Genomic DNA, 57,671 nt, shown 5'->3' with positions numbered 1-57,671 from the left:
CTATGCGTAGAGAAGAAACTGCTACCGATGTTTGACTTCGCGTACCAAGGCTTTGCTAAGGGCGTAGAAGAGGATGCACAAGGTCTGCGTATTTTCGCTGACAAGTGTGAAGAACTGTTGGTCGCTAGCTCATTCTCGAAAAACTTCGGCCTGTACAACGAGCGTGTCGGTGCCTTCACGTTGGTGGCAAGAAACAGCGAAGAAGGGACGACAGCATTCAGCCAAGTGAAGAGTATCGCACGTGTGATTTACTCTAACCCACCGGCACACGGCGCTGCTGTGGTCACTGAAATTCTTAACGACCCTGCCCTACGTGCAGAGTGGGAGCAAGAAGTCGCAGACATGCGTGATCGCATCCAAGAAATGCGTACCTTGTTTGTACAAACACTAAAAGAAATGGGTGTTGACGCTGACTTCAGCTTTATTGAGCGCCAGAATGGCATGTTCTCATTCTCTGGCCTGAACAAAGATCAAGTGAATCGTTTGAAAGATGAATTTGCTATCTACATTGTTGGCTCTGGCCGCATCAGTGTTGCGGGCATGACCAAATCAAACATGCAGCCACTGTGCAAGGGCATTGCCGCTGTGCTTTAAGCAAGCAGCCAGCATAAGCGATTGCGCTTTACCGCAAGCTTTGACGCAAACAAATAAATAACGGGCCTCGCGCCCGTTATTTTTTGCGTGTTATTTTTACTTATCATCACGCGATTGATTGTCATGCTGTGTGTTATGCATATCGGTAGGCGCTGCTTTGGCTTCATCGACCGTTTTATCGATGGGGGCGTTTTGTTGTAAACGATGCTCAGCCAGACTTATCGAGAGGGAGGACGTTGCAAAAAAGATCCCTCTCATATTGGTTTTCCAGCTGCTCACGCCAAGGGCGTTTTGCAACCGGCACCAAATAGAACACATCACGTGACGTGTCAGTGACAAACGCCATGTCGTGTTGCATCAGCTCATAATGAATGTCGTGAATAAACCCTAAAGAAAAGCTTTGTCGCCCCGTTAATTGATTTATATCGGCACGTGTTAGGCTCACCCCTTGATCTTCACCTGCAAAGCGATTGCGCAGCCAGTCAGAAAACTCTCTAGCACTTATCATTGTCATACACTCGCCTCCTCGTCACTCTTCCCTGAAAAACTAAAAAAATGAGAATGAGTCCATTATTAATAAGTTATAGCAGAGTTAAGACATAACGACAGAGTAATCAATCAATAGGCAAGTAAAGTACGAAGGTGACGCAAGGATGAGACACCGTACAAAAAGCGTAAATCAGCGTATCGCGCAGAGAGAAAAGAGACGCAGAATAGATCAAAAATAGCAGGGAAAGTGACGCGCTGAAACCCACAAAGAAAGGAACGATGGCTCGATAAGTCGGCGGCAAGATAACGATAAAGATAAAAAGAAATAGCACCCGCCCCTGCTGACACAGGAACGGGTCTGGCGGCAAACACAATCTTAACGAAAGGTATTACTGAAAAAGGTCAGATAACCCCAATAAGATTGGGCTTAAAGTGCTTTGTAAAGTACCTTATTGCCTGCCAGTTGGATGCGTTCAACCAAGTTTTCTTCAACCAACTTTTTCAACGCACCAGTGGCCCATGAAGCGGCTTTCGCATCTTCCTGACCCGCTTGAAGACCAATCCCTTTAGGGTTAATGCCTTCAGCATGCTGAACCACGATATCCAGCACTTGCTGCTGCTTTGGCGTCAACGCCACATTCACAGCAACTGATGCTACCGCTTCAACTGGCTTAACCGCTTCAACAACAGGTTTCGCCGCTGGAGCAGCTTTTACTGTTTCTGCAGTTGGTGCTTTTTTCACAGCAGGTTTCGCTGCTGCTGGTTTTGCTGCTACTGCCACACCCTTAAGGCGCTTTTGCAGTTTTAGCTGAACTTTACGTTTGTGAGAGATTCTCATTAAATTTCCTACTCCGTTGCACTACTTTCAGTCACCACTATCTATCGAGGTAACCTTGTGGGTTGACCCGATATATCCAGCGGGAAAAAGTAAGCGCGTGTTATACCAAGGATGTCAGAGAATTGCCAGCAAACGGTTATTTAAGCTGCAACAAAAGACGATTTTACTCAAAAAGGAGAGACGGCATCTCATTTCTCCGAGTCTTACGCATACGCGCAAACGGCAAAGTATGTAGAAATTGAGTCAAGTTGCGGTCAAATTCAAAGAAATAGCAGAAAATACTGGATAAATAGCCATGTGCACATTATCGCTATAATGCCCTGTTTCTTATCATTATCTTTCGTCAAGTGATCCCGTTCGCGATTCCACAACGTAAGCCATACTGAGAGAAGTAAAGCTGTAACAGGATACGAATAATGCATCGCGAGTTGGAAACACATTACATCAAACAGCCACTTTCTTTCGCGCATGCCGGACTGTATGCCGGTGGCTTAGTGGGGGTGATTTTAGCCGCCGTATTGGGCTTTTTCTTCCCGATGATCGCCCCTTCTGCGGTCGCCATTTTGGTATTAGTCGCCGGACTCATGGCGTTATTGGGCTACAAGTATCAACAAGGGCCCGAGTTAACCTTCACCCTGACGTTTATGCATTTGCAGTTTCACAGCCACCAAGGCGGCTGGCTCGCGCGCTGGAAGAACATTGATCGTATTGCCCAAGCCAGTATCGCCAATAGCGGCTGGTACCAACCTATTCCGTGGGTTGGCGTTAAGCTCAAAGATTACAGCGAATTTGTCGATGCGATTTGCCCGCGTGTGGCCAGTAAATTACTTATCGAACAGCGAATTTTGCTGGTAATGGCGCACAAAAACATGGCCGATCCGCCCTATCAACTGGAAGACATTTTATTTGATGACAGCCCTTACACCACCCCGTCAGGGCATGTGTTAAAAGGACTGCAAGCGATGCTAGCTAACCGCATGCGTTATAACCGCACGTTTTTGGGGTATGACTTTTTCATTTCTGAAGATTTTCTGGATCGCCCTGCCGCCGATTTCGCGGGGCTCGCCCGCCGCTATCTGGCCGCCGCGTGATCACTGAAAGCGACGCATTCAGCAAACCGGCAACCCGATAGCAGCGCTAGGTGTTTAACGCGCCACGCTGGCCTGCGCTTTTAAGAATGGCAGCAATAATAATCCAACCGTGCCCCCAGCAACCGCAATCACGGTGAAAAAGCCCGTCCAATGGAACTGCTCGACAATCAACGCCAGCGGATACCCTGCCATGGCCGCCCCCATGTAAGCAAACAGCCCAACAAACCCCGTCGCCGCGCCCGCAGAGTCTTTATGGGAGCACTCCGCCGCCGCCATGCCAATCAACATTTGTGGACCGAACACGAAAAAGCCCACGGCAAAGAAACAGCCCGCTAACAACACATCACTGTCGATGGGCATTAGCCACAAGGCTGACACGGACAGGAAGATGCCAATGGCAAAAATGAGGTTCATCGGGCCACGGTTACCGCCAAACCAACGGTCAGAGCCCCAGCCTGCCACCAGCGAGCCGACAAAGCCGCCGACTTCAAACAATGACAACGCCATGTTGGCTTGTATCAGGCCGTAGCCTTTTTGTTCGCTCAGGTAGAGGTTGCCCCAATCGTTAATCGCGGTGCGAACGATGTAGACCAACACGTAACTGAAGGCCAACAACCAGATGTATTTATTTCGGATCACGTATTTGGCGAGGATCTCACGGTGACTCAACCCTTGCCCTTCTCGTTCTTGCGCCAGTTCCAAATGATCCTGCCGCCATTCCCCCACCGTTGGCAGCCCCAATGTGACGGGTTTATCCCGCAGTCGCCAGCAAAGAAAGAGCCCGATGACCATCGCAATCACGCCCGGCACGATGAAGCCCATCCGCCAGCTGGCGTGCAAGGTCAGGTAGCCCACCAATAGGGGGATCAATGCTCCACCCACATTATGGGCGGTATTCCAGATCGACCACCAATGGCCACGCTCTGAGCGCGAATACCAGGTTGTCATGAGTTTAGAGCACGGTGGCCACCCCCAACCTTGGAACCACGCATTGAGTACCCACAAACTCATCAGCACCCAAAGTGCATCGGAAAAGCCAAACGCGATATTGATCACGCCAGTGGCAAATAAGCCGATCCCCATGAAATAGCGCGGGTTCGACCGATCAGACACCACGCCTGACAAAAACTTAGAGGCACCATAAGTCAGATAAAACAACGTGCCCATCATGCCGATGTCGGATTTCTCCAGCCCCAAATCCACCAGCATGGACGGCATCGCATAGTTAAAGTTCTTACGGGTAAAATAGAAGACGGCATAACCCACATACATGGTGAACATGATATGAAAACGCCAGTAACGGTACGTTTCTGCGATCTCTGCCGGTGCTTTTCCTGAATGTAGATTTTGCCCTGATTGTTGTGATTGCAAGGGCTGTGAGAGCGGTGAAGAACCCATGATTAGATTACCGGTAGCTGAATGTGAATAGCCGTGCCCCGTACAGGGGACTGCATGCGGCTCTTAATGGCGATTTGCCCACCGAGGGCTTCAACACGTTCTTGCATGCCGCGCAAACCAAAACCACTGGCAGAAGCCTGCATTAACGCCGCGACCGCAAACCCTTTGCCATCATCTTGGATCTGCACATGCACCCCCTCTTTTTTGAGCACAAAGTCAATATTCAACGTACTGGCCTGAGCGTATTTCACCACGTTATTCACCGCCTCCTGACATAAGCGGTACAGCGTCACACTCAAGGTATCGCTTAACGCCTCGGGCAACAGACCGTCACCTCGCCATGTGATCGTCGTCTGGATGCCGTGGCTTTCACACTCTAAGTCCCGAATCAATTGGGTGATCGCGGCTTCTAACCCCATATCATCCAGCGTTTTCGGGCGCAGCCGCGTCAGCAGGCCTTTGGTGGTGTCATAAATATTCAGCGATAAGGTTTCAATCGTATCAGCACAATGGATACCCATCGGTGGCGTATCTACCCGTTTGATGATGCTCGCTTGGGTGCGGATCGCCGTAATGTTCTGGCCGATCTCATCATGCAGCTCACGGGCGATTTCGCGGCGTACCGATTCCTCCGCCGTGATCAATTGGCGAGACAAACTGTGATTGCGCGAGAGTTGCTGTCGCAGCTGTTGATTGAGTTCACGCTGGCGCTGAATACCCATGCCGAGCAAAATACCCGTCAGGCTTTGCGCCGTCAGCGACAACAAGAGATCGGTGATCGCCAAATCACTGCCACTGCTGCGAGCGGCAATCAAGGCGATACTGTTAAACAAGGTGCCCATTAGAGCTCCCTGCCAACCATAGCGGAACGCCAGTAAAATAATGGGAATGGCCAAACAGAACGGGGCAAAGCGACGAAGCTCTTCCGGTAAGCCCAGTTGCAGCACAATGCTGCCCACCAAGACCACCACATACAGCAACACATGACGCACGCGCAAGGACACCGGACGAGAAACCAAATCAACCGTCAGTGGCACCCACGTTTGTTGGAATAGATAGCTCCACACCAAATAGCAACTTGGCACCAGCATCAGTCCACCCGTCACACTGACCAGCAAGACCATCAATCCGTGTGACAGTGCCGAGGCAAACCCGACAGGCATACCCATACCCAGTGCGCCCCCATGGGACCAATCATGCCACATCACCACCACATGCCCGTATAACGGCAACCCCGTGGCGACCGCCATGTTGAGTAATGACGTCACCATAATGACCGCCCCCATGACACTCAATCGGTGTAATTGGGTACCGCTGTAATGACGGTGCGCAAACCACAGTACAGGCACACTCAGAACACTGGCCAGCATGGCGATTTGCCAAATGGATTTCCCCACTTGGGATGCCAAGGCCAACAGCAATAACCACTCCGTGACGTATACGGCAGGCCAAAAACGCCTCGGGCAATGCAAGAGCACACCCAGTCGTAACGCAAAAGGGAAGAGGAAAACGGCTAACTCAGGATCGAGGGTGAAATAGGTCGCGATCACCCACAGGCAAAACCAACCACAGGCCAGCAGTAACCCGCCCACCAGCGATGTCACGGCAAGGTGCCGCATCACTTCACCCCAGTCGGAAAGTCTGATTGAAAATCGTTTTGAAAGTTCGTCTGAAAGTCGCGCTGAAAATGACGGGCCAATTCTACGTTGTTTTTAGCGCCTAGCTTATCCATAGCATGGGCACGGTGAACATGCACCGTTTTATGGCTCAAGCCCAAGGCACTTGCGACAGCTTTTACATCGAGACCGGTCGCCAGCATTTCACTGATTTGCCGTTCACGCTTGGTCAATTGAGACACCGATGGCTCAGTTTTCGCCGTTGAGGCCAATTTCAGGGCGATATCCGGCGTCAGGTAACAGCCTCCAGCCGCCGCCGTTCGTACCGCTTGCACCAACTCATCCGGACTGCAACGCTTGCTGAGGTAGCCACGCGCGCCCATTTCTAAGGCTTTTTCGACCATCCCGGCAGAGTCATGGACACTCAACATGATAGTGGCAAGCCCGTCGGGTAAATCCGCCAACAATGACAAACCGCTTTCATCCGGCATCGAGATATCAAGAATACACACCGATGCTTGGCTACCCGGTAAGCCCAGTCTCGCGGCTTTCGCCGAGCCAAACTCCCCCACGACCGTCATATCGTCTTCCAGTGTCAGTAATTGCGCAAAACCAGAGCGTACGATGATGTGGTCATCGACCAGTGCAACCTTGATCATTCTCCCTCCCCCGATCAATCAACAGCAAACAATAAGAATTAAAGCGCACAACAGCACGAAAAAAAGAGCAATAAACTACCTGCTCTCTTTCCCACAGACAAGCATGAAATATAATTAGTCAATAATGCACAGACTGAGTGGGTATCCAGCAAGCGGGCATAAAGCAGACATAAAAAAACTGCCCGTAGGCAGTTTTTTTAATGCGTCATCACGCTTTCACATCCGACTCACCAGCGTTGACCTCATTTCCGTTCCGTCACGCTGTCAGCGAAATCATGCAACGTTATGCCGTCTCAAGCGCCGCCGCTTCTTTCAGCAAGCGTTTTTCTCGGCGGATTTTCTTTTCTTCCGCAATCGCAACGAACAATAGCAGCACAATACAGACCGCCGCAGAGGTATCTAACGCCGCAAATGTCCCTTTCCAACCGGTCAATCCAAAGATAGGCGTACCATCGGCAATCATACCCAAGCCCAATTTGGCAAAGCTGTCACCAATCAGGTACGCAAAGGTCCCTTTAATACCATCTGCCACACTGATGGCTTTTTTCGGTACAAAACCTACAGCGGCCACGCCAATCAGCAACTGTGGACCAAACACCAAGAAGCCAAGCACGAACAACGATCCTAAGTACATGTACTCACTGGTCGCATGCTGGTAGAACTCCAAGCAAAAGATGATCAACACTAACGACACACACGCGACAATCGCACGGCGACCATTGGCTAAGTCAGACAAGTAACCCCACATCAGGGTGCCCACTAACGCGCCCACTTCAAACAGGGTGAAGCCCGAGATTGCCGTTTCTTTTGATAAACCCAACTCTTGGTAGGCATAAACCGTTGACCACTGATCAATACCGATACGCACGATGTACAAGAAGATATTAGCAAAACACAACAGCCAGATGATCTTGTTCTTCAATACGTATTCCATGAAGATCTGGCGCTTAGTCATCTGTGTTTCTTCTGCGATAGCATCTTCTTCGCTGATCGCTTCATCAAACAACTCTTCGGCTTTACCTAAGCCGTACGCTTCCGGTGAATCGCTACCAAAACGCAGACCAATGAAACCCACAACCAATGCAATGATCGACGGGAAGATAAACATGCCGATCACATGGCCATCAAACAGGTAGTTTGCACCGAATAACGCCACACCGGCCGCACCCGCACCACCGACGTTATGGGACATATTCCACAAGCCAAGGTAGGTGCCGCGCTTGTTACGTGGCGTCCATTTGGTAATGGTAGAATAGCTAGAAGGCCCACCGGTACTTTGGAAGAAACCGCTTAAACCGTAAAACGCGACCATCATGAATAAGCTGGCACTTGTGCCACCCATGCTGGCACTGAAACCCAGCATCGCCAAACCAGAAAGAATCAACATGAAAGGCAAAAATTGTTTGGTGTTCTTTCCGTCAGCGTAATAAGAAACGACCGTTTTACCGATCCCGTACGTGATCGAGAAACCCAGACCAATCAAACCCAGATCCGTCATCGACAACCCATAGGTTTCGATCATGTCATTTTGGGCAACGTTAAAGTTTTTACGGATCAAGTACATGGTCATATAGCCAATAAATACAACCAAATAAGATTGTAAGAAGGGCTTAAACCACATTTTACGGCGTTCTTCGACAGGCAGATCCAGCGTCGGTTTTCTTACCTGATCTAGCAGTTTTAACATGTGAAACCTCAGTCATCTCTTGACACAGTGAGCCGGAAACGGCTCTTCGCTGGTCATCATCTGGGTCAGCAGGTTCAATAAATGGGAATGATGAAGACCATTGGCGAGAGAGACTAAAGCAAGGTGAGGTGTCTGGCTTGAGAACCAGGCTTAGGAAAACTAGGAATAATTCCTAGATTGGGCGGGCTCAGTAGAAAAGCGTGAAAGTAATCACAAAAATCACACTATGTGTCTGCGTTCCATACGCAAGCGCGCCCTGCCCTCGAACAGGGCGCATTCTTCACAGACTCAGCACGAAATCCCCATTTGCTTGGCAAGGCGATACACATCGTAATTCCCACGTAAATCCAACCCCGTGTCACGGTTCTCATTGTTGTCAGAGAGCACTTTAAAGTTATCTTTGCTGGTGCGACTAAAATGCCCTTCATCAAGATAACGTTCTTGAATGATTGTCACCTTACCCCCGTAATGTTGTTGCCAGTACAGCAAGCCTGCACCGTGATCCCAGTGCAATTTCAACCGGCGTTGAAACTCTTCTTCACTGGGGCAGTTAGGGTGGAACGCCCAGCCTTGCCACATACTGCAGCCTTTATCGAAAATATCTTGGCTAGCACCACGTGTGATACACCCTGCTAATTCAAACAACTTCTCTTGCTTTGAAAACAGCTTTTGCATCCACTCAAAGCGGAGTTTTGTCAGGTTTGTCATGGCTATCTCACCATCGGGCAACGCTTTAAACAACGCAGAGAGTTTGGCCATTTTCTCGGGTTTAACGAGCAAGTCTGAATGGAAAAACGCCAGTCTCGGGGCAAATAAATGGATAAAATCGAGCGGGATGTGCATATAGAAAATAGGGAGATTTAAGCCTTGGTTGAAATCCACCAAAATGCTTTCTTTGAGGAGTTTTGTCGGTGGTTTGGCTCTGGGATCATAACCGACAATGGGCGTCCACCCCGCTTCAACGACCATCTTTTGCTGCACGTAGGCCCAATCTTCGTCAACGCTCCAGACCAGCCAAGGGTATTCCACCCCTTCCAGCGCCTTTTTCCACCCCGCTGCCGCTTGGTAAAAACACTCGGCCGTCGGCATATCATCGAACTGCATATTCAATGCCCGCAGTGCGCGCCAATTAGCATTACCCAAACGTTTCAGCAAACGATCTTGATCTGAAAACATGGTGCGAATGTTTTCATCTGCATTCACATCGTTGTTTTGATTGATAATATTATCTTTCATATACTGGGGAATAGGCATAATAAATCCTTTTATAGGTGGACAAAATAATTATAGTTAAAATTTTTTTATCTACCGCAAAACAACTTATTCCTGCGCACCAGAAAGAAAAAGGCACCACGGTGCCTGCGATAACAATGTGATAAATGATGTGATAATAAAAGCTTTCTTTACCGTGTTATCCGCAATTTGTATCAAGGTCTTTCGATAGTCTACAGTCTATTTAGGACGGAAAAAGGATGTGACCGATGCGTAAAATTGTTTGGGTATATTGGGAAAATATCAATCCAAAAGTGAAAGAACCGGCGTATATCACCTTGAGTCGCTGGACCATGCTCAACAACCTCAGTGACTGCATGGTCATTTTCGTCAACCCTGATAATATTGAGAAATATTTACCGGGGATCAATCAGTTAGTTGATGGTATTGAAGTGGAAGTCCGCGGTCGATTAGACCGATTCTGCCGCCAGTTTACGCCCTCTAATCGGAAAAACATTGCGGTAAAATGTGATGTAATTCGCTCACTGCTGCTTTACTATTACGGCGGTGTTTATCTTGATGCCGATGCGATTGTACTGAATGATTTTAATAAGTATTTTGACCTGTTAGAACAGCATCAATTCATCATCCCACAGCGTCAATCACATAATAAAGATCACATGAGTATCAGCTTTTATGGCAGCACAGCAAAAAGCAAGATCATTACGCTGTATACACAGGCGATAAAACAACGACTAAGTCAAAATAAAGAAGTGGCGTACAATGAATTAGGCGCGGGAATGCTCACGCCGATCGTAAAAGCCCATCAAGACGCCGCCTACATTTTCGATGAAAGCGAAACACAACCTATCACCTATGAAGATTCCGTTTCCAACTTCTTAAGTACAGACCTCAACCCCGACGATATTTTGCCTAAAGAGCAAATTATCTTCATGCTGTTCAATGACCCCTTTCAGGGTGAGATGAAAAATATCTTAATTCAGGATCTTTATCATTCCGATATGCTGATCAGCAAAATATTCCGCAAAGCCATTCCTGAAGATGCCTTCAATCATTTACTCCATGACAGCGGGTTGGCCGTGTCGACATAAGAAACCTATGCAGTAAAAACAGGGCCATACTGGGACCATAGAGACAAAAACAATCAAGCCCCGCGTTGTGCAGGGCTTGATAATCGCTGTTTAAAACAGCCATCACAGCTGTTACATCAGACTTAGTACAGTGGCATTTCGTCGGCAACGAAGGGGTTAGAGGCGCGCTCTTGACCAAACGTTGAAACCGGACCGTGACCCGGAATGAAAATCACCGCATTACCCAACGGCCACAGCTTACCTTTAATGGAATTGATCAGTGTCTGGTAGTCCCCTTGCGGGAAATCAGTACGACCCACGCCACCTTTAAACAGTACGTCACCCACAAATGCCACATTCGCGTCCGCGCTGTGCAATACCACGTGACCCGGTGTATGACCCGGCGTGTGCAGTACAGACAACGTCTGCTTACCTACGGTCACGGTATCGCCATCATTCAGCCATTCCGTCGGCTCAAAGGCTTCTGTCATTGGGAAACCAAACATTTCACTTTGACGAGGCAGACCCTGCAGCCAAAACGCATCGTCTTTATGCGGACCAATCACAGGAATAGAAAATTCTTTCGCTAATGGCGCGGTGCCACCCACGTGATCCAAATGACCATGGGTTAAGATCAGCTTGGTGAGTGTCAAACCCAGTTGCTGCACTTTTTCTTTCAGAAGATCGATATCACCGCCGGGATCGACCATCGCCGCTTCCATGGTTTCATCACACCAAATAAGGGAGCAGTTCTGCTGAAACGGGGTAACAGGGACAATTTCAAATTGGAGACTCATTCACTTTTCCTAAGATTGCAGTTCTGCTCGCAGGATACCACAGCCACAGGCGGAAAAGCCAAAACGACAGAAGCCAGCGTCCCCTGCAAATACAGACGACACCGGCTTGAATAGATGGGTGTTATTGTCACTTCACGCCGAGGATCGGGCTATGAATGGGTTTAGCCATTCCAACGACGAACCGGTCCGGTGTCGATATGAACAAAGCCACTGCGCGGGTAGTAACCGACCCCGCCCAAACGCAATTCCAATGCCGCATTACGGATACGAGACAAAGAAACGCCTTCCAAATTAAAGTCCATCGCCTGGCCTTTCATGTGGTAGCTTTTCTTTGCCACGCCACCGGTTTTGCGTAACGCTTGGTTGGTGGCGGGAGAGCGGTAGCCGGAAATGATCCGCACTTGCCCTTTGTGGCCTAGACCGGCCTGAATTTCGGTAATGGCATCAAATAAACGGCGATCGATCTTGGCCACTTCATTACGCCGAAAATCTCGGCATAGGTAGTTCATTTTTTGCAGTTCCGCTTTCAGGTACTGCTTGCCATCAAAATATTCCGTTTCCAAATCTTCATTGGTATGGATGTTACTCAATGAAATCTGACGCGGTGTGGCAGCACGGTACGGGCTCGCCAACGCCCAACTTGGCAGTAAACTCGCACCCAGCGTTAATCCGCCAGCAACCAAAATCTGGCGACGCTTGTAGTTAATTTCAGACATAGTTCAACAATAACCAATTCATCGCAATACGCGGACTTTCCCCTAACAAGCACAATGGCTTGTCCGCAAACGAACTCACGATAACGTTCAGTTATTGTTCAGTCAAACAATGAGAACCCCTCAAACTGTTGCTTATTTGGGCAAACCCCGCCTAATTATTGACTCGCAAGCATTTTATTCACTGTAAGAATATGTAAATAATTCTTTATTTTGCGACTGGGCTATAATTTTGTCATAGTCATACACATCCGCACGGTAATTCACCAACCCTTGGTTATCCACCCAAGCGGTCTGATAAATCAAATGCACCTTCACTTTATGCTGCAAGCCCACTGTCTTGGTTTTCGTACGCGATTTCAGCGCATTCACGCGTCGCTCTGGTACACCAGAATGATTCAGTAACACCATCGCCAACACGTCAGCCTGCTCGACACGCACACACCCCGAACTGAATGCCCGTGTTTCTTTGGCAAACAGGCGTTTTCCAGGGGTGTCATGCAAATAAATCGCTTCATCATTGGGCATGTTAAATTTGAAACGCCCTAACGCATTGCGGTTACCCGGCTTTTGGCGTAGGCGGTATGGAAAAGATTTCGCATTCACAATGCGCCAATCAATGGTGTGAATTGGGATTTGCTCTGAATTGTTCCAGCTGCGGATCACCGCAAAACCATTACGGTGTAAGTAACTGCGATCACGCTGGGCTTTCGGCAAGATATCCTTGCGCATGATGGACATCGGGACATTCCAGTACGGATTAAACACCACCGAGGCGACGTTTGTGCTCATCACCGGTGTGCGTCGGCTTGGGCGTCCGACAATCACTTTACTGTCTAAAACGTGCTGATTATCCAACCACAGGTTCATTTCATAATTGGGAATATTAACGATCAACATTGACGCCGAACTCTGCCACATACGCGTGCGCTGGGCATTAAGTGCCAATACGCGCATACGCGCCTGAGGCGAGAGCGACAACCACTGCCGGGTTTGTGGCCCAATCGCGCCGTCCGCTTTCAAACCGTGACGACGCTGAAAACTTTTCACCGCATTGGCTAAATCAATGTTGTAGGTGCGCACACCGGCTTTACGGATTTGGTCAGCTTCAAAGTCACGCAAATCCCCCAGATTTTCCAGTAAGGTGATCAGCGCATCGGGATCACGCAACCGTGTCCCTAACCGTATGATCCCACGCTGATAAAACGCTGGCCACCGTTGATTCGCCACTTGTTCGAGAGACTCAATGGCCAATAACAGTTGGGTATATTTTTCATCATCAGGCTGTAAACCTTCCACCCAATGGCGCAGTTGCTCTCGCTCTATCGCACTGTACAACCCCGCCATCGCAGATTCCGAAGGCAATGGCAAACGCGCATCCACCCCTTCCCCGAACAACCATTGTTTACCGTGTGTGGGCAACCCTTCAACGTAACTCATGTACGCAAACAAAGTGTCTGTTGCGAGCAAATCATACTGACGCCAATCATTGCTGTTTTTGTAACGCTGTAAGAGTGAATAACGTTGACTGAAATCACGGCTGACACTCGACAGCACCAACAAACGCAATTGTTGTTCAAACGCATTCGCCGTGAAGCTGTCTTGCCAAAGTGGTACAAACCCGACACCGTGATACAGTTCTGCTAATTGATCCACATAACGAATGGCAGAAATATCATTCGCGACTTCGTGGATCCACTGGCGGGCTTTTTTCTGTTGCAGTCGGGTTTCAGAAAACTGATCTTCCAACTCGGCACGGGTCGATAACGGTTGAACGGGGTCTAGCTCATTGGCCAAGGCGACCGATGAAACAGGGATGGCTAGTGCGGTGACTAGTACGGTGACTGAGATGAGGCCAATAGAACTGCGCGTGGTCATTGCCAACTGACTCCTCATTGCCATTATTATCATTATGGCAAATTCGATGAATAACGGACTAACTTTAGCCGTCTCTATCAGTTGATTCTGTTTCAAATTTTAAATTCAGCGCGATCTATCACCAAGTCACGCACCAAAAATGAGACGCGGGCTGAGAAGCCACTGCCCACTCGTTCGCCAACTAAATAATATTCCAGTGGTTATCCCACATCACGGGGCTGTATATCACTTGCGATGAGCCCGCAACGGCCGTCGTCACTATTTTTCCACTGCCGCTACTCAGCCACCATTGCCCTTGCTTGGCACTCACGCCTGCCACGTCGGACAAGGGGTGCAGTTCCACCAAGGTGCCGGTTTCAATATGCCAAATACCGTAACAATTCCCCCTTGGCGAGGTGGCTAACACATAGCCATCGTGACAAGCCACACTGGCAATATAGTGCTGAAACCGTTGCCACTGCGTCTCTTTTGCTTGCAAAGGACGAAGCGGTTTACCGCGCTGATGCACCGCAACCAAGGGCATTGTAACCAGTGGCGGCGTAATCAATGACGGCGTGACGGATTCGGCCTGACTCTCGTCTGCATTTTGCGCAAATGACGATGAATGATCATCACCACGGTATTGCTGCCCACACACCACTTGCCCGTGCACTGTCACGCTTAAATGGCGAATACTCCATCGGTGATCCGGTAACGTGACACGCTCTTCCACCACTCCCGTATGGCGATTCACATACACTAACGCCGGTTGCATGGTACGCAAGTTTAACGGGGTACGCCCTTGCGTATGCACGCCGCCTACCGCGATGGCCAACGTCTGTTCATCGGCCAGTATCACTTCATGCGGGCCGATACCGATTGACGCGTACTCTGCGTCTTTTTTCAGGCACGGCATACAAGATGACACTGAGAAATCAGGTTCAACACGGTATACCCCCATCACCCCCTCACTGGTGGCCGTCACGCCTTCAGTGGCATACAGCCATTGGCCATCCGGTGAAAACACGCCATGACCATAATAATGCCGTCCGCTGTCAGCCTCGTAACGCGCTCCTGCCTGCCCAGATCGCACATCCACCAGCTGAATAAACTGCCCCGGCCGACGAGCAAACACGGCTGCCAGCGTGCCGTTAGGGTGAATGGCCATGCCATGTCCACGCGCGGGCAGTGGAAATTGGTGACGGAGTTGGCCGCCGCTATCCGCGACAACAGCGGCAAAACGTCCCTCGCTATCGCGATCATCAGTATAACGACAGCAGCCGATCATGCGTGTCGCAGAAGCCTGTATTGCAGAAGCGGGGGACGAATGCGCCAAGGTCGAGGAGGGATCAGACACGGGCTGACTCTCGGACAAACAACCGGACAAACTCCCGAGCGACGCTAATGCCCCACTCCCTAATGCGCCTTTTAACAGTCGGCGTCGCGTCTGATCAGTCACCATCGGTCGCATTGAACCCCATCACAATGCCTAACGACGGCGCAACATCATCGTGCAGCGCCAGTTGAATGTATTCCAGACCGTTGTACAAATTCAGTAACTCGCGGTATCCCGCGCGGGTTTTCAGCATCACGGCCATTGACGGTTCTGCTGGCCAATCTGCCAGCAATGCTTCAAAGCGCAGCGCGATACGATCGGCAGTTTGTCCCTCACCCTGCTGACGCAACAAGGCGTCCAATCCCACTGGCGTCCCAACTTTTACATCAGAAACACCTGTGCTGCCTGCCCGTAAGGCCTGACCCAAATACCACTGCTGCAAGGCAAAAACACTCGCTTTCAAATGGCGCATCGACGTCCCCGAACGCCACGCTTCCGTCTGATAAGGCTTCGGGTAGCCGGGCTTACCCAGCGGCATGGTGAGTTTCTTGACCGTGCGATCCAGTTGGTTGTTCAGCGCACCGACATATTCCCCCAACACTCTCTTTTCAGGCAGATTTTGCCATGGATTGCTTTGCCATGTTGCCTGCAAAGCCTGACCCGTTTGTACCAGGTGCTGACTAATGGATGTCACTAACTGGCAACCGTTTGGCGTTTGCAATGCCTCTTGTTGGTCATACAGAAACCATTCCAGCGCCCCCAAGCCCTGCACCGCCACACTGGCCTGCGCCACATCCTCAACGTTCCCCGCTTTTCCTTTTTTCAGCCACTGCGTTAACTGTCTGCCCGTGGTGTTTTTCTTATCCGGCCAAAATTGAATGTGCCAACTGAGTGCCACGGCAGCTTCATCCCCTTTATCTCGCCCTTGCAAAGTCATCCAGGCAGTCATGGTGTCTTGCCAAATCTGTTGCATAGGTAAGATAGGGGCTTGCGTTTCGTTATCTGCGTCCCTTTGGCAATACGCCGTTACCGAATCGGCCAACCTCTGGCTGGCCTGTGCAAACGCCGATGCGCCCTGATAAGAGTGCTGCCACATCATCGTCGCCAACACCGAGTGTTCAGCAGGCGACGCTGATTGTGGCGAGGGGCGCGAAGCGGGCTCACACCCCGCTAGCAGCAAAGTGAGCCCAACACACGCCAATGCCCTGTTCTTAAAACGATAAGTCTTATTCTGAAAACCGTAAACTTTGTTCTGAAAACAATAAGCTTTGTTCTGAAAACAGTAAGCCTTGCGCTGAATAGCGTGAAGAAGACGGTGAAAACGCTGAAAAATAGACGCCACTATCATGCTCCCCTATAACGAATCAAGAAACGCCAACAGCGCATTACGATCAGCGGTGGACAGCCCCACCACCTTGTCACGGCTCGCTTGCGCTTCACCGCCGTGCCATAACACCGCCTCTAACACATTGCGCGCCCGTCCATCGTGCAACAAGAACGTATGCCCGTTCACTTCCTCGGTGTAGCCCAAGCCCCACAAGGGTGCCGTACGCCACTCGCGTCCATTGGCTAAAAACTCCGGTCGGTGATCCGCCAACCCTTCACCCATGTCATGCAATAGCAAATCGGTATAAGGATGAATGCGCTGCGCCGACAACGCTGGCAAGGCGGGATTGTCCGCCGTCATCAGGTTGGTTTGATGACAGCCTTGGCAGCCGATATCCGCAAACAAAGCTTCCCCTTGTTGCACTTGCGGGTCATCCACATTGCGTCGTGCAGGCACCGCTAAATGTCGCGCATAGAACTCCACAAAATCGAGCACATTGTCCGAGACTTCAGGTTTTCCGCCGTGAGGTAAATCGGTACAAATGCTCTGCGGCTCAGTGCAGTTTTCCGCCATAAATAACGCGCTGGTTAAGCCTAAGTCACCGTTGAATGCCGCCGCGTTTTGCTGCATCAATGTCGGCTGTCCCGCCTTCCAACCAAACCGCCCTACGGCTAACGCTTGCTGTTTCACATCCCACACTTGATTGACTTTACCGCTGATCCCTTTCCCTTCGGCTTGCTGAGTTTTGGCCAAGGCAAACAAGGTGGATTCTGGGATCTGCTCTAACAGACCAAGGCCAATCATCGGCGGTGCGATACGTGCAGAGGTTTGAATGTCTGGATGCAGATCGCCGTAGTTAAGATCGCTGATCATTAACGTCGGCTTACGCAAGGTGACAATATGACCATCCGCCAAAGTAACAGGCACTGGGGCATACGCCACGCTCACCTGTCCTTCTGGCTTGGCTGTCGGTAAGGCGAAATCTTGTAGCTGGCCGCCATAGATAGGATCGGGGATCACGCCACTGGTGATCACTTGCTGTTTTTGCGCCTCGGTCATCGCCGGAATACTCAAGCGCACCAACATCGACACCGCATTAGTATCACCCGCTTGTGGCGGATGCCCGCGCCCGTCTTTAATGTGGCAGTTTTGGCATCCATTGGTATTAAACAGCGGACCGAGGCCATCTCTGGCATCCGTCGTCGCGGGGGCCTGTACCCATGGATTACGAAAGAAACTGTTACCCACACTGAAATCTAACCGTTTAGACAAAGGCAAATTGGCCGCTGGCAGTGAAAAGGCATTGGGGCCCGATTTACGTACCGTGGTATCACCGCCGGATTTCAGTTGGGCGACATCAATCGCCGTTTTGGTAACAACAGATGGAGTCTTGGTAACAGCTGGCGACATTGTAGAAAGGTTGTCAGAGGCAGAAGATGTCGCCGTCGCGAGGATCAGGCTGACAGAAAGGACAACACGCGGTAGGGAGAAGATCATTGCTCAAACTCTTTTATGTGACGGTCTTTGTACTGACCGCAGATATAGCAGGGGTGACAGGTGAAATAACGTTGTGATCGTTGATTCACGGATGTGACGGATGAGGTATCGCCAACAACAAGGGGCTCACACTGGAGCCCCTTGGGAGGAAGTATCACCGATTAAAACTGGTGATCCGCCGTATCTGGGTTTAAGTTACTCACCCCCAGCACACTGGCAGCTTGTTCAATGCCTTCCGTCTGTTTCACCAACGCCATGATCGACGCATTCACTAATTGATGACCCGCCTTATTGCCCGATGCAATCAGCTGATCAAATGATTGATTTTTTTCTTCTGCAGATTCAACCAAGGTATACACTTGCTGACGTGCGCGCTCTACATCGGCTTGAATTGATGCGGCCGCGGCTTTATCTTTTTTCGCGACTAAGTCATGCAGGCTTGGGCCTTTCACCGTTTTACCTTCCACGGTTTGATAGGTACCGGTGTACACGTTGACGATCCCTTGTTCATTGTAATAGTGCGAGAAATGGGTGTTATCAGAGAAACAATCATGCTCGTCTTCTGTTGAGTTGGCTTCTAAGGCCACCTTCATGCGCTCACCCGCCAATTCCCCCAGCGATAAAGAACCCATACCAAACAACATTTTACGTAAGCCATTCTCGGCAGAATCCGCCAGAAGTTCAGCACGGTAATTGCCTTTCTCGCTGGACGACCACTGCTGTTCCATCCACGTCAGATCTTGTTGTAACAACGCGGACGCGGCTTTGAGGTAATCATTACGGCGGTCACAGTTGCCATTGGTACACGCTTTTCCCTCTGCAAAATCGGTATACTGACGTTCACCGGCCCCTTTGTTTGTGCCGTTCAAATCTTGGCCCCACAGCAAAAATTCAATCGCATGGTAACCGGTCGCTACGTTGGCTTCAGAACCACCGATTTCATTCAAATCAGCCAGTAAATCAGGGGTGATCTTGGCAACATCCACCGTTTTATTACCGACCTGAAGAGCACGATTAGCAATGATATTCGCGGTAGCCCCTTCGTTGCCCAATTCGTACTGATAATCTTCAGCGACATAATCAATCAAGCCTTCATCCAGCGGCCAGGCATTCAATTGCCCTTCCCAATCATCGACAATCGCATTCCCGAAGCGGAACACTTCGGATTGTTGATAAGGTACACGGGCTTGTTTCCATGCTTGTCGGGCTTGTTGTAGCGTCTTCTCGGAGGGCGCAGCAATCAACGCATCAATGGCGCGATCAAGGGTCAGGGCGGTCGTCAGTGCGTCGCTGTAAACGTGGTGGGCAATATCAGCATAGTGTTCAACAACGGCTGACGGTGTCACGGGGGCATCAGCGGCATAACCCACTGCCGGTACCGTGAATAAAGCCGCCATAATAAGATTGCGAGAAAAAGGGAGGTTCATTATTGGGTCATCCATGTCAAAGCGGGATTAAAATGATTATCAACAGCAACATGTCCGACATTCCTGTATGGTGAATCGTGAGCATACGACACACCACTACCGAGCATGATATTAATACTGAGAATCATTTGCATTATCAAATGATAACCAAACCATTAACCATCTGCAAACACCCTTTTACCATTTACCGCGATAAAACGGGCCATTATTAACAAACGTTGCCCCCTCGTCCCCTTGTGTGAATGCCTTGTGGGATAAGGCAAGATTATGAAAACAAAGGCTTCCAACTTGAGGCAGATTACGGTACTTTCGCCCAGCACTATTGAGGAGAATTTTATGGATAAGCACGAAGAAGTCTTGATTGCCCTTCGTCAGATCATTCGAGCCATCGACCTGCATTCACGCAAGTTGAATAAATTAGCGGGATTAACAGGGCCACAACTGGTCTTGATGCGTGCTATCCGTGATTCTGGTGATGAAGTGACCATTCGTCAGCTGTCAAACAACACCAACATGAGTCAAGCGACCGCGACCACCATTTTGGATCGCTTAGAAAAACGTGGCTTAGTGAAGCGTGAGCGCAGCACACTGGATAAACGTAAAGTGCACGCTCACCTTACCGAAGCGGGCCAAGATACCCTGTCGAAAGCGCCCCCTCCCCTACAAGAAGATTTCGTTGCTCGCTTTCATCAATTGGAAGAATGGGAACAGTCCTTACTGCTTTCATCCGTTCAACGTATTTCCACCATGATGAACGCTGAACATTTGGATGTGGCGGCGATGCTGGAAGTCGGCAGTATTACCCAGCCAGAAAACGAATAAATAGACGGTACAACGGTGCTTCTCGAAGGGATTGAAACATTGCTGGTGCTGGCCCAAGAAGGCACCATGAGTAAAGCGGGAAGCCGTTTGTATCTGAGCCAAAGTGCCGTCAGTAAGCGAATCGCGAAACTGGAAAAGCGGTTAGGCAAAAAGCTCATTGAGCCTCAAGGTCGGCGGATCAAACTCACCGCCGATGCGCAGCAACTCATTGCGGCAGTCGGCCCCAGCATGAATGAAATCAAAGGGCTGATCTTTGATCAACTGCCTGCCAGCGATCATTCTCTGATCCAAATTGCCAGTTCTGAAACCTTGGTGGCGGGGTATCTCGGCGACTGCATGGGACGTTATTTTCAGCATGATCCCTACGTCCGTATTTCAACCCACCATACCCCAGTGATTGTGGAAAAAGTACAAGCCGGCGATGCCACATTGGGCTTTTGTGCTGGTCACTTACCCCCACAGCACGGCCTCACCACACAGCATTTATTCAATGAGCCGTTTGTGGTGATAAGCCAAATGCCATTAACGCAGTTGCCTGCCGCGCTGTTAGTGAATGACTTTAAAAATCCCGCTAACGCGAATCAAGCCAGTACACTGCAAGAAGCGGGCATCATGCCATTAATGGAAATGGATTCTTATACCGCCGCCGCACAATTAGCGCTGGGTGGCGTTGCGCCAGCCTTGGTGCCCATTTCCATCGTCAAAACCTTACAAATAGCCCCAGTGCACTGTCATCAGTTTGCGGCACTCAACACGCTCACTCGCCCGGTTCATTTGTGTTACCGTCAGAGCAGCGCCCGCTCAGCACGCGTTAAAGCCCTTATTGAAACCATTGCGGATTCTGTTCCCACAGCAATTTAATCGCCATGATCATCGACACGATCACCACCATGGGCCGGATCAGTTTTCGCCCCTTGGTGATCACCACTTTCGCCCCCATTCGAGCCCCTAAAAAGCCACCGGCAGCCATCACCAAGCCGATCTCCCAAATGGGTAACCCTGCCGCAATAAAGAACAACAAAGCCGCGAAGTTTGAGGTGAAGTTCAACACCTTGGCTTTTGCCGTGGCTTCCACCAAGCCGCATTGTGCAATGGCCACAAAACACACGGTAAACAACGCACCCGCCCCTGGGCCAAAGAAACCGTCATAAAACCCAATGCCTGTGCCCACGGTTAACGCCAGCATATTGGCAGACATTTTAGGCTCGCCGCCACCTTGCCCTGCCTGAGGGGCAAACAAGAAATACATGGCGATACACACCAGTAAGATCGGAATCACATTGGTTAATACCCCGGCATCCATTCGCTGTACTAATTCGGCTCCCAATGCAGATCCCAAGAACGTCATCACAATGGCATTGCGCATTTCTTTCAGGCTCACTAACCCGTTACGCACGAAATACCATGACGCCGAAAAACTGCCAAACGATCCCTGTAACTTATTGGTGGCCAACGCTTGCGCCGGCGGCACGCCAACAGCCAATAGCGCGGGCACCGTGATCATGCCCCCACCGCCTGCAATCGCATCAATAAAACCAGCAATACCTGCCACTAAAAACAAAATGCCCAGAATGTCTAACGACAAGTCCATGATGTATCTCTTTAATTTAATTCACGGCTAGAAAGGCCATGACAGTATCACCGACGTTTCGGGACAAATAGCGAAACCTAAGACAGCAATCTATTCCCACTTGTCATCAACCATTTAAAAACAGTGTTCGATGTCTCACTTTTTCGCGATGCGTTTTTGATCAAACCGTTATCAATTCAGCGCAAAATACGAACAAAAAGCCAAATATTCACCCGCAACACCCCTGTGTCCGTGAACAACATCTCATTTCTCACTCCTTACCCATGCCGATTCGTTATCAGAAAGCGAAATTCGGCATTTAACAGATCAGAGCAGTTTCAGCACTATGACGACCATGAAGCAGTGAGTTGTACTTTATTTTTACACTTTGGCAGCACCACTCACCAATACGGATTTTTTCATTTTGTGTAGGACACGTTATGTTAGTAGCCATTGAGCTTATTGTTGTTTTAGGCTGTATCTACTGGGGACTTAAAATGGGCGGCTTGGGCGTAGGCCTGGCTGGCGGTTTAGGGTTAGCGATTTTGACTTTGGGGTTTGGCCTTGAGCCAAGCGCTCCAGCGATTGATGTGATTTTGATCATCATGTCAGTAGTAACCGCAGCGTCTACCATGCAAGCCGCGGGCGGTATGGACTGGTTGGTACACCATGCTGGTAATTTAATGCGTCGTAACCCACGTTACATCTGCTTCTTAGCACCGATGATCACGTGGCTGATGACTATCATGGCCGGTACGGGTTACACCGTATTCTCTACTTTGCCGGTTATTTCTGAAGTGGCTAAAGAGATTGGCGTTCGCCCATCACGCCCACTGTCGGCAGCGGTAGTGGCATCACAAGTCGCCATTTCGGGCTCACCGATTTCTGCGGCAATGGCAGCGATGATTTCCATCATGGAACCTATCGGTGTGAGTTTCCTTGAAATCATGGCGGTATGTTTACCGGCTTCTTTCCTTGCTGCAATGGTCGCGGCTTTCATTGCCTCACGCCAAGGCTGTGAACTGAAAGATGATCCAATTTACCTTGAACGTCTACAGCAAGAGCAAAAAGAGAAACAAGCTGAGAAAGCATTGTCCCTGAACTTTGACCCACGCGCTAAATACTCTGTGTTCCTGTTCTTGCTGGCCACCGTCGCGATTGTGATTTACGCCGCTTTCCCTGTGCTTCGCCCTGCATTTGAAGACGGCAGCATGATGTCAACGCGCGATATCATCATCGTGTCTATGTTTGCTGTTGCGTGTTTGATGGTTCCGTTTTGCAAGATCAATCCGGATGCCATTATCCGTACCTCAACGTTCCGTTCTGGCATGAGTTCCGTCGCGGTTATCTTGGGTATCGTGACAATGGGTTCCACCATGGTGAATGCCCACTTACCTGAAATCAAAGAGTTCGCAGGCACACTGTTGCAGTCATACCCAATGTTGTTGTCAGTGGTACTGTTCGGCACCTGTACTCTGCTACTGTCACAAGGGGCAACCACGCCACTGATCATTCCATTGGCATTGAGCCTGCAAGTACCACATTGGGCCATTCTGGCATCTTTCGTGGCGGTAACTGGTGTCTTCGTTCTGCCGACTTACCCAACCTCACTGGCAGCGATTGAATTCGATTCAACGGGTACCACACGCATGGGCAAAAACATCTTTGACCATCCGTTCTTACTGCCAGGTTTAGTGGGTGTCGTGGTCGCGACCTTGTTCGGCTTCATCATCGCACCGATGGTGGTATAAGCAGAAAATGCTTAGGCGCTAGAACCTAGAACCTAGAAACGATACATTCGGCACTCGCCACTAGGAACTAGGAACTAGGAACGAAACAATGAAGCAATCACCGTGCAGGTGGTTGCTTCTTCATTTCTTCACTCGCCAACTGCTGTAATGCCTGCCACACTTGCTCACCCGCTGGGTGCAAACGGGCTTGATAGCGGTATGCATAATACGCAATCGGTAATCGCAGGTGTGAATCACCAATAATGGCCACCTGACCACTTTTCAATTCCGCTTCTACCGAATAATCCGGCAACCACGCCACGCCGACACCTTGTAAGACCAGTTTTTTCAACAAATCCGTCATGGACGATAAAAACACCGCTTGCAGGTTCACCTGATCACGTACCGCTTCCACTTGGCGTCCCATGTAAGAACTTGGGCTATAAGCCAACCATGGCACACTGCCGTCATCAGTTAGCTGAAATTTCGGACGCCCTTCTGCATCACACACACACACCGGCAGCAATTCCGCTTGGCCAATAAGCAAGGATTGATACGGCGGTAAACGTAGCAAATCATCATCAAAGGCCAACAGCACGTCACACCCACCTTCTTGCAGTTCTTCAATCGCGTCATCAACGTCGATCGCTTCCACACTCAACAACGGTTGATGTTTCCCTGCCAATAACGCTGGCTGAATAGACGGCACAAGGCTACTGGCCAGAGAGTGTGCCGCCGCCACGCGCACAATGTTGCCCCCCAATTTGGAGAGATCAGACAACTGCCCGATACCGTCGATCATCTGGTTCATGAGGGTACGGGCGGTAATACGGAAAAGGCGGCCACTGGGGGTCAGCGCGACGGGGGTTTTACTGCGATCAATCAGCTCTGCGCCAACCATGTGTTCAAGGGCTTTAATCCGTCGACTAAACGCAGGTTGTGTCACATTGCGCATCTCAGCCGCTAAGGAAAAATTGCGCACTTCTGCCAGCGCCAGAAAATCCTCCAGCCATTTACTTTCTACGTTCATACACTACAAAGACACAGGAAAAAGAAAAAACGAGTATATACCTCGCATTGATCATCTCAGACAGATTTCAAGTTCGCGGGATCACAGTTTCATGCTTTGCCCATACAGATTCGGCATCGCCACCCCAACAACGGCATTTCTAAAGTTCCTTGCTGCCGCCTATAGTGGTGTTAACGGAAAATACTTTTAGGAACAATAAGATGAGAAAGAAACTCGGCATTCTTGGTGGTATGGGACCTTTGGCAACCGTGGAGTTTATGCAGAAAATTATTGCCCGTACACCGGCGCATAATGATCAACAGCATATCCCGATGTTGGTGAGCAATAACCCACAAATCCCAGACCGCACAGCGTTTCTGATCAGCGGCGGTGAAGACCCGTTTCCGGCACTTAAACAAGGCATGGAAGAGCTCGAAAATGCGGGGGCCGGCTGTATTGTGATGCCGTGCAATACTGCTCATTATTGGTACCCGCGTTTAAGCCAGCAGTGCAAAGTGCATACTATCAGTATTCTCGATAGCGTCGTACAAGAAGCCGTGGCACGTGGTTATAAGAAAGTCGGGATCATGGCGACGACCGCGACCATGCAAACACAAATGTATAAGTCCAAATTAGCCCAATACAACATTGAGGTCGTCGAACCGTCTGACATTCAGCAAGTCGCTGTAATGGAAGGTATTTACGCGGTTAAAGGCGGTAAGGTAGAAGCCGGTCAACAGGCGATGCTGCCGGTGTTTGAATCCTTATTGGCGCAAGGGGCTGAAGCCGTGATTTTAGGCTGTACCGAGATCCCTGTTGCACTGGCTGAACAAGCATACCACCAGCCACATTTGTGCCTCGATTCGTTAGATATTCTTGCCGATCAGTGTATTCAATGGGCCACGGAAGATGCCATTGAACTGGTCGCATAATAATAATGTAAGCGCTTAACTGACGCATTACGCAAACCTTTCCTGTCTTACCTTTCAGTCCTTTGTAAGGGGGCGATATTGTCTTATGAGGCCGGCCAACCCGCCTCAGCGAGACATATCGCTCTTTTTTTTGCCTGTCACTTTTCACTCCCGCTTTTCATCTTTGATTCACCGCATTGATTCACGCCATTGACTGCCGGCTAACGGCACCGGATGCCTTATTCACACTTCTGACAATATAAGCAAAACTAATAGTTTTCATCATTTTATCCTCTGTTATTCAATTACAGAGCCCACGCAATCTATCTGTTCTTGTCTTCCCATACAGTAATAGCCACGAACATAACGCTGTTGCTGCACACCTATTCCGTCACTAACACACGGTGCGGCCAGCCTTCGACCCTATTCCACGACTTTGTATTTGAACGATAAAAAAGCCAGATCCCGGAAAGGAAAATGGCAAGGAGAGAAACCATGATTTTACTGGAAACGTGTTTATTGCTTGGCGCCATTGTCCTGGCTGCCCGACTGGGCGGGATCGGGGTAGGTCTGGCAGGCGGTCTTGGCATGGCCATCGCCGTGTTTGTACTTGGCCTGCCACCGGGCGATATTCCCGTGTCGGTTATCCTGATCATTATGTCGGTGATCTTGGCGCTCTCTGTGATGCAACAGGCGGGCGGCATGAGTTACATGGTGAACTGTGCAGAGAAAATGCTGCGTAATCACCCGAAACACATCAACATTTTGGCGCCGGCCACCACGTTCATTTTGACCACCTTAGCGGGTACCGGCTACACCGCCATGTCTGTGCTGAACGTGATTCAGCAAGTGGCGAAAGAAAACGGTGTACGCCCGAGCCAGCCACTGAGTTCAGCCGTGGTCGCATCACAAATTGCCATCACGGCGTCCCCTATCTCAGCCGCCACGGCAGCGATGTATGTGGTGGTTGAGCAAATGGGCGTCACGTTCGGTGCTGCACTGAGCGTCATCATGCCGGCTGCGGTTTTTGGTACGGTGGTCGCATCGTTTATTGCCAGCCGCCAAGGCTGTGATTTGAAAGATGATCCTATTTTTCAAGAACGCGTAAAGAAAGGCTTGGTGAATTTCACCCCTGAAGAACAAAAGAAAAAGGAACCGTCACTGGCGGCCAAACGTTCTGTCTGGCTATTCCTGGCGGGCGTAGTTTTCATCGTAACACTTCTGCTGTTCAAACCGGTGATCGGTCATACGTTGGGGTCACGCGATATCATCGTCATCGTGATGTTACTGACGGGCTTCGTTACGGCCATGGTCTGTAAAGTGGAACTGACGTCCATCAAGAAAGCGCCGATCTTCGCCGATGGTGCAGAAAGCTTGGTGGTCATTTTGGGGATCGTTTGGTTAAGCTCCACCATTATTGGTGTGCATATTCCAGAGATTAAAATGTTGGCGGGCGATCTGCTCAGCGAGTACCCCGCACTGCTAGCCGTCGTGTTCTTCGGTACGTCAGCCTTGCTGTTTAGCCAAGGGGCGACCAGTGCTCTGCTCGTACCAATTGCCGCCTCGCTCAATGTGGATCCCGCGACGATTTTGGCCAGCTTTGTGGCCGTCAGTGCGCTGTACATGACCAACATCTACCCAACCACGGCGTTTGCTATCGCGACCGATGACACAGGCTCCTTCCTCAGCAAAAAGTGGAATGGCTCGTATATCGTGAACCACCCGTTCTTCTTACCGGGCATGATCGGCATTGTCGCCGCCGTACCGTTTGGTTTTGTTATTGCCAATCTCGTGCTGTAAATCTTGTACTGTAAATCAAGTGCAACAAAGCACGCTCAACGCAGCATAAATAATTAGCATAACTAATAGGCACTCGTTTGAATAAGCGGGTGCCTAATGGTTTTCTCTTTTACCACTCAGCCTATACCGTTTTACACCCATGCCGATTGCACATAGCTCACGAGATCAGCCCACCACACCGCACCATTATTCACCCAAAAATGCTTATCCAACCAATGTGGGTTCTGATCTAGCATCAACTTGACGGCCATGGTCATCGACACCAACACCACCATTGGGCGAATGAATTGACGTCCTCGCGTCACCACGACTTTAGCGCCCATCCGTGCGCCTAAAAATCCCCCAACCGCCATCGCCAAACCGACCTCCCAAATAGGCAATCCCGCGATAATGAACAGTAACAAGGCTGCTAAGTTAGACGTGAAGTTCAAAACCTTGGTCCGTGCGGTCGCTTCAACAATCCCCAGCTGTGCAATCAGCACAAAACAAACCGTAAACAACGAACCGGTTCCCGGGCCAAAAAATCCATCATAAAACCCCACGCCCATACCGACAGTTAAGGCAAATCCCCACTCGGATAATTTTGGCTCACCGCCCGCCGTCGTGGTTGACGGCACAAGCAAGAAGTACAACGCGATGGCAAAAAGCAACACGGGAATAAGGTTGGTTAATACGCTGGCGTCCATCACCTGTACCAGACCCGCTCCCATTAATGAGCCCGCAAAAGTACACGCAATCGCAATACGCATCGTTTTCAGCTGAACGAGCCCATTACGGACAAAATATAACGCCGCAGAAAAGCTGCCGAACGTGCTTTGCAGTTTGTTGGTGGCTAGTGTTTGTGCTGGGGGGATCCCTGCGGCCAATAATGCCGGTACGGTGAGCATGCCGCCACCGCCCGCAATGGCATCAATAAACCCTGCAACACTCGCAACGAGAAACAGCGATCCTATAATTTCCCAAGACAATTCCATACCCATACCCACAATAGACCCACCAACGGTCTCAGCCCTTCCCTGCGTTAACAGATGGGCATAAAGCAACGTCACGTTAGTGATAGCGACAAAAAGCGCTTAGGATACGGATAGAACATAAAATGAAAATAAAAAGATGCGTAGAAAAGCGTTTATACGCTCAAGCGCGGAATAAACGCACAATATGAGGCTAAGCATCATGTCACGGTTGATTACGGCATGTCTCGGCAAGCAAGGAAAACTGCACCATCAAATAACGCACGAGTAAATTATCCAGCCCTTGTACGTCCAAGGCCTTTTGCATACATGCCAGCCACGCCTGTTTTTCTGCCAAGCCAAACGCCAAGCGGGACCAATCTTCTGGTACGAAAGCACGTAGTTCGCCGTTCAAATCAGGCGCACTGCTATGGTGTTTCCCCGCCAGCCACACCCCAAGAAAAGCGGCCAACTTATGTTGGGCGTCATGGGTATCTTCATCGTATAACGCACGAATGTGCTTGGCTTCCGGTAAGGTGTCCATCGCGTGATAAAAGCCTTTTGCCAAGGTGGTAATGCCCTGTTGCCCGCCCATTTCCTGAAGCAATATCTCTCCCCGCTCAAAAGAAGGAATAGGACGGTGAATAATGGAAGAAATATCGCGTGAATCATGATTCATAATAATCGCATTATCCTCTTTTTATTTACAGAAAGTATAACCACCCCATGATCATTATTTATCACACCCATTCACAGTCTCAAAAATAATAACATTCTCATCTTTAAGTCAATTATCCAATTAATAAACGTCAGTAAATCTTACAGTGGAACAAAGCGCATAGAAACAAATAGAATAGAGACTAAAAATGCAACTCTTTAATAAATATAAAAATAAAAATAAATCACAAGGTTGGCACAGGTGTTGCAATATCTTATTCGTCTACCAACAAAAACAAACAGACATTATATTTTCACACCGTCGAAACGAAAGGAGATACACAATGAAAAAGGTTTCAGCACTGCTAACCCCTATGGTATTGAGCTTATTTGCACTAGAAGCACACGCAGCGACTGTTGATTTCACGGCATTCACTGGTTCATGGATTAACTCAACGCCTGTCGGTGGACCACCTAACCCAACAGCAACAAACAATGGTACGTCTAATCCGATGCTTCGCTGGGGGGTCGGGTCACCAGACGCTAGTGTCCAGAGCGGCTACGACTTCTTAGCTGCAGGGAACATCATGACAAATGTGCCCGTCGATGGTAGCAGCCCACTGTTTGATTTGGGTACATTTACGCATATTAACAACCCCATTTTTGCACCATCACTGCTGACAACAAGCCTCTCCCTGAATTCAATGATGACGATTGATGGAGGACCCGCTCAAGCGGTGAATTTCATTTTTGACTTTATCCACAACGAAACACCGAATAGTGCCGATCCTTGTGCCAATGGTGAAGCAAACGGCTCCGGCGTAAATGTAAATGGCTGTGGTGATATTATTTCCGTCGCAACCGATGTAAACACACAACTCTTTAATATCGGTGGCACGAATTATACAGTGACGATTGAAGGCTTCTTGAACTCACTGAACGAGTTTGCAGACTCCTTTGAAACCATTGAAGCACAAACAAACGTAGCGACATTGCGTGCTCAAGTAACCAATGTACCAGAGCCAACAACGACATTACTGCTTTCAAGTGGTTTATTAGCAATGGGTTGGCGTATGCGTAGTCAATCATTGAAAAATAAGAAATAACACACGCATTAATAATAATAAACTGTACATCATCGTATATTTCCAAGGCGGCTAATTAGCCGCCTTTTTTTATGCGTAATTTTTATTGTATATATATTTAGTCAACAACAAAAAGGGATGTTTATTTTTCAATAAACATCCCTTTGCCTTTTAATTAGTCATCACGACACGTAAATCGGCCCACCAAACGAAGTCACAGGCGGCACTTCTCCGGTATATTTCTCGACATTCACCACCACCGTATTGGCACTGGTGGCTTGTGCCAGTTCCGAGGTGCCGATATCCATGGTCAATGTATTCGGGTCACCATACGTGTCGAGCGCACCGACTTTCACGCTTAATGGACCATACCACGCCCCTTCATAAATACGCACAACGCCGGTTGGGTAATTGTCAGACACCACCGCCCCCGCTAAAAGCTGGCCACGATCGTTAAACACCCGCACCAAATCACCGTCTTTAATCCCACGCGCTTTGGCATCGTCTGGATTCATGTATACCGGTTCACGATCTTGCACCGTGTAGGTCGCCCGAAACGCATCAGACTCACACATTTGGGAATGCAAACGCTTGTTCGGGTGACAGGACTGTAACCACAGCGGGAATTTTTCCGAACCCGGCCCACCGTGAGAACGCTCTGCTTTCTCAAACCACATCGGATGGCCTTGGCAGTGTTCATACTTGTAGCTGGCGATTTTACGGCTATAGATTTCAATGAAGCCAGAAGGCGTCCCCAAAGGATTAATCTCCGGATCTTCACGGAATTTGGCATGACTGACGTAGTTCTTACCGGCACCAAAATCAAACCACCCTTTTTCATCCGCCCAAAAGGCATCAAAGTCCGGCATCTTGAAATTGGCTTTGTTGGCTTCTTTACAACCGTCATACAGAGAACGGATCCACTGCCGTTCATCCATGCCACGGGTGTACTCTTTACTGCGATTAAAACGACGGCAGAAATCCGTGAAGATGGCGAAATCCGTCCGAGACTGGTACATCGGATCCACCAGTTTATGCATGGCTAAAATACCGGTACCGGAGTAGGCACCATAAAGATCAATGTCATCCCGCTCGTATTGGGTACACGCCGGCAAAACAATATCCGAGAAGCGACAGGTCGCTGTCCACGCAAAATCAATAGTCACCACCGTTTGTAACTTCTGGAAGGCGACTTTCATGCGATTGCGATCTTGCTGGTGATGCCACGGGTTACAACCACTGACCACCAGCATTTTCGTATCAGGCAGGATAACCTTATTACCGTTGTAGTTAATTTCTTTGCCCGGCTCAAGGATGGCATCAATCCAACGCGCCACTGGCATGGTTTTACTGTACCCCTTGTAATCATTGTTATCCCAGATGGGCGTCATGCCCTCATCCAAATTACGCGGGAAGCCCCCCGGCCCGGCCGCCCCTGTTGGTGGGATCCCCACGCCACTGTAGTGGTGAGAATAAGATATCCCGCCCCCAGGTAAGCCAATTTGCCCTAACATGGTCGCGATCACTGCGCCCATCCAATACGGTTGCTCGCCGTGCTGCTGACGCTGCACCGCCCAGCCAAAAATCAGCTGGGTACGGCCTTTGGCTAACAAACGGGCAAAGGCGCGAATGTCATCGGCTTTGACACCACAGATTTTTTCCGCCCATTCCGGCGTTTTCTCGACCTTATCTTTCGACTTGCCTAACACGTACGGCATGAACTCTTCAAAGCCGAGCGCATAGGTATCAATGAACTTTTTGTCGTACAACTCTTCGGTATACAGGGTATGGGCGATGCCCAACATGAACGGCACATCGGTTTGTGGATTGACGTATTGATGATCACACTGCAGGTAATTCTGGGTTTTCGATTTGACCGGATCCACGCAGATCACTTTGATCTCGCCTTTGGCCACCTTGTCTTTTAATTGCGCGTAATACATGTAGGAGTCATGGGTTTCCGCTTGCCAGCCCACTTGGGTGTTTTTCAGCGGATCATTGGCCCACCAAATCACGGTGTCCGTGTGCTCTAAGATCAACGGCCAAGAAGTGCCTTGTGCGTACACTTCGGTCGACCCCAATACATAAGGCAAAATAGTCTGCCCCGCACCGGTCGAGTAATCCCCCACCTTGGTGGTGAAATTACCGTGCATCCCAACCGCACGTTGCATGTGGCTAGTACAACTTTGGAACTGGCCGGTTTGTCGCCAGCCCGTCATACCCGCATTGAGCGCCCACGGTCCGTAGTCTTTCTGGACGCGTTCTAACTCGTTATAAAACAGATCCAAGGCTTCATCCCATGTCACGCGAATGAAACGATTATTCCCTCGGGTATCACCGCTGTATTTGTGCTTCTTCAACCAGTCGAGGCGCACCATCGGGTAACGTACCCGCGATGGGCTGTAGATGATCCCTTTGATGCCTTTTAACATTTCTGTCGGGTATTTATCCCTCGGCAGTGGCTCAATCTCAGCCACTTGTCCGTTATAGATTTTGGCACGGAAAGCCCCCCAATGGGATCCTGTGACTTTCCATACCCCCTCCGCCGAATACGGCGAAGTCACTTCTTCAGCGGCTCTCGCCACCGATCCTAATAAACTGGGGCCAATCACAGATACCGCACTGGTGGTGGCCAGCCCTTTTAAAAATTTACGTCGACTCAGAGACATCACTTACCTCACTTCGCTTCTTATTAATGGCTTTCTTTAGAAAAAGTCGATGAGTGTTTCTGCAGGTATTTCAATACCAAGGCTTCACTATCACGATCCAGATTCACGAACGCCAACATACCGTTGAACATCCCCGGCCATGTATTGGCATCAAAATGGTTAGGTGCAGGCTGGGTATGACACACACTACAGTTGGTGGTGTAAGCTGGCTTAGTCTCTGCCCAGATATCGTCAATATTGCTCAGTAACGACTCTTTCGGCATCCACAATTTCACCGTCACACGCTGCCAGCCTAAGCCGGTCAGTTCATCTTCTTTCTCTTCAAATTTTTCCACCAGCGTGTCACTTTGCGCGGCCTCTTTGCTCAACGCAGCAGTTGGAATGTTCAACCCAAAGTCTTCATTGATCACGCGACCAAAGCCTTTGGTTTTACGCCAACCAGACAACTCCACTTGCACGACGTCATCTTTTACTTCTACAACTTTTACTTCTGAGGCTGGGTTAAGTTGGCCACCATCAATGGTCATCGCCTCGTCTTGATACATCGGTAAGAAACGCACACTGTAATAGTTGTCACCTTCACTGTAAGAGGTGCTGTGCGATTTTTGCACTAACTCTTGCACCATGCCGCCCGCTTGCCCCATATCTCCCGGCAAGGCATGCGCGATCCCTTTATGGCAATCAATACAGCTTTGATCTCGCTCAGCCGCTTGTTTCATCTGCGATTGTGCTAACGTGGACATTTCATCCCACTTCATGCTGTCGTAGTTATGGCAGCTTTTACATTCCAACGACCCATTGGCAGAGAAACGCGCCCATTCGTGATTCGCTAATTCCGCCCGTTTTTCCAAAAACTTTTCACGGGTATCAATGGTGCCAAAAATGGTCCCAAATACCTCTTTACTGGCCTGCATTTTACGGGCAATTTTATCCGTCCAATTATGGGGAACATGGCAGTCAGGACAGGTCGCTCTCACCCCGGAATGGTTAGACCAATGCACGGTCTGTTGTAACTCTTCATACACGTTGTCACGCATTTCATGACAACCAATACAGAATTTTTCGGTGTTGGTCATTTCCAGCGCTGTATTGAATCCCCCCCAGAAAATCACCCCTGCAATAAACCCGCCGAGGGTTAATACCCCTAAACTGATGTGCACTGCCGGACGCCAAAAGGTCGCCCACAGTTTTTTCAAAATATTCATCATAGTCGTATCCTGTTTCCTTGTTGGCCATTATTACGTGCGACGGTCAGCGTCCGCTAACCATGGCCTGGCGGCCCCCAGAAAAAGACCTGCATCGCCCATATAAAGAAGCCGTAGCCACTCACAATGGCAATCGAAAGGATTGGAAAGAGGAAGATGGTAATGAAGAGAAAAGAGCGCCATTCATACTTGGCCTTTTCTTTGTCACTGACTTGTGCTGGCGTATTCATTGCTGACATCCTTTTTTTCTTATGCCCTCCATTAATGCAGGCCAAGACCCGTCATCAATGGGCTACTGAGCTAAGTATAGTTAAGGATATAAAGGGGATTGAGAATTGTCCGATGAAGCAGAAAAGGAAGATCAATAAGGCGATAATCGTCACATCATCAGGCACAAAAAAAGGATGCACTCAGGCATCCTTTTTAAACAATATAGTGCTATTTACAATGCTGCGCTATACAGCGTCTGATGCTGTTGATACAACTTCAGTCGCTGAACAAAATTGGCGTAACGTTCAGAGTTTTGATCGTCCAACTTTTTAATTGCGGTCTGTTGTGCGTTCATGGCTTGATTAAAATCACCCAGTGCCGCATACGCTGCCGCCAGATTATCATAATCCCCTGCATCACCAGTACCACTGCGGCTCAATACCTGCTTAGCGAGCTTCAGAGCACGATGACCATCACGCATTTGTGCATCATTACACGTTGCGTATAACCATACCAAGTTACGCTTGGATTCTAATGAACCACTGTTAGAGGCTTCATTGAACCACTTAATGGCATTAGCGCAATCCACGGACCCACTGTTGCTCGCCCCCGAGGCATAATACATCCCCAACTCCACCATCGCGCCCACTTCACCGTCATTGGCCGCTTCGGTGTACCAATGCAATGCCTGGGTATTATCACGTGGCAGCACTTGCCCCGCTTTGAAGAGATCGCCAATCATGGTTTTGACTTCAGGCATATCAACGGCGGCTTTTTCGAGCCAGTACATGCCTTTCAGTGGATCGGCTTTCAGGCCATTAGACCCTTCCAGATAGGCGCGTCCCAAAAACAACTGCATGTTTTTATCCCCTTGCGCCGCCTCTAACTCCACATAGTTCAAGGTCGATAACAGGTGATGTTCCGGTGACGTCGTAACTGAGGCATTGGCGAATGTCGCGCTGCACGCCATTACGCCAAACATGGCACCACATAGCACGTTTTTTAGGGTCATTGTTGTTGGCATATCGGGGGTTCTCTATCATTGCACGATCACTGTATGGGTTGGCAATGTAAAGAATGCGTGGTTAAAAAACAACCATTGCAAAGTGCGTTTTTTCCACGAATTTGGGCGAAGATAAGCGGATTAGCTTGCGTGTCAGTTGCTTAAGAGGAATAAAAAAATAAGGCAAAATGAAGAAAAATGAGAGATAGATCTCACGTTAGCGGACAAGCATAACAGGATCGCCTGAACGATTACTGATAATAACGTTAATAATATTCATGACGCGCGGGCTTTGTTTTACAACTCCCTCATCACTTAACCGATACAGACGGACATAAAACAACGGCCAAGCCGGATGTCAGGCTTGGCCGCTTGCTGATAATGTCGAGAGTGCAGATACGCGATCTTCCCCCCCGCTCGGTTTACAAATTCCTGTAGTGATCTTCACCCGCTTCGATATCTTGATCTTGGTACTTCGAGGCGGTGCCATCGAGATCGATATCTAAGTCAATTTCATTGGGGAGATCCAACAAGGCATCACACACCAAGACAATGTCGTATTTGCCTTCTGGGACATAATCCATCGAGTACGTATTGTCTTCCCCCACTTTGGCGGTTTGCAGTGGCGCATGATCCGAGCCTAAATCGCCGTACTCTTCCGTGTCTGACTCATACAAATACACATAAGCATCTTTGGCAGAGGTCACACACGCGCTCACATCAATGTCCCCAAATAGCTTACCAACCGTCAGGTTGTCCACCACACGAAACCCTTCACTTTTCAGTTGATAGGCTTGCTCCACCAATTGGATCATGCTGCGCAGATCAAACGACATGGTAAACGTGGTAGGCGCATCAATGTTGATGTTCAGTCCTTCAAATTTCAGATCGTCCACGATGTCCATTTTGAGGTTATCTATCGGATTACCCACGTATGAATACGGTGTATTCAAGAAGTCCCCGTAGCTCCCTTGCAAGACTGACATCGCCATGGTGGTGTACTCCCCAACGGGCACCAACTGCTCAGCGATCAAGTTGACCAAATCCACCCCAGCGATATCGTATAAATCAATCACGATGAATTTCGGATACCCATCGTTATCGACAGGGATCTCGGAATCCGCAGGAATACATTGGGTCGAGTTAACCGCATAAGGATCCGCCATGCTCTTGGTGGTCCACTCCACAATGGTGCCAGCCAAATCGGTAATCGAGACCGCATCAATCGCCACACAGGCTTGCAGCTCATCCGCCCCGTTTGGCACTTCTTCCGGTGGTGTGGCCACATCCACCGACACAGGCACGGTGCCCGCGTCTTGGTTTGGCGTGGCCTCGTTCGTCAACGCTGCAACATCATCTGAGTCACTACACCCCGCCATGATCAGCGTGGCGAGCACTGGTAATACTATTTTTTTCATGTCATCACCCCTACGACAATAAATAAACTGGCCTGTACCAAACCAATCTGCTGGCCGCCGAGTGTTTGGTTATGTTCTTGTGTACCGCGATGAATGAAAGTGAGGGTCACTCCTGATGACATAACCTCATTTCCCTTCATGTTGGCAGATGGCCGAATCTGACAGTTAACATTTTAGGCAGGAATGACAGGGCAAAAAATTTATCCGAGTACTAATTAAGTAATGAGAAAAAGATCTTACGATCAAGACGAAATTACACGCACAAAAAAGCCGATCATGATGATCGGCTTTTGATGTTCAGCTCTTGCGGGCGATCCGCTATACCGGATCCACTTCCAGCATCGCAGGGATGTTTAATTGCGGTTTCTGCTCTTGCCCAAAACCACGCAGACCCACAACGTGAACGTGTTCGCGATCTTTAAAGATCTTACGCACCAGTTTGTACGTCGTGCCCTTCTCTGGGCTGATGTTCTCTGGCGCGGCAATCAATAACTGCATATCCAGACGCTCACACAACTCAAACAGGGTCGCGATAGACTTACCATCCAGACGTGCGGCCTCATCGAGGAACAACAGACGACATGGAATAATGTCTTTGCCACGTAAGCGACGCGATTCTTCTTCCCAGCTCTGTACCACCATCAGTAGGATCGCCTGACCGGTACCGATCGCTTCACCGGTCGACAACGCGCCTGACTCGGCTTGTAGCCAGCCATCCGTACCACGGTTAACCTCAATGCTCAGCTCAAGGTAGTTACGGTAATCCAGCAGTTCTTCACCCAAGATTTGCGGTGAACGCTGACCCACATCAATGTGCGGATTCAGACGTTGGAACAGTTTCGCCATCGCTTCAGAGAACGACAGACGCTGGTTACCGAACAGATCCTGATGCTGATCTTGCTGCTCAGCCAAGCCGTGCAACAGAGATTCATGCGTTTCGCGCACTTTCACATTCAGACGCACACCTTTCACCTGACCAAAGCCGATGTTTTGCAGGCCTTGGTTCAACAAGCGAATACGGTTCTGCTCACGCTGAATGGTCTTGCGAATGATGTTCGCGACCGAATCAGAACTGATTGCCAAACGTTGCTCACGGGCGGTCAGCTCTTCGCTCAGACGCGCCAGTTCCACTTCCATCTCTTCAATCGCCTCAACCGGATCGTCGGTACGAATGATGTCGTGACGGATACGCTCACGCAGGTGCTGATAAACGGCTATGTAGAACAAGACTTTGCGTTCTGGACGCGACACGTCTTCTGACGCACGCAGGGCATCACGCAAGTTTTCATTGTCTGCCACTGCCAAGCGCAACGCACCCAAGGATTTATCTGACAATGAACGCAGTTCATCGGCGGTCATGTACGCCATTTCACGGCGGTGCAGGCGGCGCTCAACATCACTTTCACGTGCCAAACGCAATACCGCACACCAGCCCGCTTTCGCGTTCACGACCAGTTTACGGATGTCTTGATACTCTTTGCCCACTTTACGCAGACGCTTGATCAAGCCCTTCATTTCCAGCTCAACCGAGGTAATGGTTTTTTCTAGCTGGCTACGACGGGTACGTGAACTGTGCAGACGTTCATTCAGCTCGTCACGGCGCAGACGCGCACGTTCTTCGGCTTCCACATCCGCACGTACACCCAACTCTTGCAGTTCACGTTCAAATTCCTGAACGGTTTCCAGCTTCGCTTGGTGTGAGCTTTTCAGTGACGCCATCAACTGGTTGTACTGGTTCGCTTGTGCTCGGTTCTGCTTCAACGCATCACGGCAACGGGTACGCTCACGCTCAGCCGACGCCAGCTTGTTTTTCAGCTGCTCGTTTAGCTCTGAGCTCTTGTTCAGCATGTCGATAGAATCGGCGTAGCTGAAGTGATGACGACGCTCGACCAAATCCGCCACAGCGAAGATCTTTGTCTTTAGCGCTTGTAGGATCTGATCCGCTTGCACGTAGCTCGCTTGTAGTGCATCAAATTGCTCCGGATCGGCATCCAACGCAGTGACCAACGTTTCTAGCTCAGCAATGGCTCTACCGTGACGGTCAAGGTAGTTGGCGGCGTCATCCAGTTGTGACAATTGCTGTTCGATCTCTTCAAAACGCGCGTGTAGCGTGTCGTCTTCCAGCAGGTTCACCAACGGGTTGATCTTGCCCAATAAGGTCAGACCTTCACGGGCGGCGGTCAACTGGCTGCGTTGTTGCTGTTCAGTGGCTTCCGATTCTGCTAGCTGGCGTGTCACGTGGTTACGCTTATCACGTACCACTTTCAATGCGGCTTCAGGATCGTCATTGAACGCAACGGCCATGTGCGTGGCAACAAAGCTGTTGAAGCTCTGGTACAAACGCTGCAATTTTTGTGAATCAAACGCGGCTTTCGCGTGATCTTCAATTAACTGCTCACGCTCGGCACGTAGTTGCTCAAGACGCTGTTCACGTGCCGCACGGCCAAATAGTGGTACTTTCGGGAAACGCGAGTAACGCAACTGACGGTCATTCAGGTGTACACACACCGCGCCGTCCATTTCATCGACATCGAAACCGCTGTCATCAAACGAGTCGGCATCACCTTCGATGATGTACAAATCGTCCGGACAGTCTTCCAACGCCACTAACTTGTCTTTAATGCCTTTCAGATCCGGCACCACGATCGCGTGACGTGACGGACCGTACATCGCACTGAAGTAAGGCGCATCGGCCAACGTGATGTCGTCATAGATCTCAGACAGCAAGCAACCGCCCAAGGTATCGGCCAAGGCACGCAGACGTGAGTCATCGCTACCGCCCGGCTGGGCCAGACGTTCAATCGCCTGCTCCAACTCGGTTTTACGGGTCGCTAACTGATCACGTTTTGCTGACACCTCGCGCTCTTTGTCGAGCGTGTGCTGCATCGCGTCCATGACCGCCTGACTGTCATACAGTTCAGACTCCGACTGCTCAGCCAGTTTTTCCAGTGCATCAGAGGCCGCAATCCACGCCGGGGCTGCGGCTTCCAATGTGCTGATCTGCGCATTGCACTGCTGCTCTTGGCGACGGTATTCATTTCGTTGCTCAACCAAAATCGCTTGGTCTTGCTCTAACGCTTCCAATGTCGCTTCGTGACGGGCTTGTTCTTCAGCTAACGTTAACTCGCTATCCACAGTCACCGCAAAACGCTTGGCGTACGTTTCTGCCAATTCTGTTGCTTGACGCTGATTACGTACCGCACGCTCAAGGTCGCGGTATTGCGCTTTAAGCTGCTCGCTGCGCTCAGTCACCGTGGTCAATTGACGGGCATGGCTGATCAGTTCACGGGCTTTTGCACCCGCTTCGCCACGTGCCACCACACCGGCAATGGTCGTCACCAGCTGCAAGCCTTTCTCAAACTGCTGCGCCGCGGCAGATGACATGTCCAGCTTGTGCTTCAATGCCAACAACGCGGTGGTTTGCGTGTCTTGCTCTTGCTTCAGTTGCGCCAGGTAAGGCACGGCTTTATCGGCCAACAACTGGTGATCGCCAGACAAGTCACGGGCTTTTTCCAACGCCTGTACGGCTTGCTGGTATTGCAGCGCACGGGTTTGCTGCATGTCCAACGCTTGTTGATAATCTGCAAGCTGGGTTTTTAGGCTGTCGACTTCTTCTTCGGTCAACAACGCTTGTTCTTCAGCCATGGCCAGCTGTTCAGCCGCTTCTTCCACGACCATGACCTGCTCTTCCAAACGCTCGGTCAGCTCTTCCAGATCTTCACGGTAACGTTCGATCTTCTCTTGCTGACGCACTGCGGTTTGTACGAGCTGCAGGTGATCTGACGCGGCTTGATGATCTTGCTCTAACGCGCCTTCACGGTCTGTCAGTTCATCCAGCTCAGCGGTCATATTGATCATTGCCGTTTGCTGATCGTCCAACGTTTTACGTGAACCCATCAGCTCACCGCGCAAGCTCAGTGTTTGCTCCAGCTTGTTGCGGCGTTCGTTGGCATGACGCATGTAGTCGGCGGCCACGTAATTGGTCGCTTCGGTGATCAGGTGTTTGAACAGATCACGGTCACTTTGCGTCAGTTTGATCGCTTCCAGCGTCATGCGGTTTTCACGCAACGCCGCTTCCATATCTTGGAAGGCTTTCTTCACGCCGCTGTTGTGTGGCAACAAGTAGTCGCGCAGCGAGCGAGTAATGGCACTGGAGATACCGCCGTACAGCGAGGCTTCAATCAAACGGTAGAATTTTGAACGGTCCGTGCTGTTACGCAGTTTCTTCGGCAATACGCCAAATTCAAACATCTGCGCGTGGTAATCCGTCACGGAGTTGAAGGTTTTGAAAATCACGCCTTCGTGCTCAGCGGTCACCACGTCTTTCACTTCGTTGATCTGACGCACACGCGCCTGATTGTCCGACAGGGTTTCCACCAACACATCGGTCGGTTTCACGTGTGACGGCAGACCCTGAATAATGAATGGCTTGATATCGACTTTCTTATCTCGGCCCGCCACTTGCTGTAGACGTACCGCAAAGATAATGCGCTGGTTACGTGAGTTCACCACGTCCAGTGCCGAGTAACAGGCACCCGGCTTCAACTTACCGTGCAGACCTTTGTCGCGTGAGGCATTTGAGCTGCCTGCTTCCGTGGTGTTACGGAAGTGCAACAGGCTCTGATCGGGGATCAGTGAGGTAATGAAGGCCGCCATGGTGGTCGATTTACCGGCACCGTTACCCCCAGACAGGGTGGTGACCAAGTTATCGATGTCAAAGGTACGGGCAAAAAAGCCGTTCCAGTTGACCATGGTCAACGATTGATACTTACCGCGTTCCATTAGGCATTGCCCTCCTGATCGGCGTGGTCTTGGTCATGATCGACATCGTGTTCTGCGTCGTCGTTGTCGTCATGCTCATCCAGCAGGCTCGACTGACTTGGGGCTTGTTGATGCACCACCACCGCTTCACCATCACGGATCAAGCGGATCTGCGCTTCACGCATATCGTCCCCGGCGCGCACATCGGCACCAAAACGGAATACTGATTCGCTGATACGGAATTTACCGCTTTCGCCAATCGGAATAATCATGCCCAAACGGCGCAAACGGCGCAGTGAGGTTTTGACTTTGTCATACAGCTTTTCACGGTCCAGATCCGACCCTGATGCGCGGTTCGTTACCAGCTTCATCAGTTTCTTCTCATCCGCCAGTGTCATCAGCTCTTCAAACATCTCTTGGTTAGTAAAGATGCCTTCATGCGCCAAACGCTCTGGGCTCAGGTAAAGGAAACACAGTACCTTACCCACCAGCATGTCGAGTTCGGCCAATACCGAACGGCTGATCAGCGAGGTTGAACGCGGACGCAGGTAGAAAAAGCCTTCCGGTGCACGCACCAGTTCCGCGTTATAACGCTTGTAGAACATCGCCAATTCCTGCTCAAATTCAATCAGCAGGGCATGGTTATCTAAATCTTCGCTGGAAACATGACGACCAGAACGAAGGGCATTATCCAGTGCCGGGAAAAGTGGGTTGGCAATCGCCTTGGCCAACTTCTCAGGCATAAATTCTTCAATATTTGTCAATGACATTCGCTTGTACCTTGGCTCCATAGTCATTAATTGCTTCCCAGTCAGGCTGGATGGCGTTGAAATCGGACTCGGCATAGCCCAATCTTACTGCCTGATCAATCACCAGGCGCGCCAAATCAAAATGCTGGGCATGGGAATGCTGAGCCAAATAGTCTTTGAGCAGCACACTCAAGTTAATTGCCGCACCGGTTTCTTTGTGCGCTTGCAACATCGCCGCCACTTGATCGGCCAGCTGATCGGTCACCAGCTCCAGCTCTTCAAACTCCACCGCTTCTGGCACCATGCCGGTCACTTCATCGTCACGCAGCACTAAGGCTTCATCACGCATGTCCAACAGGCGGTCGGCATCGGCATAGGTCAACACCCAAGGGGCATCAAAATAATCCTGTACCGACTGGCGTAAACGCTGGCTAAAGGCCCGGTTTTTATCCATATCGATCGCGGTACGAATGAATTTGTGTACGTGGCGGTCATAGCCAATCCACAAATCAATCGCTTGCTGACCCCAGTTGATGATGCGATCCAACTTGGCTTGCAAGTTGAAAATCATGGCATCGACAAAGTCCAGTTCAGGCTCGCCCTGCACTTCTTCTTGAATAATCAGCAACTGGGTCTGTAATTGGTCACCGGCCGCTTGCAACGTGTCTTGCAACTCGCGCAATGTGCTGGAGGTTTCATTCAGCAGCACTTCACAGCTCGAAATCGCCGCACGCCAGTCTTGATTCAGCAATTCAGCAATGTCTTTTTTCACCTGCTGCTGCTGTTCATCCATGGTGCGCTGGTTCAAGTCAATACGGTCAAAGATTTCCGCAACGGAATACTTCAACACAGCATGCACGTTCTGTCGCCAGTGTTTCTCGTCACCGCCCTCTTGGGCAGCGGTCGCGGCTTTGTTAATTTCGTCTGCCACCATCGCCAACTGAATAGACAATTTCAGTGTGGAATACTCACGATGGCGGGCATAATAGTCTGTGATCCCCAACGCCAGTGGGCTTAAACGGTAAATACTGGCACCGTCTGTCACTTCACTGGTAAAGCGGGAAATCAAACGTTGGCGAACCAACTCATTTATGGCGTTGTTGGCACGGAAGGCCACGGTTTCTTTTGACTGGCCAAACATGTCGCTGACAATACGAAATGCATCAACCAGTTCACCTTCCCCTAATTCTTCATCGAAACGATCGCTGCTTAATACCGCGATCGCCAACAGGAACGCCAGCCGTTCAGTTGGCAGGTTAAGCTCAAATTCATGCTGCTTAACCCAATTAACCAACTCAGGAACGGTCTGGGTTACGTCACTCATCCGTTGTCCTTATTGCTTGTATGCGCGTCGTCTTCAGTGCCGTCTAATGGCCGTTGCGCATAGACATGGATATATCGCCCTAAAGACAAAAAAGGCTCCTGACGGCAGAGTTGTTGCTCCATCGCCAAAACCTGTTCAAAACTGTAGTCACCCACCCTGACGGTTTGCATGTAGTCATGGAAGGTTCTCACGCCGGTTTTCCCCAAAATGGTGAATCCCGCTTCGGTGAGCCAACTATACACGTCATCCGGCTTAATGCCTTTCTGTGGTTGTAATTTAAAACGCTTACGGTGCGGCATCCCTTCTTCAATGTGGGTTAAATTGCCGCAGATTAAGTTTTTAAACAGTAACCCGTTATAGTTGTAGAACATCACGGAAATGGCGCCGCCTGGCTTCACTTGCTGTAGCAGGCAATCTAAGGCTTCTCTCGGATCCGCCAGCCACTCCATCACGGCATGGAACAAAATCAAATCCACCGGGGCATCCAGGTGTTGATCGATGTCCTGCACCGCACTGTGAACCAGTCGATACTGATCCAGCAATCCGTTCTTTGCAATGTCCTGCTCGGCCAGTTTGAGCATTTCACTGGAGAGATCACATAACGTGACGTGATGCCCGAGTTCAGCAATTTTTTGTGAGAGCTGGCCTACCCCACCGCCTGCGTCTAAGACTTGCAGCGGCTCATTGTTTTCTAATAGGGCTAAAATTTGCGCCAAATCTTGCCAGACCACCGTTTGCCTAATTTGGCCTTTGCCGGTCCCGTAAATATTTTTTGCAAATTTTTGCGCTAAATCGTCAAAATTTCGATCTTTGATCACGTCGGCTTTACGTTATGATAGTGGTTCTAAAAATATGGCTTATTTTCTCACAAGCGATAGAGGAATAAAGGCTTGTGGTGCTTTTTCAAGCTCAACTGCTGATTTTTCGGACGACATTGCATGTTTGAACTCAAAAAAATTGTCTCTGCTTTTTTAATGCCTTTGCCCGCGATGCTGATTCTCGGGGTTATTGGTTTACTCCTACTCTGGTTTACCCGCCGAAAAGGGCTGGCTTCGGCCTTTATCAGCTTTGCGTTTCTTGGCATTTTCCTGATGTCTTTCCAACCGATCGCAACCAGTTTGTTGCGACCACTGGAAAAAGCGTTTCCACCGTACGTGCCTGCGGGCAAAGCCGTGGAATACGTGATGGTACTGGGCAGTGGCCATGTGATTGACACCGCGATGCCTATGACATCGCAACTTTCACGCACCTCGCTCATGCGATTGAACGAAGGGATTCGTATTCACCGTTTGTTCCCGGGGTCAAAATTGATCCTATCAGGGTACGGAGGCGGTTCTGCCACCAGCCAAGCGCGTATGATGGCGAAAGTGGCACTGGCTTTAGGCGTGAACAAGAATGACATTTTGTTGCTTGAAACCGCCAAAGACACCTGGGAAGAGGCGTTTCAGGCCAAATCCGTGGTGGGTGACAGCAAGTTGGTGCTCGTGACCTCGGCAAGTCATATGACCCGAGCGATGGCGGAATTCCACGATGTGGGCTTAAACCCGACCGCGGCGCCGACCAACTTCTTGGCCAGTAACAAAATCAAGCAACCTTGGGATCGTTACCAGCCTCAAGCGAGTTATCTGGAACAAACCGAACGTTACTGGCATGAAACCATGGGACGTTGGTGGCGTACACTCCGTCATCATTTAAACGAACAGGTGGCTGAACAAGCGTAACGACGCCCTGCCATCACGTCCCATATCAACAAGTCTTCACCTGTATTAATAAGCCGCTGACCCCGCCTCTGGGTTGGCGGCTTGTTTATTTCTGCCTGCTTATTTCTCTTGTCTGCCTTTCTCGCCTTACTCTCAGGCAGTGCCGTCTGACACCCCGATGACCTCACCCAGCAAGCAGCGCACAACATTTAATCAACCCGAGCAAATCAGACGCCAAGATCGAACAATAATCCACCCTTATTCCAAAACGATTTATTTTGTGCCTTTTTCATATATCAAAAGTAATAAAAAACCGTTCCTGTTTTGAGATCCACATCATACTATTGAGCGCAATTAGTGATTGATAAGTCAGTACATGGATGCGCTGATTTATAACAACGTTAGGAAATGTGTCATGCTCCAGATTATCAATATGGCGATCTTCGCCCTCCTTATTGCCCTACTTTATCGACAACAGAAAGCCGAGCACACGCTATCAAAACGCGTGTTCACCAGCCTAGGTTTAGGTGTGCTGTTTGGTGGCGCGCTGCAACTGGTTTACGGTGGCGGCAATGCGGTGATCAGCGATACGCTGGAGTACGTTAACATTGTGGGCGCTGGGTATGTCAGCTTACTGAAAATGATCATCATGCCGTTGATCATGGTGTCCATCATTGGTGCCATCATCAAAGTGAAAGACTCGGGCTCTCTGGGGAAAATCTCTGGCTTGAGCATCGGCATTTTGCTGGCGACCACAGCCGTCTCGGCCTTGATCGGTATCATGGTCAGCAACCTGTTCGGCTTATCCGCAGAAGGGATTGTGCAGGGCGCCCGTGAGATTGCACGTGGCGAAGCACTGGAAACCAGCTTGCACACTGTCCACGCGCTGTCCTTTGCTGACATGATCACCTCATTCTTCCCTGGCAACCCGTTCGCCGATTTGGCAGGCAGCCGCCCAACCTCTACCATCGCGGTGGTGATTTTCTCTGCCTTTGTCGGTGTCGCGGGGTTAACCGTGATCCGTACTCAGCCAGAACTGGGTGAAAGCTTTGAAAAGTTCGTCAATGTCTCGCAGGAAGTGGTACGCACATTAGTGCGTATGGTACTGAGCCTGACACCGTACGGGGTGTTAGCACTGATGACCAAAGTGGTCGCGGGCTCTAACTATGACGATATTCTTAGCCTGATCAGCTTCGTGATGGCTTCGTATGTCGGGCTGGGGCTGATTTTGCTGATGCACTTAGTCTTGGTTTCTCTGGTCGGCGTAAATCCGGTGAAATACCTGAAGAAAATCTTGCCGGTGCTGACCTTTGCCTTCACCTCTCGCTCAAGCGCGGGGACGATTCCACTGAACGTAGATACGCAAGTTCAGAAACTCGGTAACGGTGATGCGGTCGCGAACTTCTCTGCCTCTTTCGGTGCGACCATGGGCCAAAACGGCTGTGCCGGTCTGTACCCTGCAATGCTGGCAGTCATGATTGCCCCTACGATTGGCATTAATCCGCTTGACCCAAGCTTTATGCTGACGCTGATTGCGGTGGTGACGGTGAGCTCCTTCGGGATTGCCGGTGTGGGTGGCGGCGCAACGTTTGCGGCACTGATTGTCTTGTCGGCGCTGGATATGCCGGTAGCATTGGCGGGCTTGTTGATTTCCATTGAACCACTGATTGATATGGGCCGTACCGCGATCAATGTTAGCGGGTCTATGACAGCAGGCACGATCACCGCTCGCCTGCTGGGCCAAGCCGATAACACTCTGTTTGATACTGATAACGATGTGACACCGTCGACAGCAAAAAGCTAACACGGCAACGAAAACACCCCTTTCCTTTCGATTTATCAAAGCCACCGTCGGGTGGCTTTTTTATTCTGTTTCAATCACGTTGCTCCCTCTTTATCTCTTCCTATCCCTTTCGCATGGCAGCCTTATGCCGCGCAAATTTGTTCTAATGGGGGAATATGAACGCCACATGAATATACCAGTCACACATTATTCAGTCGGGCTTTGTTTTAATGGCTCCATCAACACGGCGACCCACCCAGCATGAACCGGTACGCCGAATAGCCCGAACAACGCTTTGAATGAAAATAGGATGACGACAATGAACAAGCCAAGTGTATACCTACTGACCGCGATCCTTGCCTTTGGCCCAACACTGGCGATGGCACAATCTCAACCTATCGCTTACACCGGTCCAACGAAAATCACACCGGTCCATGAAATACTGAACGAGATTAATATCTTCACTGATCAAGATGTCATGATGGAAGGCAAACTGATCAAACAGCTAAGCGCGGATACGTTTGTCTTCAGTGACGGAAAAGATGAAATCACGGTAGAGCTGGATGATGACACTCGCTTGGGCCAAACCATTGATGCAGAGACGCGCGTACGCGTATACGGTGAAGTCGATGGTGGTCTGCAGCCAGAAATCGAAATTGACCGAATCCAAGTGCTGTAAGCGTTAACGCCCACACACTGCCCTTTTCTTATTGAATTTTTGTGAATATCACACGCGGCCCAGCAGGATGTCTGAGGCCGCTTTTTTTATGTCTTTGAACCGTATGTCGACAAATAGCAGACATAAAAAAAGTGGCGCCCAAAGCACCACTTCTACGGATTTAATCACGATGACGAGATGACGTTTCTCGCCCGTCATATCAAGACCGTTAGCGCACCAACTGGCGCACTTTTTCCAGATCTTCTGGGGTATCGACACCCGCCGGTGGCGCATCAATGGCCACATCCACATGGATCTTCTCGCCGTACCACAGTACGCGCAATTGCTCGAGTGACTCGATTTTCTCTAACGCACTCGGTTCCCAGTTGATGTAAGTATTGATAAAGCCTGCACGGTAAGCATAAATACCGACATGACGCAGCAGGTTACGGTGAATTTCCTGCGGACGCTTGGCAAAGTTATCACGATCCCATGGGATCGACGCACGGCTAAAGTACAGCGCATAACCGTCTTTATCCGTCACCACTTTTACCGCGTTCGGGTTGAACACTTCATCCGCGTGATCAATTTCGACCGCCAATGTCGCCATCGGTGCCACACTGTTCGCAAGATTATCAGCGACCTGACGAATAATGGTTTCAGGGATCAACGGTTCGTCACCTTGCACGTTGACCACAATGTGATCGGCCGGTAACTGGTATTTCTCAACCACTTCCGCCAAACGCTCGGTGCCCGATTCGTGATCGGCGCGAGTCAGACACACTTCACCACCAAAGCCTTTCACCACATCCACGATGCGCTGATCATCGGTAGCGACAATCACTTGCTCAGCACCGGCTTTACAGGCTTGCTCATACACCCACTGCACCATCGGCTTACCTCCGATATCTGCCAGAGGTTTACCCGGCAAACGAGTAGACTGATAACGCGCAGGAATAATGACGGTAAATGACATTATTTCACCTCTTCCGAGCTCAATGTGCGGGCTTCAGGTTCTAGCAGAACCGGGATACCTTCTTTGATCGGGTATGCGAGACGATCAAACTTGCAGATCAGCTCATTGTTGTCTTTATCGAAGTTAAGCTTACCTTTACATGCAGGACAAGCAACGATTTCAAGCAGACGATGATCCATATTCTTCCTTTACCTTAATAATCCGGTTAATCAAACGCTCAGCTTGCTCCGTCGGGATAACCGCATCGACCGGCAAATACCACCAATCGGGCTGAGCGAACGTGTGGCATTTCACCGCATCTTTCTCAGTCATGAGCAAGTGCTGCCCACGGGCAGACAACTGATGTAATTCTTGTTCAGAAAATGCTTTGTGATCAGCAAATGGCTGACAGACAACAGGGTGAACCCCCAGTGTCGATAATGTATTAAAAAAGCGCGGCGGATGGCCAATTCCCGCCATGGCAACAACATCACCGGATAACGCACTCACCTCACAGCGTTCGCCCGACAGCACATTGACCAAGGCTGACGGCGCCAGATGCATGGGGATCTCACCCGTCTGCGCCTCACCGCCATTGCAAATCAGAAAGTCGACCTGCTGTAAGCGTTCGCACCCTTCTCGCAATGGCCCAGCGGGGATCAATTGTTGATTGCCGAACCGACGCTGACCATCAATTACCACGATTTCAATATCACGCGCCAGCGCGTAATGCTGCAAACCGTCATCGGTGATGATCACATCCACGTCAGGCTCTAATAGAGCCACAGCATCAGCCCGCACCGGTGATACCGCAACGGGCACCCCAGTACGACGATAAATCAAGACAGGTTCATCGCCCGCTTCTGCCGTAGTACTGCTGTCCGTGACACGGTACGGATAATGCGGCGCTTTTGCGCCGTAACCGCGTGACACCACGCCCGGCTTCAGGCCTTTCGCTAACAGCTGCTCCACCAGCCACACCACAACCGGTGTTTTTCCGTTCCCGCCCGCGGTGATATTACCGACCACAACAACCGGCACCTTAGCGCGGTAAACGGCTTTTTGACCGGATTGATACTGTTGACGACGGTGGCGACTGATTGCACCAAACAATTTGCTCAGCGGCCACAATACCGGTGAGAGTACCCACCCTAACGGGTGAGACTCAAACCAGATTTTTTCAATCACAGAAGCCATTAGTCACCAAATTGAATGCGATGAAGCTGGGCATAAGCGCCATTTTGTTCAATCAACTCGGCATGCACACCGCGTTCAATGATTTCGCCTTCGTCCACCACCAAGATTTGGTCGGCGTTTTCAATCGTAGAAAGACGGTGGGCAATCACCAGCACGGTACGGTCTTTTTGCAGTTCATCCAGCGCAGACTGAATCGCACGTTCTGATTCCGTATCCAAGGCCGACGTGGCTTCATCCAAAATCAACACAGGCGCATCACGCAGCAAGGCACGTGCAATCGCAATACGCTGACGCTGACCACCAGACAGACTCACGCCGTTTTCACCAATCATGGTATCTAAACCATTATCCATACCCTTAATGAAGTCCATGGCATGGGCTAATGTTGCCGCTTTTTCAATATCTTCGCGGCTGTAACGGTCACCACTTGCATACGCAATGTTATTGGCAATGGTGTCGTTAAACAGGTGAACGTTCTGTGATACCACCGCCACCTGATCACGCAGATTGGTCAGTTTATAATGGCAAATATCATGATCATCAATAGCAATGTTGCCTGAATCAATGTCATAGAAACGGGTCAACAAATTCGCAATGGTACTCTTACCTGAACCGGAACGACCGACCAAGGCCAGTGTTTTACCCGCAGGCAGGTCGAAACTGACATTACGCAGTGCTGGCGTGTCTTTGGTTGGGTAGGTAAAGGTCACATCCGTCACTTTGATGTCGCCTTTCACACGTTTCGCTTCATGATCACCGTGATCTTTTTCGGTTTCCAATTCCATCAGGCTAAATAGCGTCTGGCATGCTGCCATACCGCGCTGGAATTGTGAGGTCACGTTGGTCAAGGCTTTTAGCGGACGCATCAAACCAAACATCGAACCGAAGATCAGCGCAAACGTACCCGGCGTTAATGACTCACGCAGGCTGTCGGTATTGGCCAAAATCAAAACAACGACCAACGCTAATGACGCAATCACCTGAATCACCGGGTTCGCGATCGCCTGTGCCGATACCAATTTCATGGTTTGCTGGCGCATACGGTTGCTGACTTGCTCAAAGCGTTCTTGTTCGACTTGCTGGCCGCCGTAGCTCAATACCACTTTGTGGCCTTTCAACATTTGCTCGGCCGATGAGGTCACAGAGCCCATGGCATCTTGCATGTTTTTAGAGATACCACGAAAACGCTTAGACACGATACGGATGCTGATGGCCACAACAGGCGCTATCACCAACAGAATCGCAGACAGCTGCCAGCTGTTGTAGAACATGATGGTCATCAGGGCGATAATCGTTGCCCCTTCACGCACCAAGCTCACCAATGCTCCGCTGGTTGCCGCCGCCACTTGCTCGGAATCGTAGGTAATACGGGAAAGCAATTTACCCGCAGATTCTTGATCAAAAAAACCCACGGGCATTTTCATAAAGTGGTTAAACATCTGGCGACGCATCGTCATCACGACATTGCCAGATACCCAAGAAAGGCAGTAAGTAGAAACAAAACCGCTGACACCGCGGAGGATCATCAGACCCAGTAGGTAAATGGGCATCATCGCGAGGAAATTGGATTCGACGCTGTCTAAACCACCAAAACTTTCATCCATCAGGGGTTTAATCATAGAAAGCATCAGTGCATCACTTGCAGCGTTGACGATTAATGCCACCACAGCCGCCGCTAGCCCTGTTTTGTACAGGCTAATAGAAGGCCATAATTGCTTAAACGTTTCCCAAGTGGTTTGATCGTTGGGTTGTGTCATGGAAACCATTATTTCTTGAAGTCAATGTTTCACATTCTACTCGCTTCACGCCAAGGCACCAAATAAGTTCACCGATCCTTTTTTTAATCTGCTTGTTTTTCCGCCGCTTTTTCATCCATTCTGGCAAGCGCCCCCCCCTGCGTGGATAACACGCTCGGCGTCACTGTATGATCAGGCCGATACCAGGCGGCTTTTTTATCTTGCCGATAACGCACCACGTCGATCTGTTTTTGCACCATTCGCACACTGACTTGCCCCGCTTCTGCGGTCGAGAGCCACGTAATGTCTCGCGCTTGATAACGCTGCGCAATCGACGGGGACGGCAACGCCCAAGGGCTGTAGCGCGCCACGGAAACCAAGCCATATTGCGGATTCATCGCGTCCAGCCACGTCTGTGTTGACGACGTAGCGCTGCCATGATGGGGTACAAACACAATATCCGGTGCTAACATGGGCTCCTGCTGTGCCAAAATCAGTTCCGAAATCGCATCAATGTCCCCCGTCAGCAACACACTGGCCGCCTGCCCGGACGCCACCGAGGGATCGGAAATATGAATGACACAAGAATGGGGATTCGCCGCACGGCTCACCCGTTTTGGCGGCCATAACACATCAAAATTCAATCCCTGCCATTGCCAGTTTTCGCCTCGCACACACGGCAAATAGCCGGCACGCCGATCACTGCTACGCTTCCAGCTCGGAGCAAAACGCGCATCGACATAATCCGCACCACCAGCATGATCACTGTCGGCATGGCTTAAAATCAATCCGTCCAGTTGGGTAATGCCTCGCTGCTTTAATACCGGTTCAATCACCGAAGCGGCAATGCTGCCCATCGGCCACTGATCGCCGGTGTCATAGACAATGGCATGCTGCCCACGAGAAATGATCACAGCCAATCCATGCCCGACATCGAGCATGTCGATACGCCACGGCACAGGTGCTGCATGCATGGCCTGCCAATGTTCCTCTCGCGGTAGCTGTGATTGAGATTGCGACTGCGATTGCGACAAGAAAGGCGTTGTCTGTGCTGATAGAAAAGGGATAGCAGAAAGCGTATTCAGCGGGCGGTGAAAAGAAGGTAACGCCCATGCCACACTGCAGATCAGCACCACGGTCACTAACACCCTACTGCGCCGCCAAGGCAACAGCCAGCCCATTCCCCCCACAGCCACGATACCGAGCAATAGCGGTAAATGCGCACTCGGCACCGTCCACCATTGCTCAGCTGCCACACTGGCGAACACCAATACAGGCTGCAACGCGAGATCGGCTGCTTGCCAGAATGTACTCGCCACGGTATCCCACCCCGAAAACACGATGGCCGCCAACACAAAAGGTACAACAACGAGGCTAACCCAAGGAATGGCGATGAAATTGATCACGGGGGCAAGCGGCGCAAAACCGCCAAACCAGATCCATTGCACCGGTAACATGAACAGCAACAACGCCAGCTGCATCCACGCTGTCGCCTTCAACGTTTGCACGATCCGCAGGCCACGCGACATCAAGGGGGTCGCGTCATGCTCACCACGGCCAACGCCCAACTGATGGGCAAGCAAGATCACCACGACCGCACTGAACGACAACCAAAAACCGGCAAGATAAGACGCTAATGGATTGAGCGCCAGACTGATCACCAGCACCACTAAGATGATCTGTGCGCTGCGCCATCGGATACCGCCCCGTAACAAGCACAAAGCCAACACACTCATCATCAATGCACGCTGTGTCGGCAGGCTGAATCCGGCGAGCCAGGCATACCCGGCCCCACACACAATGGCGCCCCACAATGGCAACCATCGCCAACGTGCGCTATCCCCCAAGAGGAAACGTACCAGACCGCCGATTCCCCAGCCGAGCATGACCGCCAGCCCGATATGCAAACCGGAAATCGCCATCAAATGAGCTAAACCACTGTCTCGCAGTAAAGTCCACGCGGTGTCATCCAGTAAATCACGGAAACCAAACCCTAACGCCAGTAAATAGCCCTGATGGCTGAGCCCGTCGGTGCGTTGCACAGCCTGTTCAAACAACCCTTGTCGCCAGCCTGCGGGTTCCCCTTCACTGGTGGTAACGCGTTCCCCCTGATACACAATCCCCGAGGCATGAAGGCCTTTGCCGACAAAATGCCGTTCACGATCAAAGCCTGCGCTGTTCACTCGGCCATGTGGCGGGCGCAATTTCACGCTTAATTGCCAGCGCTCGCCCTGACGCATGACCGGGGCTGGCACACCCTGCTGCCAGCGCAACTGAAAACGGGATGTGATCGCAGTTTTATCCGGCGGATTCCCCCTTGCCTCACTAACAAATTCAAACAATGTAACGTTATTGTTTGGATTTAATAGGCTACGAACCTCCCCGACTATGGTAATATGCCCCTGCTCTAGCGCAGCAAATTGGACGCTTTTAACATAGGATGTTGCGGCAAAATTCGCCAACAGCGCACCCACAGCGATCCCGAACAAGATTCGCTGACGGAAATACGCTAACACCATGCTGCCTATCATCAAGACGGTAACAAACGCATTATACTCTGGTAGTGATGGCCAGAAATGCAGCGATAACAGTCCAAGTGCAATCCCAGCTGCGTGACGCACCATGTCAACGCAGCCCGCAGAAATAAGAAAGACAATGCCTAGACAAGTCCTTAAACGATTCATGCCAAGCCACGAACTGATCAAGCGTCAAAAAGCGCTGAAGATTTTTGGCAACGTCCTGTATAACCCGAATTTGTGGTGCCTGAACCGCCGTTCGGCTTCGGGTGCGTTTGCAGTTGGCTTGTTCATGGCGTTCGTGCCTTTGCCAAGCCAAATGATCATGGCGGCCGGTTTGGCCATTTTGTTCGGCGTGAATTTGCCGCTCTCGGTCTGTTTGGTCTGGATCAGTAACCCCATTACGATGCCTGTTCTGTTCTTCGGCGCCTATAAAGTCGGGGCATGGCTGATGAATACCCCTCATCAAGCGTTTCATTTTGAGCTGTCGTGGGAATTCCTGTTGCATCAGATGAATCAAATCGGTCCTCCCTTCCTGCTCGGCTGTATGGTCACCGGCGTCACCTGTGCGCTTATCGGCTATTTTGGCATCCGAGGCTTATGGCGCTATTCCGTGGTTCGAAGCTGGCAAAAACGTAAATTCCGCGTGCTTCGCTAATTTTTCTTTCCCTTTTTACCGCACGCACTCATTTTGCTCATCCGCCAATGTCTGAGGCTGTCAGAAGCAAAAGAGCCAGATACAAAAAAACCTCGCTATGCGAGGTTTTTTTATGCCTGACCACCGTGTCTGGGTGTTGTATAGAACACCCCATCACGGCGCAATGCCTTTTGGTAATAACACAACAACCGTGGCAATGGTGACTGCAACACGCGGCGTTAACGTGAGCAAGCATGAAGCCGGCTCACGTTTTTACGCGACTGTTCGATAAAGACAGTACCGTCTTACTTGGCGCTCAATACGGTTGCTGGCTGTAACGCACTTGCCCGTTTTGCAGGGTACCACGTTGCCAAGAAACTCAGCACCACCGCCGTCACGGTGACCAACAACACATCATGCAGCGCCAATTCTGTCGGCAAGAAATCGACAAAATAGATATCACCGGACAAGAATTTATGCCCGACGATGCCTTCTAAGCCACGCAACATGCTGGTCAGATTCAGCGCCACCAAGGAGCCCAATAGCGAACCAATCAGGCTACCGATCACGCCCGAGAACACCCCGTGCCAAATAAAGATGGAACGGATCAGCCGATCGGTCGCGCCCATGGTACGAAGAATGGCAATATCTGCTGAACGATCTTTCACGGCCATCATCAGGGTCGAGACAATGTTAAAGCTCGCCACTCCAATCACCAGTACCATCACCAAATACATGATGGTGCGTACCATCTGAATGTCACGGTACAAATAGCCGTATTTGTGGTTCCAGCTTTTCAGGTACACGTACACCGGCAGTGTCCCGCCCACTTCACGTACAATCTGCTGAGCATCCAGTACATTATCTACGTTCAGTTCGATGCCAGAAATACCGCTGCCCATCGACAGGTACTGTTGCGCATCTTTAAGCGGCACCAAGGCAAAGTTATGGTCAATTTGCCCTGCTAAGGCCAATAACCCCGCCACTTGCAAACGAATACGGTGCGGCGCTTTCAACTTCAGGCTCGGATCCGGGTTCGGTATCATCGCGGTGATCCAATCACCGACGCCAATCCCCAATTTATCCGCCACACCTTGGCCCAGAATGACCTGCTGCTTACCCGCTTCAAAATGGTCCCACGCATTGTCTTTCACGTACTTAGGCAATGCACTCACGGCGCGTTGCTGCTCCGGATTCACCCCACGCACTTCGACGGCTTTCAGGCTGTTGCCCTTTTCCAGCAGCGCGGTGAACTGAATATACGGCGCCGCTGCCGTCACGCGAGGGTGTTTTTCCACCGTCTCCAGAATAGGCTGCCAGTCTTTAAACGGCGGTTGTACCGCTTCTAACTCCGCATGTGGGATCACCGACAACACACGATTTTGAAGCTCTCGCTCAAACCCGTTCATGGCCGACAAACCAATAATGATCACGGCCACCCCAACGGCGATACCCAGCATGGACGAAATGGAAATGAACGACACCATGCGGTTACGTTGTTTCGCCCGACTAAAACGGCTACCGATAAATAATGAAAGCGGTCGGATCATCAAGCAGCCTCTACCTTAACCAGTTCGCCATCTTGCATATGCATGGTGCGATCAAGCTTGCCGGCCAGTTCTTTATCGTGTGTTACCACCAAAAACGCGGTGCCCGATTCTTTATTCAAGGTGCGCATCAAATCATAAATTTCTAAGGCGGTTTTGTGGTCCAAATTACCGGTTGGCTCATCAGCCAACACCAAGGCCGGACGGTTCACCAACGCACGGGCAATCGCCACACGCTGACGTTCACCGCCACTCAACTCTGAAGGACGGTGCGCCAAACGGTGAGAAAGCCCCACCAGTTCCAGCATACTTTGTGCACGGCTACGGGCTTGTTGTGCCGAGACGCCCCCAATCAACAGCGGCATGGCGACATTTTCTTCCGCACTGAAATCCGCTAACAAATGGTGGAACTGGTACACAAAACCGATTTCTTGATTACGCAATTTGGCTTGCTTGTTGGTGCTCATTGCATTGAGATTCTGCCCTTTAAAGAACACCTCGCCCGCCGTTGGCTCATCCAATGCGCCCAACAAATGCAGCAAGGTACTTTTCCCTGAGCCTGACGAGCCCACAATCGCCACCAATTCACCGGCATCTAATGCAAACCCGACACCTTTGAGCACCTCCGTTTCCAGTTGCGCTTCTTGATAAACCTTACGCAATCCCTGACAAACCAATAACGAATTACTCATAACGCAGTGCCTCAGCAGGACGAACCGATGCCGCCCGATAAGATGGAAATACGGTTGCTAGCAAACTCAATAAAATCGCGCCAGCAATAACAATCAAAATTTGAACCGGTTCAACGACAACGGGCAATGACCCGCCTGCCATGATCAAATTGCCACCGGTGACAGCCAACACACTGTTCAGGTTCATAGCCAAGACCATGCCAAGCAGACCGCCGATGATCGCCCCGATCACGCCGCTGCTCGCACCTTGTACCATGAACACCAAAAGCACCTGACGGCTGGTCATCCCTTGGGTTTTTAAAATGGCCACTTCCGCTTGTTTCTCCATCACCACCATGATCAAGGCAGAAATGATATTAAACGCCGCGACGCCAATGATCAGACCCAGCATCAGCCCCATCATGTTTTTTTCCATTTTAACCGCTTGAAACAGCTCGCCGCGTTGTTCACGCCAGTCTGACCACACCATGTTGTCCGGTAACGGCTGAGCCGCCAACTCAGACACCACAAACGGGTCATCCACAAACAAACGCCAACCGGTGATCTGATCTTTTTTCAAGCGCAGCAAACGGCCAGCATCGTCAATATTCGTAAGCATCAGCATGTTATCAACATCTGAACCCGTATTATAAAAACCGGCCACTTCAAAATTACGTTGACTCGGAATGCGCCCAATCGGCGTGTACTGACTAGCACTGGTGACCATCAAACGCACTTTATCGCCCACACCGACCCCCAATTGGTTGGC

Annotated in this window: 48 protein-coding genes and 1 pseudogene (2 of these 49 running past the window's edge); 13 read left to right on the top strand and 36 right to left on the bottom strand. The window is 50.3% G+C overall.

Annotated features, from left to right (window positions below):
- Positions 1-594, top strand: partial view of an amino acid aminotransferase gene (locus ACSF8W_RS05470; protein WP_500845730.1) — the final stretch only. The gene continues 597 nt to the left of window position 1, outside the view; the window shows 594 of its 1,191 coding nt (coding positions 598-1,191); the start codon falls outside the window, past its left edge; its stop codon occupies positions 592-594.
- Between the two features lie 208 nt (positions 595-802).
- Here ACSF8W_RS05470 and ACSF8W_RS05465 read toward each other — a convergent pair whose 3' ends face one another.
- Positions 803-1,108, bottom strand: a complete 306-nt coding sequence (locus ACSF8W_RS05465; protein ID WP_428476363.1) for a hypothetical protein — start codon at positions 1,106-1,108, stop codon at positions 803-805.
- Positions 1,109-1,510: 402 nt separating this feature from the next.
- On the bottom strand, positions 1,511-1,921 hold the full coding sequence (locus ACSF8W_RS05460) for a MarR family transcriptional regulator (protein WP_500845728.1): 411 nt from the start codon (positions 1,919-1,921) through the stop codon (positions 1,511-1,513).
- A gap of 416 nt (positions 1,922-2,337) precedes the next feature.
- On the opposite strand from ACSF8W_RS05460, the gene ACSF8W_RS05455 reads away from it, so the two are divergent.
- A complete protein-coding gene (locus tag ACSF8W_RS05455) occupies positions 2,338-3,012 on the top strand; it encodes a DUF2982 domain-containing protein (protein ID WP_500845726.1) in 675 nt (224 codons plus the stop codon).
- A gap of 54 nt (positions 3,013-3,066) precedes the next feature.
- Here the strand turns inward: ACSF8W_RS05455 and ACSF8W_RS05450 are convergent, their stop codons facing one another.
- The 5 genes from ACSF8W_RS05450 to ACSF8W_RS05430 form a co-directional block, all read right to left on the bottom strand.
- Positions 3,067-4,410: an MFS transporter gene (locus tag ACSF8W_RS05450; protein ID WP_500845725.1), complete on the bottom strand. Its 1,344-nt coding sequence runs from the start codon at positions 4,408-4,410 to the stop codon at positions 3,067-3,069.
- Positions 4,411-4,412: 2 nt separating this feature from the next.
- Positions 4,413-6,029, bottom strand: coding sequence for a signal transduction histidine-protein kinase/phosphatase UhpB (gene uhpB, locus ACSF8W_RS05445; RefSeq protein ID WP_500845723.1), 1,617 nt, complete (start codon positions 6,027-6,029; stop codon positions 4,413-4,415).
- Positions 6,029-6,685 carry a response regulator transcription factor UhpA gene (uhpA, locus tag ACSF8W_RS05440; RefSeq protein WP_500845721.1) on the bottom strand — a complete coding sequence of 219 codons (657 nt, stop codon included), beginning with the start codon at positions 6,683-6,685 and terminating at the stop codon, positions 6,029-6,031. Before uhpA ends, uhpB begins: the two co-directional genes overlap by 1 nt.
- A gap of 283 nt (positions 6,686-6,968) precedes the next feature.
- Entirely contained in the window at positions 6,969-8,372 is a 1,404-nt protein-coding gene (gene uhpT, locus ACSF8W_RS05435; RefSeq protein WP_500845719.1) for a hexose-6-phosphate:phosphate antiporter UhpT, read from the bottom strand.
- A 288-nt stretch (positions 8,373-8,660) separates the two neighbouring features.
- Positions 8,661-9,626: a hypothetical protein gene (locus tag ACSF8W_RS05430; RefSeq protein ID WP_500845717.1), complete on the bottom strand. Its 966-nt coding sequence runs from the start codon at positions 9,624-9,626 to the stop codon at positions 8,661-8,663.
- 227 nt (positions 9,627-9,853) lie between these two features.
- On the opposite strand from ACSF8W_RS05430, the gene ACSF8W_RS05425 reads away from it, so the two are divergent.
- Entirely contained in the window at positions 9,854-10,696 is an 843-nt protein-coding gene (locus ACSF8W_RS05425; RefSeq protein WP_500845716.1) for a glycosyltransferase, read from the top strand.
- A 122-nt stretch (positions 10,697-10,818) separates the two neighbouring features.
- Here the strand turns inward: ACSF8W_RS05425 and ACSF8W_RS05420 are convergent, their stop codons facing one another.
- The 7 genes from ACSF8W_RS05420 to ACSF8W_RS05390 form a co-directional block, all read right to left on the bottom strand.
- On the bottom strand, positions 10,819-11,472 hold the full coding sequence (locus tag ACSF8W_RS05420) for an MBL fold metallo-hydrolase (RefSeq protein WP_500845714.1): 654 nt from the start codon (positions 11,470-11,472) through the stop codon (positions 10,819-10,821).
- A gap of 161 nt (positions 11,473-11,633) precedes the next feature.
- Positions 11,634-12,188: a peptidoglycan L,D-endopeptidase MepK gene (mepK, locus tag ACSF8W_RS05415; protein WP_500845713.1), complete on the bottom strand. Its 555-nt coding sequence runs from the start codon at positions 12,186-12,188 to the stop codon at positions 11,634-11,636.
- Between the two features lie 174 nt (positions 12,189-12,362).
- Positions 12,363-14,063: a L,D-transpeptidase family protein gene (locus ACSF8W_RS05410; RefSeq protein ID WP_500845711.1), complete on the bottom strand. Its 1,701-nt coding sequence runs from the start codon at positions 14,061-14,063 to the stop codon at positions 12,363-12,365.
- A gap of 181 nt (positions 14,064-14,244) precedes the next feature.
- Positions 14,245-15,513, bottom strand: coding sequence for a DUF1513 domain-containing protein (locus ACSF8W_RS05405; RefSeq protein WP_500845709.1), 1,269 nt, complete (start codon positions 15,511-15,513; stop codon positions 14,245-14,247).
- A complete protein-coding gene (locus tag ACSF8W_RS05400) occupies positions 15,494-16,579 on the bottom strand; it encodes an imelysin family protein (RefSeq protein ID WP_500845708.1) in 1,086 nt (361 codons plus the stop codon). The genes ACSF8W_RS05405 and ACSF8W_RS05400 overlap by 20 nt, the downstream gene beginning before the upstream one ends.
- A gap of 153 nt (positions 16,580-16,732) precedes the next feature.
- Positions 16,733-18,115: a di-heme oxidoreductase family protein gene (locus tag ACSF8W_RS05395; RefSeq protein WP_500845930.1), complete on the bottom strand. Its 1,383-nt coding sequence runs from the start codon at positions 18,113-18,115 to the stop codon at positions 16,733-16,735.
- A gap of 248 nt (positions 18,116-18,363) precedes the next feature.
- Entirely contained in the window at positions 18,364-19,629 is a 1,266-nt protein-coding gene (locus ACSF8W_RS05390) for an imelysin family protein (RefSeq protein ID WP_500845706.1), read from the bottom strand.
- Positions 19,630-19,965: 336 nt separating this feature from the next.
- Between ACSF8W_RS05390 and ACSF8W_RS05385 the strand changes: the two genes are divergently transcribed.
- Both ACSF8W_RS05385 and ACSF8W_RS05380 read left to right on the top strand, forming a co-directional pair.
- On the top strand, positions 19,966-20,451 hold the full coding sequence (locus ACSF8W_RS05385; protein ID WP_500845704.1) for a MarR family winged helix-turn-helix transcriptional regulator: 486 nt from the start codon (positions 19,966-19,968) through the stop codon (positions 20,449-20,451).
- Positions 20,452-20,466: 15 nt separating this feature from the next.
- Positions 20,467-21,312, top strand: a complete 846-nt coding sequence (locus tag ACSF8W_RS05380) for a LysR family transcriptional regulator (RefSeq protein ID WP_500845702.1) — start codon at positions 20,467-20,469, stop codon at positions 21,310-21,312.
- Here the strand turns inward: ACSF8W_RS05380 and ACSF8W_RS05375 are convergent.
- Positions 21,272-22,042: a TSUP family transporter gene (locus ACSF8W_RS05375; RefSeq protein ID WP_500845700.1), complete on the bottom strand. Its 771-nt coding sequence runs from the start codon at positions 22,040-22,042 to the stop codon at positions 21,272-21,274. The two genes, ACSF8W_RS05380 and ACSF8W_RS05375, sit on opposite strands and share 41 nt — an antisense overlap.
- Positions 22,043-22,461: 419 nt before the next feature.
- On the opposite strand from ACSF8W_RS05375, the gene ACSF8W_RS05370 reads away from it, so the two are divergent.
- Positions 22,462-23,772: an anaerobic C4-dicarboxylate transporter gene (locus ACSF8W_RS05370; RefSeq protein WP_500845698.1), complete on the top strand. Its 1,311-nt coding sequence runs from the start codon at positions 22,462-22,464 to the stop codon at positions 23,770-23,772.
- Positions 23,773-23,869: 97 nt separating this feature from the next.
- Here ACSF8W_RS05370 and ACSF8W_RS05365 read toward each other — a convergent pair whose 3' ends face one another.
- Complete coding sequence (locus ACSF8W_RS05365; RefSeq protein WP_500845697.1) at positions 23,870-24,781, bottom strand: LysR substrate-binding domain-containing protein; 912 nt, start codon at positions 24,779-24,781, stop codon at positions 23,870-23,872.
- Positions 24,782-24,981: 200 nt separating this feature from the next.
- Here ACSF8W_RS05365 and cuyB point away from each other — a divergent pair, with 200 nt between their 5' ends.
- Together cuyB and ACSF8W_RS05355 are read left to right on the top strand one after the other, a co-directional pair.
- On the top strand, positions 24,982-25,692 hold the full coding sequence (gene cuyB / locus ACSF8W_RS05360; protein WP_500845695.1) for a cysteate racemase: 711 nt from the start codon (positions 24,982-24,984) through the stop codon (positions 25,690-25,692).
- 474 nt (positions 25,693-26,166) lie between these two features.
- Positions 26,167-27,471 carry an anaerobic C4-dicarboxylate transporter gene (locus tag ACSF8W_RS05355; RefSeq protein WP_500845694.1) on the top strand — a complete coding sequence of 435 codons (1,305 nt, stop codon included), beginning with the start codon at positions 26,167-26,169 and terminating at the stop codon, positions 27,469-27,471.
- A 221-nt stretch (positions 27,472-27,692) separates the two neighbouring features.
- Here ACSF8W_RS05355 and ACSF8W_RS05350 read toward each other — a convergent pair.
- A pseudogene (locus ACSF8W_RS05350) lies at positions 27,693-28,445 on the bottom strand (TSUP family transporter); the annotation flags it as partial.
- A gap of 202 nt (positions 28,446-28,647) precedes the next feature.
- Positions 28,648-29,100, bottom strand: a complete 453-nt coding sequence (locus tag ACSF8W_RS05345; protein WP_500845693.1) for a globin domain-containing protein — start codon at positions 29,098-29,100, stop codon at positions 28,648-28,650.
- A 322-nt stretch (positions 29,101-29,422) separates the two neighbouring features.
- On the opposite strand from ACSF8W_RS05345, the gene ACSF8W_RS05340 reads away from it, so the two are divergent.
- A complete protein-coding gene (locus tag ACSF8W_RS05340; protein WP_500845691.1) occupies positions 29,423-30,184 on the top strand; it encodes a THxN family PEP-CTERM protein in 762 nt (253 codons plus the stop codon).
- Between the two features lie 161 nt (positions 30,185-30,345).
- Here ACSF8W_RS05340 and torA read toward each other — a convergent pair whose 3' ends face one another.
- The 10 genes from torA to cmoM form a co-directional block, all read right to left on the bottom strand.
- Complete coding sequence (gene torA / locus ACSF8W_RS05335; RefSeq protein ID WP_500845689.1) at positions 30,346-32,832, bottom strand: trimethylamine-N-oxide reductase TorA; 2,487 nt, start codon at positions 32,830-32,832, stop codon at positions 30,346-30,348.
- 23 nt (positions 32,833-32,855) lie between these two features.
- Positions 32,856-34,040 carry a pentaheme c-type cytochrome TorC gene (torC, locus tag ACSF8W_RS05330; RefSeq protein WP_500845687.1) on the bottom strand — a complete coding sequence of 395 codons (1,185 nt, stop codon included), beginning with the start codon at positions 34,038-34,040 and terminating at the stop codon, positions 32,856-32,858.
- Between the two features lie 53 nt (positions 34,041-34,093).
- Positions 34,094-34,276 carry a periplasmic nitrate reductase, NapE protein gene (locus tag ACSF8W_RS05325; protein ID WP_500845685.1) on the bottom strand — a complete coding sequence of 61 codons (183 nt, stop codon included), beginning with the start codon at positions 34,274-34,276 and terminating at the stop codon, positions 34,094-34,096.
- Between the two features lie 203 nt (positions 34,277-34,479).
- Complete coding sequence (locus ACSF8W_RS05320; protein ID WP_500845683.1) at positions 34,480-35,271, bottom strand: tetratricopeptide repeat protein; 792 nt, start codon at positions 35,269-35,271, stop codon at positions 34,480-34,482.
- A gap of 401 nt (positions 35,272-35,672) precedes the next feature.
- Positions 35,673-36,668: a hypothetical protein gene (locus ACSF8W_RS05315; protein WP_500845682.1), complete on the bottom strand. Its 996-nt coding sequence runs from the start codon at positions 36,666-36,668 to the stop codon at positions 35,673-35,675.
- Positions 36,665-36,790 (bottom strand): hypothetical protein, encoded by a 126-nt coding sequence (locus ACSF8W_RS05310; protein WP_428476393.1) that lies wholly within the window; start codon positions 36,788-36,790, stop codon positions 36,665-36,667. The genes ACSF8W_RS05315 and ACSF8W_RS05310 overlap by 4 nt, the downstream gene beginning before the upstream one ends.
- Before the next feature lie 196 nt (positions 36,791-36,986).
- A complete protein-coding gene (gene mukB / locus ACSF8W_RS05305) occupies positions 36,987-41,450 on the bottom strand; it encodes a chromosome partition protein MukB (protein ID WP_500845681.1) in 4,464 nt (1,487 codons plus the stop codon).
- Complete coding sequence (mukE, locus tag ACSF8W_RS05300) at positions 41,450-42,199, bottom strand: chromosome partition protein MukE (RefSeq protein WP_428476395.1); 750 nt, start codon at positions 42,197-42,199, stop codon at positions 41,450-41,452. The genes mukB and mukE overlap by 1 nt, the downstream gene beginning before the upstream one ends.
- Positions 42,180-43,502 carry a chromosome partition protein MukF gene (gene mukF / locus ACSF8W_RS05295; protein WP_500845680.1) on the bottom strand — a complete coding sequence of 441 codons (1,323 nt, stop codon included), beginning with the start codon at positions 43,500-43,502 and terminating at the stop codon, positions 42,180-42,182. The genes mukE and mukF overlap by 20 nt, the downstream gene beginning before the upstream one ends.
- Entirely contained in the window at positions 43,499-44,320 is an 822-nt protein-coding gene (gene cmoM / locus ACSF8W_RS05290; RefSeq protein ID WP_500845678.1) for a tRNA uridine 5-oxyacetic acid(34) methyltransferase CmoM, read from the bottom strand. The genes mukF and cmoM overlap by 4 nt, the downstream gene beginning before the upstream one ends.
- Before the next feature lie 120 nt (positions 44,321-44,440).
- Between cmoM and elyC the strand changes: the two genes are divergently transcribed.
- From elyC to ACSF8W_RS05275, 3 genes are all read left to right on the top strand, one after another.
- On the top strand, positions 44,441-45,223 hold the full coding sequence (gene elyC / locus ACSF8W_RS05285; RefSeq protein WP_500845676.1) for an envelope biogenesis factor ElyC: 783 nt from the start codon (positions 44,441-44,443) through the stop codon (positions 45,221-45,223).
- A gap of 394 nt (positions 45,224-45,617) precedes the next feature.
- Positions 45,618-47,006 carry an L-cystine transporter gene (locus ACSF8W_RS05280; protein ID WP_500845674.1) on the top strand — a complete coding sequence of 463 codons (1,389 nt, stop codon included), beginning with the start codon at positions 45,618-45,620 and terminating at the stop codon, positions 47,004-47,006.
- 298 nt (positions 47,007-47,304) lie between these two features.
- Positions 47,305-47,664: a YgiW/YdeI family stress tolerance OB fold protein gene (locus ACSF8W_RS05275; protein WP_428476400.1), complete on the top strand. Its 360-nt coding sequence runs from the start codon at positions 47,305-47,307 to the stop codon at positions 47,662-47,664.
- Between the two features lie 208 nt (positions 47,665-47,872).
- Here the strand turns inward: ACSF8W_RS05275 and kdsB are convergent, their stop codons facing one another.
- The 5 genes from kdsB to ACSF8W_RS05250 all read right to left on the bottom strand — a co-directional run bounded on the left by kdsB (position 47,873) and on the right by ACSF8W_RS05250 (position 54,155).
- Positions 47,873-48,619: a 3-deoxy-manno-octulosonate cytidylyltransferase gene (gene kdsB, locus ACSF8W_RS05270; protein WP_428476401.1), complete on the bottom strand. Its 747-nt coding sequence runs from the start codon at positions 48,617-48,619 to the stop codon at positions 47,873-47,875.
- Positions 48,619-48,798: a Trm112 family protein gene (locus ACSF8W_RS05265; protein WP_428476402.1), complete on the bottom strand. Its 180-nt coding sequence runs from the start codon at positions 48,796-48,798 to the stop codon at positions 48,619-48,621. The genes kdsB and ACSF8W_RS05265 overlap by 1 nt, the downstream gene beginning before the upstream one ends.
- Positions 48,779-49,786 carry a tetraacyldisaccharide 4'-kinase gene (lpxK, locus tag ACSF8W_RS05260; protein ID WP_500845929.1) on the bottom strand — a complete coding sequence of 336 codons (1,008 nt, stop codon included), beginning with the start codon at positions 49,784-49,786 and terminating at the stop codon, positions 48,779-48,781. Before lpxK ends, ACSF8W_RS05265 begins: the two co-directional genes overlap by 20 nt.
- An 8-nt stretch (positions 49,787-49,794) precedes the next feature.
- Positions 49,795-51,552 carry a lipid A ABC transporter ATP-binding protein/permease MsbA gene (gene msbA / locus ACSF8W_RS05255; protein ID WP_500845672.1) on the bottom strand — a complete coding sequence of 586 codons (1,758 nt, stop codon included), beginning with the start codon at positions 51,550-51,552 and terminating at the stop codon, positions 49,795-49,797.
- A gap of 83 nt (positions 51,553-51,635) precedes the next feature.
- Positions 51,636-54,155 (bottom strand): DNA internalization-related competence protein ComEC/Rec2, encoded by a 2,520-nt coding sequence (locus ACSF8W_RS05250; protein WP_500845671.1) that lies wholly within the window; start codon positions 54,153-54,155, stop codon positions 51,636-51,638.
- A 31-nt stretch (positions 54,156-54,186) separates the two neighbouring features.
- Between ACSF8W_RS05250 and ACSF8W_RS05245 the strand changes: the two genes are divergently transcribed.
- Positions 54,187-54,705: a DUF2062 domain-containing protein gene (locus tag ACSF8W_RS05245; RefSeq protein ID WP_500845669.1), complete on the top strand. Its 519-nt coding sequence runs from the start codon at positions 54,187-54,189 to the stop codon at positions 54,703-54,705.
- A gap of 284 nt (positions 54,706-54,989) precedes the next feature.
- Here ACSF8W_RS05245 and lolE read toward each other — a convergent pair whose 3' ends face one another.
- The 3 genes in view from lolE to lolC are tightly spaced (each overlapping or abutting the next) and all read right to left on the bottom strand, a layout consistent with a single transcriptional unit that may run on beyond the window.
- Positions 54,990-56,234, bottom strand: coding sequence for a lipoprotein-releasing ABC transporter permease subunit LolE (lolE, locus tag ACSF8W_RS05240; RefSeq protein WP_500845667.1), 1,245 nt, complete (start codon positions 56,232-56,234; stop codon positions 54,990-54,992).
- Positions 56,234-56,923, bottom strand: coding sequence for a lipoprotein-releasing ABC transporter ATP-binding protein LolD (gene lolD / locus ACSF8W_RS05235; protein ID WP_500845665.1), 690 nt, complete (start codon positions 56,921-56,923; stop codon positions 56,234-56,236). The genes lolE and lolD overlap by 1 nt, the downstream gene beginning before the upstream one ends.
- On the bottom strand, positions 56,916-57,671 hold the 3' portion of the coding sequence (gene lolC, locus ACSF8W_RS05230; RefSeq protein WP_500845927.1) for a lipoprotein-releasing ABC transporter permease subunit LolC. 453 nt of this gene lie beyond the right edge of the window; 756 of the gene's 1,209 nt are visible here — the last part of the coding sequence; the start codon falls outside the window, past its right edge; the stop codon is at positions 56,916-56,918. Before lolC ends, lolD begins: the two co-directional genes overlap by 8 nt.

The sequence above is a fragment of the Photobacterium sp. 270122K genome (genome assembly GCF_059941365.1).
Note: the sequence above shows the minus strand (reverse complement) of the source record. Positions and strands in the feature narration are given on the sequence as shown.

Bases quoted from the DNA above. Each gene is read 5' to 3' on its own strand.
- ACSF8W_RS05465 (WP_428476363.1), bottom strand. From the start codon at position 1,108: ATGACAATGATAAGTGCTAGAGAGTTTTCTGACTGGCTGCGCAATCGC.
- ACSF8W_RS05460 (WP_500845728.1), bottom strand. From the start codon at position 1,921: ATGAGAATCTCTCACAAACGTAAAGTTCAGCTAAAACTGCAAAAGCGC.
- ACSF8W_RS05455 (WP_500845726.1), top strand. From the start codon at position 2,338: ATGCATCGCGAGTTGGAAACACATTACATCAAACAGCCACTTTCTTTC.
- ACSF8W_RS05450 (WP_500845725.1), bottom strand. From the start codon at position 4,410: ATGGGTTCTTCACCGCTCTCACAGCCCTTGCAATCACAACAATCAGGG.
- uhpB (WP_500845723.1), bottom strand. From the start codon at position 6,029: ATGCGGCACCTTGCCGTGACATCGCTGGTGGGCGGGTTACTGCTGGCC.
- uhpA (WP_500845721.1), bottom strand. From the start codon at position 6,685: ATGATCAAGGTTGCACTGGTCGATGACCACATCATCGTACGCTCTGGT.
- uhpT (WP_500845719.1), bottom strand. From the start codon at position 8,372: ATGTTAAAACTGCTAGATCAGGTAAGAAAACCGACGCTGGATCTGCCT.
- ACSF8W_RS05430 (WP_500845717.1), bottom strand. From the start codon at position 9,626: ATGCCTATTCCCCAGTATATGAAAGATAATATTATCAATCAAAACAAC.
- ACSF8W_RS05425 (WP_500845716.1), top strand. From the start codon at position 9,854: ATGCGTAAAATTGTTTGGGTATATTGGGAAAATATCAATCCAAAAGTG.
- ACSF8W_RS05420 (WP_500845714.1), bottom strand. From the start codon at position 11,472: ATGAGTCTCCAATTTGAAATTGTCCCTGTTACCCCGTTTCAGCAGAAC.
- mepK (WP_500845713.1), bottom strand. From the start codon at position 12,188: ATGTCTGAAATTAACTACAAGCGTCGCCAGATTTTGGTTGCTGGCGGA.
- ACSF8W_RS05410 (WP_500845711.1), bottom strand. From the start codon at position 14,063: ATGACCACGCGCAGTTCTATTGGCCTCATCTCAGTCACCGTACTAGTC.
- ACSF8W_RS05405 (WP_500845709.1), bottom strand. From the start codon at position 15,513: ATGCGACCGATGGTGACTGATCAGACGCGACGCCGACTGTTAAAAGGC.
- ACSF8W_RS05395 (WP_500845930.1), bottom strand. From the start codon at position 18,115: ATGTCGCCAGCTGTTACCAAGACTCCATCTGTTGTTACCAAAACGGCG.
- ACSF8W_RS05390 (WP_500845706.1), bottom strand. From the start codon at position 19,629: ATGAACCTCCCTTTTTCTCGCAATCTTATTATGGCGGCTTTATTCACG.
- ACSF8W_RS05385 (WP_500845704.1), top strand. From the start codon at position 19,966: ATGGATAAGCACGAAGAAGTCTTGATTGCCCTTCGTCAGATCATTCGA.
- ACSF8W_RS05375 (WP_500845700.1), bottom strand. From the start codon at position 22,042: ATGGACTTGTCGTTAGACATTCTGGGCATTTTGTTTTTAGTGGCAGGT.
- ACSF8W_RS05370 (WP_500845698.1), top strand. From the start codon at position 22,462: ATGTTAGTAGCCATTGAGCTTATTGTTGTTTTAGGCTGTATCTACTGG.
- ACSF8W_RS05365 (WP_500845697.1), bottom strand. From the start codon at position 24,781: ATGAACGTAGAAAGTAAATGGCTGGAGGATTTTCTGGCGCTGGCAGAA.
- cuyB (WP_500845695.1), top strand. From the start codon at position 24,982: ATGAGAAAGAAACTCGGCATTCTTGGTGGTATGGGACCTTTGGCAACC.
- ACSF8W_RS05355 (WP_500845694.1), top strand. From the start codon at position 26,167: ATGATTTTACTGGAAACGTGTTTATTGCTTGGCGCCATTGTCCTGGCT.
- ACSF8W_RS05345 (WP_500845693.1), bottom strand. From the start codon at position 29,100: ATGAATCATGATTCACGCGATATTTCTTCCATTATTCACCGTCCTATT.
- ACSF8W_RS05340 (WP_500845691.1), top strand. From the start codon at position 29,423: ATGAAAAAGGTTTCAGCACTGCTAACCCCTATGGTATTGAGCTTATTT.
- torA (WP_500845689.1), bottom strand. From the start codon at position 32,832: ATGTCTCTGAGTCGACGTAAATTTTTAAAAGGGCTGGCCACCACCAGT.
- torC (WP_500845687.1), bottom strand. From the start codon at position 34,040: ATGATGAATATTTTGAAAAAACTGTGGGCGACCTTTTGGCGTCCGGCA.
- ACSF8W_RS05325 (WP_500845685.1), bottom strand. From the start codon at position 34,276: ATGTCAGCAATGAATACGCCAGCACAAGTCAGTGACAAAGAAAAGGCC.
- ACSF8W_RS05320 (WP_500845683.1), bottom strand. From the start codon at position 35,271: ATGCCAACAACAATGACCCTAAAAAACGTGCTATGTGGTGCCATGTTT.
- ACSF8W_RS05315 (WP_500845682.1), bottom strand. From the start codon at position 36,668: ATGAAAAAAATAGTATTACCAGTGCTCGCCACGCTGATCATGGCGGGG.
- ACSF8W_RS05310 (WP_428476393.1), bottom strand. From the start codon at position 36,790: ATGTCATCAGGAGTGACCCTCACTTTCATTCATCGCGGTACACAAGAA.
- mukB (WP_500845681.1), bottom strand. From the start codon at position 41,450: ATGGAACGCGGTAAGTATCAATCGTTGACCATGGTCAACTGGAACGGC.
- mukE (WP_428476395.1), bottom strand. From the start codon at position 42,199: ATGTCATTGACAAATATTGAAGAATTTATGCCTGAGAAGTTGGCCAAG.
- mukF (WP_500845680.1), bottom strand. From the start codon at position 43,502: ATGAGTGACGTAACCCAGACCGTTCCTGAGTTGGTTAATTGGGTTAAG.
- elyC (WP_500845676.1), top strand. From the start codon at position 44,441: ATGTTTGAACTCAAAAAAATTGTCTCTGCTTTTTTAATGCCTTTGCCC.
- ACSF8W_RS05280 (WP_500845674.1), top strand. From the start codon at position 45,618: ATGCTCCAGATTATCAATATGGCGATCTTCGCCCTCCTTATTGCCCTA.
- ACSF8W_RS05275 (WP_428476400.1), top strand. From the start codon at position 47,305: ATGAACAAGCCAAGTGTATACCTACTGACCGCGATCCTTGCCTTTGGC.
- kdsB (WP_428476401.1), bottom strand. From the start codon at position 48,619: ATGTCATTTACCGTCATTATTCCTGCGCGTTATCAGTCTACTCGTTTG.
- ACSF8W_RS05265 (WP_428476402.1), bottom strand. From the start codon at position 48,798: ATGGATCATCGTCTGCTTGAAATCGTTGCTTGTCCTGCATGTAAAGGT.
- msbA (WP_500845672.1), bottom strand. From the start codon at position 51,552: ATGACACAACCCAACGATCAAACCACTTGGGAAACGTTTAAGCAATTA.
- ACSF8W_RS05250 (WP_500845671.1), bottom strand. From the start codon at position 54,155: ATGGTGCGTCACGCAGCTGGGATTGCACTTGGACTGTTATCGCTGCAT.
- ACSF8W_RS05245 (WP_500845669.1), top strand. From the start codon at position 54,187: ATGCCTAGACAAGTCCTTAAACGATTCATGCCAAGCCACGAACTGATC.
- lolE (WP_500845667.1), bottom strand. From the start codon at position 56,234: ATGATCCGACCGCTTTCATTATTTATCGGTAGCCGTTTTAGTCGGGCG.
- lolD (WP_500845665.1), bottom strand. From the start codon at position 56,923: ATGAGTAATTCGTTATTGGTTTGTCAGGGATTGCGTAAGGTTTATCAA.